The organism is Pseudohalocynthiibacter aestuariivivens (assembly GCF_018457175.1).
Taxonomy (GTDB): Bacteria; Pseudomonadota; Alphaproteobacteria; order Rhodobacterales; family Rhodobacteraceae; genus Pseudohalocynthiibacter; species Pseudohalocynthiibacter aestuariivivens.
The window spans coordinates 1-50,325 of record NZ_JAGFNU010000016.1 but is presented as its reverse complement, the minus strand read 5'-3'; the positions used below and the strand labels follow the sequence as shown (position 1 = coordinate 50,325).

Genomic DNA, 50,325 nt, shown 5'->3' with positions numbered 1-50,325 from the left:
CTTAAAAATCCCATGTCAATCACTCCATATCTCCCTGAACAAAAGCGTCAGGGTAGCGTCGTTACATGGGTCAATTCTCAGTGAAAATTTAGGGGCCTACCGGGTCAGTTCTCAACGCAAATCAACAGACCTGAACGGCTGCTCGATCTCATCCGGCGCTTCACTGTCTTTGATGGAGGCGTTCGGAAGGTAGCGCGTCATCAGCAATTTTTCGGCATCCGCCGCGCGGTGGAGACCGTGAAGCAATTCGATATCAACGACGCGCGCAAAGGCGGCGTAATCTGGCACACGCAGGGCTCGGGCAAATCGTTGACGATGGTCATGCTGGGCCGCTCGCTGGCACTTGATAAAACTATCCGGAACCCGCGAATCCTGATCGTCACCGATCGCGACGATCTCGACAAGCAAATCAAGGATACCTTCAAGTCATGTGATCTTGAGCCAATTCGCGCCACAAGTGGCTCGCATCTCCTTGAACTCATCCGTGATCGGGCCCCCTTGGTCACAACGATCATCAACAAGTTCGAAACAGCATTGCGAAACAGCCAAGCTGCGGACGAGGATGCAAACATCTTCGTTCTCGTTGACGAGAGCCACCGTACACAGACAGGTCGCTACGGTGGTCACAGCCAGTTCGCCACCAAGATGCGCAGGCTTCTGCCGCAGGCTTGCTATCTGGGGTTCACCGGCACTCCTCTCCTCAAAAAAGAGAAGAACACGCTCTCGACATTCGGTCGATTGATCCACCGATACGCCATCGATGAAGCGGTTGCCGATGAGGCGGTGGTCCCACTTTTGTACGAGGGGCGACTGGTTGAACAGCAGGTCACCGGCAATGTCATCGATCGCTGGTTTGAAAAGATCAGTGAGGGCCTTACGAATAGCCAGAAAGCTGATTTGAAGGGTAAGTTTTCGCGAATGGACGCGCTGTCCAAGACTGGGCAGACAATCCGGGCAAAAGCTTTCGATATTTCAGAGCATTTTCGCCAGCATTGGCAGGGCACCGGATTCAAGGCGCAATTGGTAGCCCCTTCGAAGGCAGCAGCTGTGCGCTTCAAGGAAGTACTCGACGAAATTGGCCACGTCTCGAGTGCCGTCGTCATATCACCGCCAGACGACAATGAAGGGAACGAAGAAGTCGATCAGGAATCCAAGGACGTCGTCCGCGGCTTCTGGTCGAAAATGATGGCCCAATACAAAACTGAGGATGAATACAATCGTCAGATAATCGACGCCTTCAAGGGATCAGGGGATCCCGAAATCCTCATTGTTGTATCGAAGTTGTTGACCGGCTTCGACGCGCCAAGAAACACGGTTTTGTACGTTTGCAAGTCGCTGAAGGAGCACAATCTGCTTCAGGCTATCGCGCGCGTGAACCGCCTGTACGAAGACGGGGACACAGAAAAACAATTTGGGTTCATTGTTGATTATGAGGGCTTGCTTGGTGAACTTGACAGCGCCCTGACGACTTACAGTGCTTTCGAGGGCTATGAGGCTGCGGACCTTGCCGGGACGGTCCACGACGTCAGGGAGGAGATCCGCAAACTCCCCCAACTGCACGACCAGCTCTGGGATATCTTCAAGCCCGTCCGCAACAAGAAGGATATGGAGCAGTTCGAACAACTTCTTGGTGATGAAGCCCTGCGGCAGGATTTCTATGCACGGCTTCGGGCCTTCAGCCGATGCCTCCACATATCGTTATCATCGGACAAGCTGCTTGATGTCTTTGACGAAGCCAAAATCGACAGGTTGAAGCGTGACTGGAAGCAGTTCTCTGAACTAAGGCGCTCGGTTCAACTCCGGTATCAAGAAACCGTCGATGTCCGCGAGTTCGAACCGAAGATTCAGAAACTGCTTGATGACCACGTCGTGGCATTGCCAGCGGAAACAATCATCGAAGTGGTCAACATCAACGATCCCGATGCATTGAAGGCGGTTGTCGAAGAAACAGGTGTCTCGGAGGCGTCGCGAGCGGATCGCATTGCCAGCGCCACACGCCGCGCTATCACCGAAAAGATGGAGGAGGACCCCACGTTCTACCGCGAGTTCTCGGAGCTGCTTGAGGACACGATCCGCGCCTACCGGGAACGCCGCCTTTCAGAGCGCGACTATCTGAACAGCGTCGTTGATTTGGCGAGCAAGGTCGCCAGAAAGGATCGCGGCCGCGAAGTGCCTGAGCCTATCCGGGGCAACGACGATGCTCAAGCTTTCTTTGGAGTTCTAGATACCCGACTAACCACTAGTGACGGCGTGCAAGTCAGTGGTGACGATGTAGCCCACATCGCCCTGGATATCGTCGGGATCATCAGGGCCCACCTGATTGTGGACATCTGGTCTAACGACGTGGCTCAGAATAACCTGCGTAACGCAATTGACGACTTCTTCTTCGATGTCCTGCGTGATCAAAAAGAGATCGAATTGCCCGTCGAAGTACTGGATGACATCGAGCTCAAAATTATGGATCTCGCGCGTGCAAGGTTCGCGGGATGATAGCAGAATGCAATCACCTGAAATACGGCGAGCAGCGCATCGAATATCGCGTAGTCAGACGCCAAAGGAAGACCCTTGAGATAGCGGTGAACCCCGATGCTTCAGTTGTCATCACGGCACCCATGGACGCGAGCACTGAGGCAATCGAACAGAAGCTTCGAAAAAGGGCAGCTTGGGTTACCCGGCAGCAAAGGTATTTCACGCAGTTTCTGCCGCGTACCCCAGAACGCAGTTTCATAGCGGGCGAAACGCATCTCTATCTTGGCCGACAGTATCGACTGAAAGTCGTCCCGAATGTGCGAGAAAGCGTAAAGCTCATTCGCGGCTATATCGTGGTTGAGACACTTCGCCCGAACCGAACTGACATTACTCGCGAGCTGGTTGAGGGCTGGTACCGCAACCGAGCCCACGTCAAGTTCGCAGAGCAGGTCGAACAAAGTCTGCAACGTTTCCCGGAGCCCGAAGCATTCCGGCCGAAAGGGATGATCATCCGCCAGATGAAACAACGCTGGGGGTCAATGTCGCCGGCGCACCGTCTCTTGCTGAACCGACGTCTCGTCGAGGCCCCGGTTGACGCCATCGACTATGTCATCACCCACGAGCTTTGCCACATCGCTGAGCCCCACCACGGCACGGCTTTCTTTGACCTGCTGGACCGAGTGATGCCGAATTGGGAGCGCCGGAAGCAACGCCTAGAGAGGATAATGGCCTGAGAAATTCCGACGCTAGTCGCCGCTGAACCAAACGAGACCGCTGTCCAAATGAAACCACCTGACCGGAATATGCTAATAATATCATCCACTTGTGGAACTTCACCAAATCAGCGCAGTCAACAGGTCCAGAGAATGTCAGCCCGTAGAGAACGCTTTGGGCCCTCTTCGCACCGGGGCCGGTGAACAGCCTCTCCCGCATAACCCTTGAATATTACGGAAAAATCCGGCCGAAGCCGGATGGAGAGAAACGTTTGTCTAGGGCAAGTGGCGGACAGACAGGGATTCGAACCCTGGAGACGGTCTCCCGCCTACACACTTTCCAGGCGTGCGCCTTCGACCACTCGGCCACCTGTCCGTTGCGCGGGTTCTTAGCAAGACTAGAGGGATAAGCGCAAGCGCTTTAGCGCGTTGTTTTGCAATTGTTCTGAAAGGTCTTTGAAATCCTGAATCAGCTTATGAACAACACCCTTACGTAGTTGAGCAGTCAGCTTACTAAAAGCACATTAACCCGGCGGTTCTGTTTGCCTTTGTTTTCAATTTTTCCAAGCTGAACACTGCCAATTTCACCGGTTTTGGCAACATGCGTTCCCCCGCAGGGTTGCAGATCCACCTGATCTTCGCCAGCGCCAATCCGTACCAGACGCACGTGCCCTGCCCCTGATGGTGGCTTCACCGACATCGTTTTTACAAGCCCCGGGTTCGCCTCGAGTTCGGCATCCGTTATCCAGGTTTCGCTTACCGGTAAATTCCGGGCGATCAGCGCATTCAGCTCTGCTTCCAACGCATCTTTGTCTTCTGGTGTTTCAGGCATGTTGAAATCAAGCCGCCCCTTGTCGACACCGATTGCGCCACCTGTTACTGGCAGCGGTACGACCACGGACAAAAGGTGAAGGGCTGTGTGCATACGCATTAATTTGTAGCGCCGATCCCAATTAAGCGACTGTCTCACCTCGGCGCCGATCATCGGCAAGCCAGACGGTTCACCCGGAACAAGAACAATATCATTTTCTACACCCTTTATTGTCGTTGCTACAGCCAGTTCGCCACCATCCCAAACAAGGGTTCCACTGTCGCCCGGTTGTCCGCCGCCCTGTGCATAAAAGATCGTCTGATCAAGAATGATCCCCCCTTCGGGCGTGTGTGCGACAACCAGTGCTGGCGCATCTTTCAGATAGGCATCTTTGCGAAACAACATTTCTGTCATTTATGTTTCCTCACCCGTCGCGTCTGTGCTTTCAAAATCAACCTCTGCAATTGCGTCGCTCGGAGCGTTAGACGCTTCAGAATGTTCTGATGCCTTGGATGTATCTGGCGCCTTTCCTCCCCCCGAAAGGACTTCGGGATTGCGCAGCCAGATATCGCGCTGAGCGAACGGGATTTCGATACCCTCTTCTGCAAACCGCCGGGCAATTTCATGGTTCATGTCTGACTTGACGCTCAGCATCCAGTTCACATCCCGCAGGATTGCGCGGATTTCAAAATCAAGGCTGTCAGCACCAAAACCCTGAAAAATGACACCAGGAGGCGGATTTAGGATTACCATCGGATGCGCCTCGGCGATTTCCTGTAAAATGGCTGCTATTCTTTTGGTGTCGTTTCCATAAGCAACACCCACCGGAACGATGACACGCCCGGTCAGGCTGCCTTTGGTCATGTTCATGACGACGCCTGAAATCAGATCGGCGTTTGGCACAATCACATCAGCCCGGTCGAATGTTTCAATCCGGGTAGACCGCACCGAAATATCGCGGACGTAACCGGAATGGCTCCCAACTTCGATCCAGTCACCTTCCGAAATTGGCCTTTCGATCAACAGGATGATACCCGAGACAAAATTGGACACGATGTTCTGGAGACCAAATCCAATACCAACCGACAGCGCACCAGCCACGATCGCAAGCGATGAAAGGTCAATACCTGCGCCCGTAATCGCGATGATCGCTGACAAAAATATCCCTAGATACCCTGTGCCAGACACAATCGCGTTACGCCCCCCGGTATCAAGCTTTGTCTTGGGTAAAACCGTGTTGCGCAGCGTGCCCTGAATCAGCCGCGTCAGGGTGTAGCCAAGCACAAAGATGACAGCAAACGTCAGAAAAACAGTGGGCGAAATTCGCGCGCCACCCAGCGACACGCCGCCCAGAAACTTGTTCCACATCTCTGAGAGCGTCGCGAGCCGCGCACCCCATATCAAAGCAAGAACAGGTGCAGCCGCGAAAAGTAAAACAAAGCCAAACAGAACAGGAATAAGGGACTCGCGCGCGCCATCCCTATTGCCAACAAGCAATGCATAAACTTCTGAAAACAAGCGTTGCAGTATCTGAATAAACGCCAGTAGGGCCAAGGTCACCGCAGTCGGGAACACCAACTGCGCGGCAGCCGCAAAATACCCGACAAGACCCAGCACAACACCGACGACGACAACAACCATAACGGCCCGGCCCAACAACCGGACTATTCTGTTCCGGTACGTCTGTTGTTCGTTCTCTGCAGCATCGTTACGTGCATGTTTGACCAGTAGTTGGCCCAGGCGGAACGTCATGACCGCAACAATCACCAGCAAGGGAAATACAAACGCGAGCAATACCCTTGTAGAGAGATTTTCAAATTCAACGACAGCGACAACGATCAGTTGCAGTCCGATCGCAAGCCCCAGGCCAGCGCTGAACCAGCGCCCTTCCGCTTTTTGTTCGGGTGTTAGGTTGAGATAAGGGTCGCTCGTATGCGACCGCGGGAACATACGTACACCCAACCATCGAGCTACAAAAAACGCGAGCCCCGCAGGTGGCAGCGCAGAAACGATTACTGACCCTCGCAACCCGATCAACCCCGAGGAAAAAAGAGCTTCGCTTAGCGCGAAGACACCGAGCAATGGAACGATAACCTGCCCCAGAGAAATTAAGAAACCAAGCAGCCAACGCCAAGCAATCTTATTTTTGCTTTGCACACGCAATGAAAGAACTTCCATCCAGTGTCGACCACGTGACAAAAGGACGACCGCTAGCAAGCCAAGGAACAAAGTCAGCGGCAATTTTTCGCGGAATTGCGCGTTCTGTAAAGGGCTTGCCCAAGCACCTGATATTTCAGAGTGAATACCCGTCAGCGTTTGACCAATTGCGCCAAACCCTTCTGCCCAGATAACCGGATTAAGGGGCGTTGGACCAAGCTCCAGAAGTTGATCCGTTTGTCGGCTCCGGATGATACCGTCGACCTGTCGGATCAAACCGTCAGCACGCGTAAATGCCTCCTCAGCTGTCTGTATTGGCACGCGAACACTGGCGAGCGTTTCGCTCAACGTCTGGCGTCGCGCGGCAATTTCCGCAGACTCTGGCACACCGTCAGGAACCGGCCCAAGTGCTGCAAGCTGTGACTCAAGCGTTTCTATCCGGGCTTTGTTTGCAGATTGCGCAACCGAAAACTTTTCGCGCCAACCGGCCAGTTGTGCACGAAGCTCTTCAAGAGCAAGATCAGACGCCCGCGCCGCTGATACAGCATCTTCGGCGCGTTCTGCGGTTTTTTCCCACTCTGCATAATCTGGGGCGGTGACAACTTCCTGTGCGACCGCATGTGCAACGAATAAAGGGCTTACAGCGCCAGAAAGCGCCAAAATCAAACATAAAAGAAGCGAGTGAAATGTTTTCATCAATCCTCAAAAACGCCCGGAATGCTACGCGGTGCAGCATCAAGCCAGTCTGGAACCGGCAGGCCTTTTTCCTTTAAAAATGTCGGGTTAAACAGCTTTGACTGGTAGCGATTTCCATAGTCACACAGCACCGTCACAATCCGGTGTCCCGGGCCAAGCTCGCGCGCCAATCGGATTGCGCCTGCAACGTTGATACCTGAAGAGCCACCCAGAATGAGCCCCTCTTCCTTGAGTAGGTCAAACACAATCGGGAGCGCTTCTGAATCTGAAACTCGATAAACATTGTCCACCTTCAAGCCTTCGAGGTTTGCTGTAACTCGCCCCTGACCGATACCTTCGGTGATCGATCCACCGACTGATCCGAACTCTCCGGTGGTATAGAAATTGTAAAGCGCTGATCCCTCTGGGTCCGCCAGGCCGATTTTTATGGTCTTGTCACGTGCGCGAAGCCCTTCGGCAACGCCAGACAATGTACCGCCTGACCCAACTGCGCAGATGAACCCATCAAGCTTTCCGTCCATCTGTTCCCAAATCTCCGGTGCTGTTGTTTCAACATGCGCTTGTTTGTTCGCCACATTGTCAAACTGATTGGCCCAAATCGCACCATTAGGTTCGGTAAGTGCTAATTTATTCGCCAATCTTTCTGAATATCGAACATAATTGTTCGGGTTCTTATAGGGCGCAGCCGGTACCTGAACAAGCTCGGCACCCGCCAGTCGGATCATCTCTTTCTTTTCCTGACTTTGCGTTTCAGGAATGACAATCACCGTTTTAAACCCAAGCGAAGCGCCAACCAGGGCAAGACCAATTCCCGTGTTGCCCGCAGTTCCTTCGACAATGGTTCCACCCGGGCGGAGCGCACCCCGTGCGACAGCATCTTTGATGATATAGAGCGCAGCCCTGTCTTTCACGGACTGACCGGGGTTCAGAAATTCTGCCTTGCCATAAATGTCGCATCCTGTCTCTTCACTGGCTTTCCTCAGCCGGATCATCGGAGTGTTCCCAATCAGTTCAACAAGGTCGTTGCAAATGCGCATATGTTTCTGCCCTCTTAACGTTCCACCCTGTGTAGGCTGCGTTTTGGCGGAACTCAAGCATCCGCGCGCAGTCGATCACGATTGAGTGCGAGCCAAAATGCCGACAGTACAAGTGGACCGATTTCAGCTTCACCACTCTCAACCAATGCCATCAATTGCTCAAAGCACAGAACATGTGTGCGAATATCTTCACCTTCACCGGATACGCCGCCAAATTCATCTACTTCGTCAGGCAAATCACACAAACCAAGATAGGTATGGAAATACTCTGTTGCAGCACCGGGGGTTGGGTAATGTCTGTTGATCAGCTGCAGATCTGTCAGTGTTAACCCTGCCTCTTCCTTTGCCTCACGATGCGCTGCATCTTCGGGTGTTTCCCCTTTGTCTATGCGGCCTGCAATCGGCTCGAGCGTCCAAGGGTGTCTATCCCCACGCATAAACGCACCCACACGAAACTGTTCGACGAGCAAAACCCGGTCACGTGCGGGATCATAGGGTAAAACGATGACCGCATCGCTTGTTACAAAAACCGAGCGGCGCAACGGTGCAGAGACGGTTCCATCGAAACGACGATGGGACAAATCCAAATCGTCGAGCGCAAAAAAGCTGTCATAGGCGCGTTCGTGATTCAGTAAGCTGACATCGGCCTGCCCGAAGCCGTATCGCAAACCTGATGGTGTTGGGCTGTGAACCGAAACTATTTTACGCGCCCGTGCCCGAAGCATTTGTAAACGTCTTGCAACTTCGTCTGCATCGATCTGGCCAAATAACTCGGCCACATCTGCAGCCGCAATCAATGTCACCGCGCCATATTGTTCTACAAAATCTTCAAGGCTCCACGATGCCCCTTTTTGCCACTGACCGGGGCGTGGAAAATAAACCTCGACTGGGGATGTCTCCCCGATTGGCGTCACCAGATGCAAATCATAGTGAAACCCGCCTTCGTAATAGTTGAGCCGCGCAACATCTTCTTCTGAAGCGTCAAAACTGACACCTTCAGCAACGCTGCCGACTTCTTCTGTAATAAGCGGGAATATCTGACCTTTTGCCCAGTAAACCGCATGGTCGGGCAGGCGTGAACGTGTCATCTCATCTTCTGAGACCGAACGATTCAACACCACTTCCAGCAGCGGACGATGACACAACGTGCCATAAAAAAACATTTGCTTCACGTTTTTAGTTCCACCGCCGATCAGCAGCATTTGTAACAAGACCGGCAATTATTCCGCCAATCAGTGCCGTGCCGATCACTTCTGTCGTTGCAATCAACTTCGCGTATTCAAACCCGATCTCGAAAATCGCGACAACCGCCTCTGTTGGGTTGTCGTAATATTTTCGGAGCGACAGTTTTACCATTTTAGCCGCCGAATGCAGGAAAAGCGCCAGCAGCCCGAGTGCGACGCTTGTTGTTATACCAATGCCAACGGAGCCGCGCACCCCGCGCCCTGCACGCGGGCCCATGATTCTCCAGCCGCAAACGACACCCAACAAGGCATTTATGATGCCAAGGAACGGCACAGGTGTTCCCTCTGGTAAAAGCGGCACAATCATTCCGGAAACCAAATAGGCAAGACCTGCAAAACAAGCTGCGGCGACAAGGCGGGCTGCTGTGGGCATCTGACTACTCTTTTTTTTACCTCTGGCCGTAGAAAACCAGAAAAACCCAAAAAACGCACCTAAATTATTTTAAATGACCTTCTTTCCAGGCGGAATATGCTACAAGTGCAACGCCCCGCCCGTCAGAGGCTGAAACAATCGGATCAGGGTAGGCAATATCTTCACTCAGGGCCCAGCTACGCGGCACAGCCTTGAAATAAGACAGCGCAGTCCGGCTTGGCTTGGTATATCCTTCCGCGATCCAACGCCGCTGATAGCTCTGGTCCGCATCAAACTTGTCCGCCTGTGTTACAGGGTTAAACACCCGAAAATAAGGCGTTGCGTCCGGTCCGCAGCCCGCGACCCACTGCCATCCCATCGCATTGGCTGCCGGGTCCCAATCTGTCAGGCAATCCGCAAACCAGGCCTGACCGATCCGCCAGTCAGTTAACAGATGTTTTGTCAGGTAGCTTCCGACAATCATGCGTGCGCGATTGTGCATTGTCCCGGTCACGTACATTTCACGCATCGCTGCATCAACAAACGGAATACCCGTGCGCCCCCGCCGCCAGGCTTCTGCAAGCTCGGTGTCTCCACGCCAGGGAAAGCTTTCCCACACCCTGCGCCAGCATTCCGTTTCGATCCAGGGTGTATGATGGATCAGATGATACGAAAATTCGCGCCAGACCAGTTCCTTCAGAAAATGTTCTGCACCTAAGTGCCCTTCGTTCAGCGCCCTTGCACCTGCATGCCAGACCATGCGCGGACTAATTTCCCCATAAGTCAGATTTTCGGATAGTCCCGACGTTGAACGCAGGCCCGGAAAATCCCTGTATTTCTTGTATCCATCAACAGCTATCTCGATGAAATTACGAAGCCTGTCTTGTGCTGCCCTTTCCCCGACACGCTGGTGTTTGGCCACCGCCGCCGCACCGCGATTCATTTCAGCGTCCATTTTCCAATTTGAGAGCGTGGCACTTTTTGGCCAGTTCGCAGGTGCAGGCCACCGCTTTGGTGCGGGCAGGCAAACGCCAACCTCTTTTTGCTTCACCGTATTCCAGAAGGGTGTGTAAACTTTGTAAAACCCGCCGGTTTTTGTTGAAACCGTCCAGGGTTCAAACAGCACATGTCCCGGGTGGCTGTCTGCCTTAACCCCCTCTTTACGCAATGCAGCCTTGACCTCTGTATCGCGCACCTTTGACGCAGTATCATAAAGGCGCGACCAGAAAACACCCGTCGCGCCCGTCTCGGCAACCACAGAACGTAAAACATCATGCGCACGCCCGCGTCGCAGGATTAGTGCTGCACCCAGATCGCGAAGTTGAGTGGAAATGTTTTCTAAAGACAATCCCAGCCGAAATTTCGCGGCCGCACCAAGGACTTCAACCACCTCGTCATGAATGAAAAGCGGTATCACAGGCTGTCCTGTCGCAATCGCAGCAACCATTGCCGGATGATCGGCCAGCCGAAGATCCCGCCTTAACCACAGTATGATCGGTGGCCTTTGGCCCATACGTTAAAGCACCTCGTCCAATACACTGATCAGCTTGGAAACTTCGTTTTCGCTTGTGTAATGAACAAAGCTAAGCCGAAGAACGCCTTTGGCTGGGTCGATCCCCATCGCCTCAAGTGCGCGAACAGCGTAAAAGTCACCCCCGCCTGCCATAATACCGTGTGGCGCAAGCTCAGCGGCAACGGGTTCTGCCTGCCCGGAAAGCTCTACAGCAACTGTCGGCGCCCGACTGTCCGCCTGTATCGGTCCAACAAGCCGGACAGAGTTTTTCTGTGAAAGGTAGTCAAGAACAGGTTGCAGATGTTTAACTTCATGCGCGCGCATCAGGTCATGCACGGCTTCAGCCCGCTTTGTCTCATCTGCCGCCTCTGAGAAATGATGGGAATACAAAGCATCTGCATAGTCCGCCATACCGGCGCTTGCCGCGACCTGTGCATGGTCCGGCCCCGCTGGGGTGAAACGCTTATAAAGGCTTGCTTCGTTGAAATAGTGCCCCTGGTTCGGAAGCATCATGCCCAACTCGCGCCGCATCACCATGATCCCCTGGTGCGGACCGTAGGTCTTGTAGGCAGAAAACAGGTAAATATCTGCCCCCAGCTTGCCCACATTCGGCAATCCGTGGGGCGCATAGCTTACCCCGTCAACGCAGACGAATGCCCCCGCTGCATGTGCAATCGCTGTCACCGCAACAACATCGTTAATCTCGCCCACAACATTGGAACAATGCGGGAAACAAACCAGCCTGACGCTCTCATCCAACAGATCGACAAGGTCACCGGGGTCCAGATGGCCCGTTTCCGGGTCAATCGTCCATTCACGCACTTCGATCCCCTCGTCCGCCAAACGGCGCCAGGGACCAGAGTTTGCCTCGTGGTCCTGATTGGTAACAACAATCGCATCACCGGGTTTCAGCCACTGGCGAAAGGCCTGCGCAAGAACATAGGTGTTCTGCGTTGTTGATGGACCAAAACTCACCTCATCGGTATCCACACCCAACATCAATGCCAGACGGGTCCGCGCCTCATCCATTTCCTCGCCACCTAATCGGCTTGCCTCGTAGGCCGAATAGGGTTGCACTTTTCGCTGGTGATAAAACCGCGTCAGACGGTCGATCACTTGCTGGCACGTGTAACTACCCCCGGCATTTTCGAAAAATGCCTGTCCTTGCAAAGAAGGCTCTGAAAAGGCGGGAAACTGCGCACGTACAAATTTAATATCAAGCTGGGTCATGCTGGCCTCAATAGAAGAAGACCCCAAAGCCGATGCTCCGGGGTCTTTCATGTTAGGCATGACTGCGTTGGGTGCAAGCCGTTAGTGCACCTTAATCGGCATTCACATCAACAACGACACGTCCTTTGACCTGACCCTTCAGTATATCTGCACCAAGTTTCGGAAGATCAGAAAGTTTCGCTGGCTGGATCATCTGCTCGAGTTTTTCCATTGGCAAATCTTTTGCGATCCGCTGCCACGCACGCACGCGGTTGTCATAAGGCTGCATCACGGAATCAATCCCAAGCAGGTTCACACCACGCAAAAGGAACGGAATAACGGTCGCAGGAAGTCCAGTGCCACCCGCAAGCCCTACCGCTGCGACAGAGGTTCCATATTTCATTTGTCCAAGAACGCGCGCCAGCATTGCGCCGCCAACGGCATCGATACAACCAGCCCATGTTTCACCTTCCAGCGGGCGTTTCACGGTCTCATTCAGCTCTTCGCGGGCAACGATCTGGGTTGCACCCAGTGATTTGAGGTACTCGGCAGTTTCTGGACGCCCGGTAACACCGGCAACCTCATAGCCAAGGTTGGCCAGGATCGCAGTTGCAACAGAGCCGACACCACCCGCAGCACCGGTTACAAGAACGGGACCATGATCTTTTTCAAGCCCGTGATCTTCCAGCGCCATAACGGCGAGCATGGCCGTGAAACCGGCTGTTCCGACCGCCATTGCCTGACGTGTATTAAGCCCCGCTGGCAGTGGCACAAGCCAATCGGCCTTGACCCGCGCCTTTTGCGAATAACCGCCCCAATGTGCCTCGCCCACGCGCCAGCCGGTCAGCACAACCTTGTCACCAGGTTTGTAACGGTCATCATCCGATGCTTCGACCGTTCCTGCTAAATCGATGCCTGGAATATGCGGGTAGTTTCGAACAAGCCCGCCACCTGGGCCAATGCACAGGCCATCTTTGTAGTTCACCGTCGAGTATTCAACAGCCACGGTAACATCACCACCGTCCGGTAGCTGATCTATCCCAATCTGCTGTACGCTCGCGCTTGTTTTGCCATCTTCGTCTTTTTCAACAATCAATGCGTTGAACATTATGCTCTCCTTCAAATCCAGAATTTATCGCGGACGGTTGCCTTGCGCATTCCGTCTGGTGTTTCGACCTCTACTTTGGTTCCCGCATCCCAATGGGTCATGCGGATCATTCCAATCGCAACGTTTGTCGTAAAATCGGGTGACCACGCAGCGGAGCTGATGTTACCGACCTTTTTGCCGCCAGCAAAAACCGACCAGAGATGATCACACGCAGGCACAGCGTCCCCGTCAATCTCGATCGCACGAATTTGACGAATCGGCCCTTCCATCGCGACGCGCAGCAAAGCGTCCCGGCCAACACAACCAATCGCGCTCTGCGTATCACAGAATTTGCCAAGGCCGCATTCGTGCGGGGTATTGTTGCGCGTCATGTCGTTGCCATACGACAGCAGCCCGCCCTCAATGCGTTCTATCAGATTTGGGCACCCTGCCCTTACATTGAGGTCTTCGCCCGCTTTGAAAAGCGCGTCCCACAGCGGCATCCCGATATCGCTACCTTCGACATAAATTTCGAAACCACCCTGTTTCGAGTAACCAGATCGCGCGATCACCAGATCGCGTCCTTCAAAACTGAAGCGATCATAGCGGAAAAACCGCAGCTTGCGGATTTCTTCGCCAAAGACCCGCGCCATCAGATCATCAGATTTTGGCCCCTGAATCCCGAGTGGCGAAACATCCGGCTCGTCCACCAGCACGTCCAGACGATAGCCATAAGCAATGCCCTTGGCCCAAAACAACAAGTCGCTGTCCGCAATCGAAATCCACCAGCGATCTTCGGCCAGTTTCACGGCGACCGGGTCATTGAGCATGCCGCCAGTTTCATCAACGATAGGCACGTAGAAACATTGACCTAGCTGCATATTACTCAGGTCGCGCGGTGTCAGCATTTGCATTAAACGTTGGGCATCAGGTCCCCGAAGCTCAACCTGACGTTCACACGACACATCCCAAATCTGCACATGGTCTTTAAGATGTCTGTAATCGGCGACCACGCTTTCGAAAACCGTTGGCAGCAGCATGTGGTTGTAGACAGTGTATCCTTTGACGCCCGCTGCCTCGACACCTTCGCTAAAAGGGGTGCGGCGCAAACGGCGGGACTGAGCGATTAGAGCCATCAGGCATCCTCCGGCATAAAGAAGAGATCGGTATCACCGGGGCGTGCGCCCGCTGCTGTTAACATAGCATGAATCTGCCCGCGGTGATGGGTCTGGTGATTGAAAAAATGCGTGATGCAGAGCGCAAGTGGCTTAATTATTTCGCGCCCCATAGCACCGGAAAACCAGATCAGGTCGCCGGCAAGGTCTTCTTCGGTCAGATTTTCAGCCCAACGCAAAATGCGCGCATCGGCCTTGGCGCGTTCAAGCTTAATCTGCTCCCAGTCCATAACAAAATTCTCGCTGCCGGGAATGCCGGTTTTTGGCGGCTCCCATCCATCAAAGCGGCTCATCCAGATCGTATCGCCCCAAAGAAGGTGAGAAAACGTGCCGCGGATAGAACCAAAAAAGGCGCCTCTGTCCGCATCGCGCGCCTTTTCGTCAAGCGTATCGGCAGCCGTCAGCAGGTTGTTGTTCTGCCATCGGTTATACCGCGCCATAGTGTGACAATAGCCGGGGGCTATCACCGGCCCGGGCCTTTCCAGTCAATCTGACAAATCTCAGCCGAACGGCCCGAGAAATCCCAGACACGGCCATAGGCCCGCACTTTGCCTTTGGTGGCCGTTGCAATCGTAATGTCCGGGCCCATCCAGTAGCCTGTGTTGCTAACGACGATATCCTGATCGGGGTCGTTCCCCTCGACAGGGACGATTTCACCCTGAATGGTTTTGCCAACCATCAGGCGGCGCGCCTTGCCCTCTGTGGTAAATTCAACAGGTGCGCGTTCTGCGCCCATGAATTCGCTGACCAACATGGAAAACAGCCCTGTTGTACCTTTGGCCGCGCCTGAAAAGATTTTGACCAGCGCGTCATATGCTTCATCGCTTGAGCGTTCGTCTATGTAAGCAGCGGCCTTCCAGTTGCCCCGCCCCATCATTCCCGGGATATCGAGCACGAGCCCAACATTGAGGCCAGACAGATCCGTGTCTCCATACTGACCTTTGTCAATGCGAATGCCCGACCATGCCTGACAATAACCTTCGGTCGGGGGGTGCGCACCAAGGCTGACCACGCAGGGGCAGAACACAGTGCAGTTACAGTTGAGGATCAACTCCCCCTTGATGGTCCATTCTGGTAGATCAGCCATTTCATTCCTCCTAAAGATTTTCAGAACAGGCCTATCGCCTGCCCCGCTAATACAATTGCCCCACCAATCAGGGCGACGCCCAGGGGGCGTGTCACGTAGCGCCCGATCTCGGGCAGTTTTTCAAAAACCATGATCAGGGTCGCAAGCCCCATCCAGATCAGGTTCATTGCGCCGCCAACAAAGGCCAGCGCCATTAAGGCCCAGCAACATCCAAGGCAGATCAAACCAAGCCGAAGCCCCATCGTTGCGGCATTCCAGCGGGTGGGCGACCAATGTTCCATAAAGAACGTAAGCGGCATTCTGCATTTCGAGAGGCAAGCCTCTTTCAGAGGTGAGAACTGGTAAATACCCGCGACCAGCAGCAGTACAACAGAAAACCAATCTGACAAGCTCTGACCAATTGGGGACACCAGGCCCGCCGCTGACAGGGTCATCTGTGCAGCAGCGGCGAATACAGAAAACCCGAGCCAGATCACCAGATATCCGCCAAGCAATTCGTAGAAACCCCGGCGCGTCGTTGCCTGTGTGGCAGTCAGATCATCGTAAGTTGTGAGGGCTGGCAAAAACGTTGGGGCCATCATTGCGGCGGACATAGCTGCCCACATCAAAACAACCTTGAAGTAACCTGCCGCGTCCGGCGTGACCGAACAAAGTTCCACCCAGAACTCTGCCCCGTAAATACGCCCCATGTCGCGCAGGTCTGATGGCAGCGACATCGCATATAAAACGACCCATGCACCAAGGATCAAACCGAATACGGCAAGCCAGTGGCCGCCCGTCATTCGCCTTATCCTTTGTGCAAAATCCATGTCTCTTTCCTTATGTGCCGAGTCGGAATACAATTGTCAGACTTTTAAATGTCTGACAAATGAAAAATGGCGATGAAAGATAAAAAACCTAAGCGCGATCTGTCCGTTCAAATCGCCGAAGCGATCAAAGATGCAATCATTTCAGGACAGTTGATCGTTGATGAACGTCTGCCCTCCGAAGCAGAGCTTTCTTTAAAGTTTGGCGTTTCTCGCCCGACGGTGCGCGAAGCACTAAAGCGGCTGGCCGCGCAGAACCTGATCCGGACTCAACGTGGGGCAACTGGTGGGGCCTTTGTCAATCGCATCCGATTTGAAGAAGCCTATGGCCAACAAATCACGACCTCGACGCTGTTGTTGTCGATGAATGAAGTTGATTTTGAAACAGCCTGCGAAGCGCGTTTCATGTTGGAACGCGCCTGTGTGACGCTTTCCGCCCAGCGGCGGACCGATGACCAGCTTGCGACAATGCGCGCAGAAATTCACCGGCAGGCACAACCCGGTTTGTCGGATGAAGCTTTTTGCGCCTCTGACGTCGCGTTTCACCGCGCACTTGTGGATGGGGCAGATAACCCGGTTTTGTCTTATCAGTTGGCAGGCGCTGTCGAAGCGATTGAGCCGCTTATGAACATGGTCACTTTCACGGCACGCAACCGCGCGCGCATCGTCGAACTTCACACCCAAATCGCCAATGCGATCGAAAACCATGACAGTTCAGCAGCAGATCAGGCGCTGGCAGACCTTGCTGCCTATTCTGTTGAGCTGGCACATGACGTACGCGAAGCACGGCAATCCAGAAAGAAAACCACTGCGCCGGCAGCGTCTTAGGCCTTGCGCCTACACCACCGCCACCTTATCTTAACAATGTTCCTTCGGGGACTATGGACATAAACGCGCTCGTAATAAGCGGATCGGACCCGGGGGCGGTACCCGGCGACTCCACCAGAAATCCTTCATTTGGGGATCATGGGGTCGAAACAGGATCGACGAACGTCTAAAGGTGTTTGCTTTGTCTCGGTGAGATACCACCGTTATCGGTTCACAAAAGCTAGTTGCAAATGACAACAAAGCTCCGATGGCTCTTGCTGCGTAAGCAGTTCGATCTATCAAAACTTAAGCCCTTGCGCCTAGCAGCGTAAGGCGGGGTTCGCAGGCACCTGGCAACAGAAGCCTGCACTTTCACATCTAATTTGAACCCAAAATCAGGCGTTCTGTGTAGTTGTATGTGGTTTTGTCAGATACAGGTACCTGCGCGGCCTCGCTTGACAGGTCGTCCCTTGCCATGCACTTTCCCTTTCATGGGGCTAAACGCGAACGCCCCGTGAGGCGGTAGCCCAAGTTTCGCATTCCCTGACCCATTTCTCAGCGAGGATGCCTATGCCTGCCCCAAATGAAATTTCAGTAAATCAACTCATGCGTCTGATTGGGACACCGGATGCCCCAACCATCGTGGACGTCTGCATCGACGAAGATTTTGCCGCCGATCCAAGGTTGCTGCCCGGCTCTGTCCGTCACAGCCACAAAGATATGCCTGCGCTTGCTGCCGTTCTCGACAAACAGCACGTTGTAATTGTCTGTCAGAAAGGCAAGAAACTTTCACAAGGTGTTGTAGCCTGGCTTCGCACGCAGGGTATGAACGCTGAATATCTGGCGGGTGGGCATCATGCCTGGCGTGATGCTGGCGCGCCCCTGATCCCCGCGAGCGCCCTCCCTGCCCCAGTCAACGGTTCAACGCTTTGGGTCACGCGTCACCGACCCAAAATTGACCGGATCGCGTGCCCATGGCTGATACGCCGCTTCATTGATGAAAAGGCGCAGTTTCTGTTTGTGTCCCCGTCCGAAGTTCTGGGCGTGGCAGAAAAATTTGGCGCAACCCCGTTTGATGTAGAGGACGTTCATTTCAGCCATCGTGACGAGAACTGTACCTTTGACACGATGCTCACCGAATTTGCCCTTGAGACAGAACCATTGCTGCGACTTGCCAACGTGGTCCGGGGAGCTGATACAAACCGGCACGACCTTACACCGGAATCGGCTGGGCTGCTGGCTCTGTCTGTCGGCTTATCGCGTCAATACAAAGACGACACTGAGCAGCTAAACGCCGGTATGGCGCTTTATGACGCGCTTTATCGCTGGGCGCGCGACGGGTATGAAGAAGGTCATGACTGGCCGACCGGAAAGCGCTGATGAACGATATCTCTTTACGCGAATTCACGCGCATCTTCACCCGCATCGGCATTCTGTCGTTTGGCGGCCCTGCCGCACAAATCGCGCTTATGCACCGCGAACTGGTCGATGAGCGCCCCTGGCTGACCGAACAGCAATTCCTGAGTGCACTGTCTTTTTGCATGTTGCTACCGGGGCCAGAGGCAATGCAGCTTGCAACCTATGCCGGCTGGCGCTTGCGCGGCGTACCGGGTGGTTTGATTGCCGGGTTGCTGTTTGTTGTCCCCGGCGCACTGTTTATGCTGGGGCTCAGCATGGCCTACGCCGCCTACGGTGCCGTTCCATTGATCAATGCGTTGTTTCTTGGGGTTAAAGCCACCGTTGTGGTCGTCGTTGTCGAAGCCTTGCTTCGCATATCAAGAAAGGCCCTGAAGGGCCGTGCGCACTGGGTGATTGCCGGGCTTTCCTTTGTTGGAATATTTTTCCTGGATCTGCCTTTTCCGTTGATAATCTTGCTGGCCGGAGCATACGGCTATTTCATGGCCAAAGCGCCGGACACCCCGGCAAAACGTGACCAAGTTAAACTGCCTTTTAAAGCCCTGGGAATCTGGCTTTCACTCTGGTGGGCACCAATCGCCTTGCTGTGGGCGTCTGGTGCGACAATGCTTGCTCAGGTTGGGCTGTTTTTCTCAAAGCTCGCTGTTGTGACCTTTGGCGGCGCGTATGCGGTGTTGGCGTATATGGCACAGGAAGTTGTTGCAGACAAAGGGTGGCTTACCACCCCTCAGATGATGGATGGGCTTGGCCTCGCGGAAACAACGCCGGGGCCGCTCATTCTGGTAACGGAATTCGTTGGCTATCAAGCCGGGTTTGGAAGTGGTGGTCTGTTTCTTGGGGTCATCGCTGCCCTCGTAACCCTCTGGGTCACCTTTGTGCCCTGTTTTCTATGGATTTTCGTTGGTGCGCCCTACATCGACTGGCTCTCGCATATGCCGCGCCTGTCTGCGGGTTTGCGTGCAATCACGGCCGCAGTTGTTGGCGTCATTTTGAACCTGTCGCTTTGGTTCGGCCTGCATGTATTGTTCGCAACGGTGGATGAACGCAGTTTTGGGGTTCTCAGCGCACCGGTTCCCTCCCTGTCTTCAATTGATCTGGTTGCGCTTGGTTTGGCGATCTGTGCTGGCGTTCTGCTGCTTTGGAAACACTGGAGCCTGCCGCTCGTGCTGGGCCTTGCCGCTTTGGCGTCGGCGGCCATCTCATTGATCTGAAATCAAAGCTGGGTAACGATATTTTGCCTTACAGACCCTTCCCTTCGACATCAAATACCTTATGCTGATGGTACGATCCAACTAAAGGCTCATTCCCATGTCACGCACCATTGAATATGGAAACCTGATGCACCGCGCCATGCGGCGGCTGATTCAGGAAGTGTTGACCGATGTGGCCGAAAACGGCCTGCCCGGGGTGCATCATTTCTTCATCACATTTGACACGCTGCACCCCGACGTGAAAATCGCCGATTGGCTGAACGAGCGTTACCCAGACGAAATGACCGTCGTTATGCAGCATTGGTTTGACGGGCTCGAGGTGACGGATGAAGGCTTTTCCGTCACACTGAATTTTGGTGACCAGCCTGAACCGCTCTATATCCCTTACGATTCAATCGTCACTTTTGTTGACCCGTCCGTTGAATTTGGACTGCGCTTTGAAACGCATGATTCCGAAGAAGAGGACGACGACGAAGATGCGGCAGAAGCACCGATGGCGGTAGACGAACCGGAAGACGAACATCACGACGCCGAAGTCGTCAGCCTTGACAGTTTCCGCAAGTAGCGCAGCGTTCTGATTTCCACCTCAGTTTTGGTGCTTTCAAGCGGCCAAGTTGGATATTGTCTTTTCATCTGCGACAAGTACGTTTCACGTGTCTTGGTCTTCAGCCCGGATGTCGCATTGATTTCCTGCCCATGCACGTTAGAAAAGGCGCCAACGCCTGAGGAGAGCATTGATGACCAACACCCGCACCGAAACCGACAGCTTTGGCCCACTGGAAGTTCCAAGTGAAAAATACTGGGGCGCACAGACCCAGCGCAGCCTGATGAACTTTCCTATTGGCTGGGAAAAGCAGCCCGTCGCGATTGTACGTGCTCTTGGGGTGATCAAACAGGCTTGTGCCGAGGCAAACATGGAAAGCGGAAACCTTGACGCAGAAAAAGGTAAAGCCATTGTTCAGGCCGCAGGCGAAGTCGTCGCAGGTCAATTTGACGACAACTTTCCACTTGTCGTCTGGCAGACAGGGTCCGGCACCCAATCCAATATGAACGCGAACGAAGTCATCGCGAACCGCGCCATTGAAATTCTTGGTGGTGTAATTGGCTCCAAAGACCCGGTGCATCCGAATGATCACTGCAACATGGGTCAGTCATCAAACGACACATTTCCGACCGCTATGCACATTGCAACTGCAATGACAGCGCATAACGTTTTGATTCCAGGACTTGAAAAGCTGCACGCGGCGCTTGAAGCCAAGGTCGCTGAGTTCGAGGGCATCATCAAAATCGGTCGCACCCATACGATGGATGCAACGCCACTGACGCTGGCACAGGAGTTTTCGGGATATGCGCATCAGGTCGCGATGGGCCTGCAACGTGTGAAAACCTCTTTGGCGCATATTTATGAACTGGCACAAGGCGGCACCGCTGTCGGCACAGGCCTGAACACACGTATCGGCTGGGGCGTAACCGTTGCTGCCAATATGGCCCGCATCACCGGCCTGCCCTTTGTTACAGCACCCAACAAATTCGAAGCCCTCGCAGCACACGACGCGATGGTCGAAATCTCGGGTTCGCTAAAAACAGTTGCAGCATCGCTGTTCAAAATCGCCAACGATATCCGCCTGCTTGGTTCAGGCCCCCGCTGCGGTCTGGGCGAACTGATGTTGCCAGAAAATGAGCCCGGCTCTTCCATCATGCCGGGCAAAGTTAACCCAACCCAATGCGAGGCGCTTACGCAGGTTTGCGCACATGTCTTTGGAAATGACGCGGCTGTTGGCTTTGCCGGCTCTCAGGGGCATTTTGAGCTGAACGTTTACAAACCAATGATGGCGTACAACGTTTTGCAATCCATGCAACTATTGGGTGATGCCGCCGCTGCATTTACCGACAACTGTGTTGTGGGCATTCGCGCTGATCGTGACCGGATAGAAAAACTGATGCGGGAATCGCTGATGCTGGTTACGGCCCTTGCCCCAACCATTGGGTATGACAATGCAACCAAGGTGGCAAAAACTGCGCATAAGAATGGAACCACACTGAAGGAAGAGGCAATCAACCTTGGTCTTGTTGACGCCGAAACTTTCGAAAAGGTTGTCCGGCCTGAAAACATGATTGGCCCCAAAAGCTAATGGCGAAAATCACGAACCTTTCTCGTGCGCGCAAGACATGTGCACGAGAACAGGACCGCGCCAAGGCGGATGCGAATGCGGCACGCTTCGGGCGCACGAAGATGCAGAAAGACGCAGAGGCGGAAAGCGCCGAAAAGCTGCGCAAACATCTTGACCAACACCGGAACGAAGAATGAGCACGCGTCCCAAAAAACGTTCGCTCACATTGCACGGCCATCGAACGAGCGTGACGCTTGAAGATGAATTTTGGAACGCGTTTCGAGACATCGCATCTGAGCGAGATCAGCCAATCAACGCTCTCGCCGCTGAAATTGATGACACGCGCGGTCAGGAAATTGGCCTGGCCTCTGCAATTCGTCTTTTTGTGCTGGCATACTATCAGGATTAACCAAATCTTAAGGTAATCTGACACAGCTTAGCGGCATGTCGAATCTAACAGAGCTCATGCCACCGCAAATTTGGCTTCGCCAGATATTTGATGCGAAATCCGCGCGCGATGGCGGCATCGTCAGGCGAAAAACAAAGGACGTCGAACGTATCGTCGGCAGGACTGCGCTTGAAATGGAACTTCGCAGACGCGGGTTTCATGCGGTTGAAAACGCTGGTCAAATTGTCATCTTCTGCAACAACGCTCCCGTCAAAGTAATCAGTTGAATTTGAGCGCCAAAAATCCTTTCAAAGGATTTTGCAAGACTTTTCACAAAAGTCTTGGACCCTTCAATTAACGTCGCGATATTTTCAACCAAATTCCGTCCCTTGCCCGCACAGTCAAATGCGCAACCGGGACCGGCGTGCGTTCCGAGACAATTTCAAACCTAAAATGCTTTAGCACCTTGGAAAGTATGAGCGGCCCCTCAACCATCGCAAACCCCGCGCCCGTGCAAACCCGCGGACCTGACGAAAATGGAATGAACGCCTCTCGTTGACATTGCTTACCGTTCTCCGTGGCCCAGCGGCCCGGATCAAAAGCATCCGGGTTGTCCCACAGTCTCTCGTGCCGGTGTAGATGCCAGGGGCTTATCACCATTTGTGAACCCGGCTTGATGTCGCGGTCTCGAAAGTGCTCTGGACAGCTGTTTTCCCGCACCATCATCGGAACAGGTGGGTACAAACGCAGAGTTTCCCGGAACACATCTTTGCTTAACTTCAGCTTGGAAGCCATTGTAAAATCTATATCTTCCAAAATATCGGCTTCGCGTACCAGCCGCTCCTGCCACTCTGGAAAAAGCGCCATAAGGTAAAGCGACCAGGCAAGTGCTGATGCGCTGGTTTCATGTCCGGCCAGAAAGAAGATCGCCACCTGATCAACCATTTCCTCAGTAGAAAACGTTTCGCCTGTTACAGGGTCGGCCATTGTCATAATTTTGGTTGCAAGATCATCGGGGGCCGTTCCCAATTCAATTTTGGCCATGCGTTCGCGCGTAAGTTCCGCAATTAGTGATCTTATTTCGCGCGCTGTTCGTTTGGTTTTTGATTTGAAGAACCGAGGAACCCAACCCGGAACCGGCAAGAACGCTGCTAGGTTCAGAATTGGCTGTGTCCTCTGATAGGCGCGAAACTGGTTGAAGACCTGATTTGCGGTTTCGTGTTCAATCGGGATTGAAAACAATGTCCGAAAAATCACATCAGCGGCGACATGGCTTGTTTCTTGCTCAATCTCAATGGGCGCATCATTGCAAAGCGTCCCTAACCTTTCCACCGCGGCCTCAGCCGCCGCCCACATCGCCGGAAACGTATCGCGAAGTCGCCCGCCTTCAAATGCCGGGTCGATAATTCTGCGCTGACGCTTCCACTGCTCGCCATTGGTTAAGAAAACGGAGTTTCCGAGCAAGGGGCGCAACCCTTCCCCCACCCTGTCAGACTTCGGAAAATCATCCGGGCGCTGGTTCAACACGGTTTTCACAAGATCTGGTTGGTTGAGCAGATAGGAGCGGAAAAACACTGTCCGAAACTCTGCCATCCACGCACGATACAGTTTTGCTGGCTGCGCAGAGAGGATGTCTTTGCGAAACAGTCGCGCATATCTCCAGAGCGAAACCTTGGGCGGGCGGCTTTGGGGTTTCGGTGGGAGCGTCACGCCGTCATTTCCTGGTACGGAGACAAAGGAGCCTCGATACGTGACGTAGACGGCGCACGCCCCGCAAATCGTGATACCAAAGTCTTGGGCCCAGCGGTGATCTGGAAATAGTCGTAATCGCCTGGTTGATCGAACGCACAAAGATATTGGAAATGCAGCCTGAAAAACCGCCATCGCAACTCTTTCCACCTTTCAGGGCTCAGGGTTTGACTGAAAGCCGCTGAAAGCACCAGCGGCCAGCGTTTGCCCTCTGGCGCCACCCCTGACACAGAAACCGGGTCGCACAGGGCAAATGCGCACCCATCACCCGGCGCTGTGACATCCACCCAGGTCAGTTCTTCACGAGCAGAAAGATAGTTTAGATCCGCGCGCAATCTGTACGCTTTAGGCAGAAAAGAAACCATTGGCACAACCTGCCCAAGCGTCAGGAACGAAAGCTTAGGCCCAACCCTTGGAACGCCTCCTTCGCGGATCACATCAGCAAGAATGGAAACACCAAGCGACGCGCCAGAAGAATGCCCAACAACCAAAACCTCATCCACGTCGTCCTTAAGGGCCGTGGAGATTTCGCCAGCAAACTCTGAAATGCGTTTTTCCAGTTCTGGCGGATTGGCACCACGCGACCGCGCAGAATAAGAATAATCATGCATCAGGTAGTAAACGAAAAGCTTGCTATCAATTTTCCGAAAGTACCGAAGGGACGACACAATCACGACCAAAGCCACCGGCCAAGAGGCCCAAGGATGCAGCAACGCACTGAAAGCAGCCGCAAGCCAAGCTAGAAGCAGCGCCAGAACCAATTGTAACACCAACATAAAAATCGGATAAAGTGCTGCAATAACAGGGCCTTTTCGGGTCTTCATCAACTGCCAAAACGCGCCCGAAGATATATACGTCCAGGCGGTTCGCACCATAAGCAGATAGGTCATCGGAATATTCATCTCCATCGATGATTTCACGATGTCGGACCAGACAAGAACCTCAAAATCTGTCTTTGTCTTAACGCCTTCAATCTCTGCTTCGACATGCCAGGCATATCGTCCGCCACCAGATTTCGGAGTAAGTGTAAGCGTGTATCCTGAAATCGCAGCCTGCCCTGCACCTTCCCTCCGGTACAGTTCGCGGTAGCGCCTTGGCGAGATTGGGTCATAGCCGGGAATGTAGAACACCCGCCGCCTAACCACCTTTTGTTGCCCGTCTGACATTTGCCTGCCTTTGCTACGCTCAGCAAAGACTAGCGAAGGTTCTGCGCGAAATTAAGCCCTGAAAACAGCAATGCTCAGCCAAAGTTCTGTAAGACCGGGAATTTCTCATTCAGCCACCAGGCAAGATCGGTAAATTTACCCGTTACCATCATCAAACCCACGGTCCAGAGCAAAAGGCCCATGGTCCGCTCTATCTGCATCATATGCCGTTTCATCCAAGCAATCACCCCGGTCATGCTGGGAAAGAACGCAGCAACCAGCAGGAACGGGATGCCAAGCCCCATCGCATAGACCGCAAGCAAAAAACCACCTCGTGAAACAGACCCATCCTGTGCCGCAATAGACAGGATCATCCCTAGCTGAGGTCCGATACATGGCGTCCAGCCAAAGGCGAACGCCAGCCCCAACAGATAAGCCCCAAAGGCAGACCCCCCTTTGTCACCCGCATCAATCCGCGCCTCACGGTCCAGAATGGGAATACGGTACACACCCACAAAATGCGCCCCAAAAACCATAACAACGACGCCAGATAGGATGACGAACCATTCCTGGTTTTGCAAAAAGAACCGCCCGAACACAGAGGCCGTCGCGCCTAACAGGATAAAAACGGTCGATAGCCCCAAAATAAAGAAAAATGCGGAAAGCACCGCCCGGCGGCGCGCCGTTCTGACTTCGCCCATTTCGCTGATCGTAATACCGCCCATATAGGCAAGATACGGCGGTACTATTGGCAGGACACAAGGGCTGAGAAACGACAATAGACCGCCTAACAATGCAACGATCATCGAGGGCACGAGGCTGGCGTCAAACAGGTCAATTCCGAACATCTGAAGTTCCTTCTTTCCCATGCAATACGCGAACAATCGCATCAGGTCACGGGCACATAAAGTAACATTGCCGTGGACAAGTTGTGGCAACCCTCCTATCTCGCTGGTCTATGAAATGGAATGATGAAATTGATGCTCTTGGCTTGTTGTGCCCACTGCCGGTGCTAAAAGCACGCAAACGCCTGAAAGCCATGGAAAGTGGTCAGGTTTTGCGCCTTTTTGCGGACGATCCGGCTGCGGTCGTTGATGTCCCGCATTTCTGTGCCGAGGGTGGCCACACGCTCGTTGCTTCGGAACGCGCCGGCGCGACGCAGGTTTATTTCATTCGCAAAGGCTAAAAGTAACGCATTTGACCCGCACATGAAAACGCCGGGGTAAACCCCGGCGTCTATCGTTCAATATTGATCTGTTAGCTAATCAGCGACCGAGTGACCACCAGCCCTTTTTCTTGGACTTGGGTTCTGCGGTTTCAGACACGTCTGCGGTACTTGGCGCAGCAGAAAGTGCTGCGACACGCGTCGTTTCATCTGCCGCAGGTTCAATTGGAACAGGCTGGCTTATCGCAACAGGCTCTGGCGCAGGCAGGTCAGGCTTTGCGTTCTCTTTCGTCTCTCCACCTTCTTCAGAAGCTGCGGTTTCTTTTTGCTTTGCTTCTTTTGCGAGTGCAGCCTTGGATTTTGCCCTGGGTTTGGCAGGTGCGCGCTTGCGTGCTGGCTTTTTAGCAGGTTGCATCTCTGTTTCAACTGCCGCGCTGTCGGTTGTTACAACCTCTTCAACCACAGTTTCTGGCGCAGCGTCTGTCACCACATCAGTTTCTGCAACCTTCGCCTTTGGCGTACGCCGACGTGGCACACGTTTTCTTGGCTTCTTCTCAGGTTCGGCTTCCGCTGTCTCGGCAACCACAACTGTAGCATCGCTGTTAGAGGTGGGTTCAGAAACAACGGCCTCCGCTGCCGCTACCGGTTCAGGGCTTTGCCCTTCATCTCTTTCTTGAGATCCCGCTGCCTCGGTATCAGCAGACCCGGTCTCTTGTTCCTGAGGCTGGTTTTGCCCGTTCCCACTACGACGACGACGACGGCGACGACGGCGCTTTTTAGGCTGCGGAGCCTGCTCTTCAGCATTTGCTGCGGGTGCCTCGACAATCACCTCAGCCTCTTCAATGCTGTCAATCTGATCCATCAACGAGGTATCCACAGATACGACCGCATCGCTTGTAACCGGGACAACTCTGGTCGCTGTCTTGAACCGCTCAATCGTGAAATCCGGGCTGACGAGATGAGGATCAGCTTCCACACGAACTGACAAACCATATCGCCCTTCGATCTGGGCAATATGTTCCCGCTTGTTGTTCATCAGGAAGTTCATAATCCCGATTGGGGCTTTTAACAGAACTTCACGCGAACGACGGCGAACACCTTCTTCTTCAAGCTGACGCAGAATCGAAAGTGCCAGATTGTCATCGGAACGGATCAAACCAGTACCATGGCAATGGTGACACGGCTGAGTCGTTGTTTCGATCATGCCGGGGCGAAGGCGCTGACGAGACATCTCCATCAGACCAAAACCAGAAATCCGGCCAATCTGAATACGGGCGCGATCAGTTTTCAGCTTGTCTTTCATGCGCTTTTCGACAGCGGCATTATTACGCCGGTCTTCCATGTCGATAAAGTCGATGACAATCAGACCCGCAAGGTCGCGTAGGCGCAACTGACGCGCAACCTCTTCAGCAGCTTCAAGATTGGTTTTGGTTGCCGTTTCCTCGATCGAATTTTCTTTGGTCGCGCGGCCAGAGTTCACGTCAATTGCCACAAGCGCCTCTGTCACGCCGATAACAATGTACCCGCCCGACTTCAGCTGAACCGTTGGGTTGAACATACCAGCCAGATAGGTTTCCACCTGAAAACGGGCAAACAAGGGCAGTGCTTCGTGATACCGTTTCACATTCTTGGCGTGGGACGGCATGATCATTTTCATGAAATCCTTGGCAACACGATAGCCCGCCTCGCCTTCGACAAAAACTTCGTCAATCTCACGATTGTACAGGTCACGAATTGATCGCTTGATCAGATCGCCTTCTTCGTAAATTTTAGCTGGTGCCGTTGATTTCAGCGTTAATTCGCGAATTTGTTCCCACAACCTTTGCAGGTATTCATAGTCGCGTTTGATTTCAGATTTGGTGCGCTGAGCACCCGCCGTGCGGATAATCAGCCCCGCCCCTTGCGGAACATCAATCTCTGTCGCGATTTCTTTCAGTTTTTTACGGTCTGCGGCATTGGTGATTTTGCGGCTGATACCGCCCCCGCGCGCAGTATTCGGCATCAGAACGCAATAGCGCCCTGCAAGCGAAAGATAGGTGGTGAGTGCAGCGCCTTTGTTGCCGCGCTCTTCCTTTACGACCTGAACCAGAAGAATCTGGCGAACCTTGATCACTTCCTGAATTTTATAGCGGCGCACGCGCGGCTTGCGCGGCTGACGAATTTCTTCTGTTACATCTTCATCAGCGACAGATTCAATCTGGTCGTCTTTTTCAGAAGCATCCGCCCTGGGATTTGCGTCAGAATCTGTATCTTCATCGTCACTGTCATCATCTGCAGCTTGGATAACTAAGTTACCTTCCTCAGAGGCGTCAACCGTAACTGGCTGTTCGTCATTCTCTGACACAGCTTCTTCATCAACACTCTCTTCGGATGCTGGTGTCTCGACAGGAGTCTCTGCAACCAACTCCATTGGCGAACTGCCCTCAAGCGTTTCTTCGCCAAGGTCAACAAGATCCATCCCGTTAATTTCAGTGTCTTTTGTCTCAATCGCGTCGTCAGATTTTACATCTTCAGCTTTTGATCTGGAACGAGAACGTGACCGCCGTTTCTTAGGCGCCGGTTTATTTTCCTCTTCATCATCAAGTGACTTGGCATAAGCGCGTTCTTCTTCGAGCAACGCTTCGCGATCTGCCACAGGAATCTGGTAATAATCTGGGTGAATCTCGGAAAAAGCCAGAAATCCGTGACGGTTCCCGCCGTAGTCAACAAACGCCGCCTGAAGCGACGGTTCGACACGTGTAACTTTTGCCAGATATATATTGCCAGCTAGCTGGCGTTTATTTTCAGATTCAAAGTCGAATTCCTCAACCTTGTTTCCGTCGACCACCACGATGCGGGTTTCTTCCGCGTGGGTGGCGTCGATGAGCATTTTCTTAGCCATATTTTCTCTTTGCACACGCGCCGTCGCTCTAACCCCGGTGGGGTAGAAGACGGTCTGCTGTGTCTTGTTTGGGCGAGGTTGGACACGTGGGAACGCGACAGGCCGACCAAACTGGCCCCCGTGCTGCTTCCCATTCTCAATGCGCGTCTCATCGCGGTTCTTCTCCGATGCCTAAAGGGGCACCTGTTAAAACGCCCTGCCGAAATCGGCATCACAGGCAAATTTCTGGTCTCACGACCACATCGGTCTGTTCTGGAATGCAGGGAATTTTACCTGCTGTGCCTCATGAACAGCGAAACTTATCAAAGTGGCCTCGGTTTTTTGTCGGACCACCGTAGGGTGAACATAAGGGCGATTGCACCGAGATTACAATGGCGAAAATCAACAGGACGCCCCGCCCTTCGACGATGACCGCAGGGCCTGTCCCCCAAAAACACTACCAAAAGACTCAAATCTTTAAATAATTTTAAAATTTGCAGTTCGAATAGTGTTGCTTTTTGTTCTGAAAAAGATTTACAGCTTAAAGATAATCAGACCTCTGCAAGCTGTATTTAGCCATTTTTTCATTTAAAGTGCGCCGCGGCAGACAAAGTTCGTCCATCACATTGACGATCGAGCCCTTGTGACGTCGCATTGTATTGTCGATCAACATCCGCTCAAATGCTTCAACATATTCTTTCAAAGGTTTGCCTTCCGTCGTCATCACAGGCTGCGTTTCATCGTTATCCGCCATCAACAGGCTTGCTATTGTTCCAGACCCACGCCGATTTTGCAGAACTGCCCGCTCTGCAATATTTATCAGCTGACGCACGTTTCCGGGCCATGGTGCCTGTAGCAGCTGCGCAGCCTCTTGCGCACTGACCTGCGGTGCATCACAGCCGTATTCTTCAGCAAACTGTTCACTAAGGCGCGTAAACAGAACAAGCACGTCCTCACCCCTTTGGCGGAGCGGTGGCAGCGTGATCTTCATTGCTGCAAGCCTATAAAACAGGTCTGGCCGCAACGCATCTTCGCAGGTTTTGTTCTGCTCCTGGAGATTGCAAATCGCGACGACGCGGGTTTCCGCCGGGCTGCCTTGCTCATTGATGAAGGTCAGTAAACGTGCCTGCGAGGTCTGGCTGAGCGCTTCTATATCTTCAAGCACCAGCGTTCCGCCGCGCGCTTCTTCAACATGCGGAAGTGAGCCACCTTCCTCCATCGGGCCAAACAACCGTTTGCAAAGCTCATCTTCCTCATGCGCCGCACAGGACAAAAGAACAAATCGCTTTCCCGCCCGTGGCCCAACAGCATGCAGTGCATGAGCAACGAGCGATTTTCCGGTGCCGGTTTCCCCATCGATCAGAACATGGCCATCTGCCTGCCCCAGGTCGAGTATGTCTTCGCGAAGACGATCCATCACCGGCGAAGCGCCAATCAGTTTTTTGATGATTGTCGTGCCATCCCCCAGTTCGCGGCGCAAAGCACGGTTGTCCAGCGTCAGGCGGCGCGCCTGTGTCGCCTTTTTGGCGAGCTCGGTCATCCGGTCTGGATTGAACGGTTTTTCCAGAAAATCATAGGCACCGACGCGCATGGCTTCGACCGCCATTGGCACATCACCATGCCCGGTGATCATGATAACTGGCAGCGCACTATCAACGCTCATCAGTTTCTTGAGAAACTGCATCCCGTCCATACCCGGCATCTTTATATCCGAGACAACAATGCCCGGATAATCATTTGCCAGCCCTTTCAGCGCGTCCTCGGCGCTGGAAAAAGTTTCGGTGTCAAATCCGGACAATGCAAGCCACTGACTAATGGATTGCCGCATGTCCTGCTCGTCGTCTACGATTGCTATCTTCATGGCCTGCGCCATTCATGCCCTCATTCGGCTGCTTCGATTTCTTCACTTAATATGGGGAGTTGCACTTCAAATACAGCCCCACCCTTTACAGCGTTCCTTGCGGTTAGCCGCCCTCCGAGGTCGTTTACGATACCCGAGGAAATTGCAAGCCCAAGCCCGACCCCGTCTCCGGGGCGCTTTGTGGTATAAAATGGCTCAAACAGGTTATCGAGGTCTTCAATACCTGCACCGTTATCACGTATGGTCAATGTTGCGGTCTCACCTGCGGAAAGCAGTATTTCAATTTCAGGAGATTCTGCAGTTTTCGTTGCATCAAGCGCGTTCCGGAAAAGGTTGATGATGACCTGCTCCAGACGCAACCCATCCGCCATAACCATAACCGGATGTCGCGGAATCGTCGTTGTGATTTTTACCTGACGGCTTTTCAGCTGGGGTTCCATCATCGATAGTGCCGAAGATATCGCATACCGCGTATCGACAGGCACAAACTCTTCGCCGCCTTTCCTGGCATAGCTTTTCAACTGACGGGTGATCGCACCCATTCTTTCGATCAGATCGTCTATGCGCTGAAACGATGACATGGCTTCGTCCGGTCGTTTTCTCTGCAACAACAGGCGTGCGCCGGCAAGGTAGGTTTTCATTGCCGCAAGGGGTTGGTTAAGTTCATGGCTGACAGCCGCTGACATTTCACCTAAAGCCGCAAGTTTTGACGACTGCGCCAGCGTTTGTTCGGCGACTTCGAGGTCTTTTTCCACTTTTTCACGCTCAGCAATCTCTCGTTGCAGCCGTGCATTCAATTGGCGGAGATCAGCTGACTCCCGCTGAAATATCATCGATCGAACCAGCGCTTTACGGGACAAAAGATAAAAGGTCAGCGCAAGCAACATTGCAAATGTCATGATTTCAAGCGCCAAAAACCCGTTTACTCGTTCGCGCACGGAATTGAAGGTTGTGAAGGACGCGATCCGCCATCCCTGAAACGGAACGCGCGTTTCCAGCCGCATAACCGCCTCGCCCTGCAAATATGCGTCTGGCGGCAGTGCTGCCCAATCTGCTGTTGCCTGAAGCGCACGCGCAATCGCAGATGGTGCAGAACGCGCCTCTAACGCCTCTTCTTCTCTCAGACCACGCCATTTTGGCTCGGTTGCAAGAATTATTTTCCCTTCACTGTTCAGCACTAAAACAGCGTCTGCTGCAATGCCGGCCCAACGCGTTTCAAACTGTCGCAGATCAACTTCAACAACAATGACGCCAATACTGCGTGAGCCCATCTCGATCTTGCGTGAATAGGTGAACAACGTGCCACGGCTATCGTTATTAACAGTTTGAAATACTGTATCGTTAGAACGAACTGCCTCAACAAAATACGCTTCTGCGCGATGCGAAGAGCCGATCAGATTTCTGTCCGTCGCGGCCACGACCCGCCCGTCGTCATCCAGCAAGAGAAGTGAGGCCGCGCCGATTTCGTCAAGGTAGGATATCAACCGTTGCGTTGACTGAGAAAAATCACCGGAATTCAATGCACCTATCAACGAAGGGTCACGCGCTAAAAGCTGCGGTACGATCGAGTTGCGCTTCAATTCACTCAGCAAGTTGCCGGAATAGAGAGAAAGGCGAAGTTCCCCTTTGTTCCGTGTGGTTTCCGTGAACCGTTCAGTCAGTAAAATGTTGGTATACCAAACCACCGCAACGACGACAAAAACCATAACGCTCAGAATCCCGCGCAACCGCCAAGACATGCGCACAGATTTGGATTCGGCTTTCACCAGGGAGTTATCGGCAGTCATGGTGTAAATTTACGCGCGATACTGCCGACGCTCAAGACAAACTCCTCAGGCAGCAACCAGTGAGTCAGCCAACGCGCGGAAAAGCGCCGTACCGTCCGTACCTCCGAGGCGGGAATCTGCCGCCCGTTCGGGATGTGGCATCATTCCAAGCACCCTACGGTTTTCAGATAGAACGCCCGCGATATCTGCAGTAGACCCATTTGGGTTGTCGCCATAGGTGAAAGCGATGCGATCATCGCCCTTCAATCTGCCCAGCGTCTCCGGGTCAACGTTGTAATTCCCATCGTGATGCGCAATCGGAATGTTGATGTTCTGTCCTTTGGTATAGCCGCGCGTAAAGGCCGAGTTTGCTGTCTGAACAGTCAATGGAACGTATTTGCAGATATAATGAAGGTCCGCGTTACGTAGCAAGGCCCCCGGCAGCAAGCCTGTTTCAGTCAAAATCTGAAAACCATTGCAGATACCAAGGACATACCCACCTTTACCTGCAAAATTTACAACAGAACGGCAAATTGGTGATTGCGCTGCAATTGCACCGCACCTCAGATAGTCACCAAAGGAAAACCCACCTGGCACCGCCACGAGGTCAAGCCCCGCAGGAAGCTCTTTGTCCTTGTGCCAGACCATCTGAACATCGGCGCCTGCCTGCTCTAGAGCGACAACAAGATCACGGTCGCAATTTGACCCCGGAAAAACAATAACCGCAGCGCGCATCAGGCGATCTCCACCGAATAGCTTTCTATTACCGTATTTGCGAGCAGCTTTTCGCACATTTTGGCAACCGAAGCTTCTGCCTTTGCCTTGTCAGTTTCGGCAAGGTCAAGCTCTATTACCTTCCCTTGCCGTACAGCTTCAACCCCTTCGAAACCAAGGGTACCAAGGGCATGGCGCACAGCTTCTCCTTGCGGGTCCAGAACACCATTTTTAAGCATGACATGAACACGGGCTTTCATCGGGCTATCCTCAATTGATGATGGTTGGTTTTGGGGTGTGCGTTACGTTAGAGGGCAGCACCCCCAAACGACGCGCAACCTCGGTATAGGCATCGGCCAGATTGCCTAGATCACGGCGAAAAACATCTTTGTCGAGCTTCCGGCCTGTTTCCATGTCCCAAAGACGGCAACTGTCCGGGCTGATTTCGTCTGCAATGATCAAGCGCATAAAATCGTTGTCCCAGACACGGCCAACTTCGATTTTGAAATCCACCAGCTTGATACCGACACCATACATAACGCCTGACATAAAATCGTTCACACGAAGTGCCAGCGCAATAATATCATCAAGATCCTGCTGGCTGGCCCATCCAAACGCGATGATATATTCCTCGGTGACCAGCGGATCACCAAGCGCGTCATCCTTGTAGCTGAATTCCACAATCGGACGCGGCAGTGGCGTGCCTTCTTCGATTCCCAGGCGATTTGACATCGTACCCGCCGCAAAATTGCGCACGATCACCTCTAGCGGAACAATTTCCGCAGACCTGATCAGTTGTTCGCGCATATTCAGGCGTTTCAGAAAATGCGTCGGGATTCCAATATTGGTCAGACCCTTCATAAAGAATTCTGAGAGACGGTTGTTCAACACACCTTTACCGTCGATCACATCCTTTTTCTGAGCGTTAAACGCAGTGGCGTCGTCCTTGAAATACTGGACAAACGTACCCGGCTCCGGCCCTTCATAAAGAATTTTGGCTTTGCCTTCGTAGATCATTTTGCGACGTGCCATTGAATCTCCAACGCGAATGCAGGGGATGAGTCCCCGATCAGATGAGCGCCCTATACGGCATGGGCGTCTTTGTCGCAAGAACGCACACCCCCTTGCAGGAAGGCGCGCAGACAGTCATATCTATTAATAACGCTAAACGATACTGTGTGAGGACAGCTATGACCACCTTTGACGATCGCGAACACGCCTTTGAAAGCAAATATGCCCACGACGAGGAAATGAAATTCAAGGCTGATGCACGTTGCAACAAATTGCTGGGCCTTTGGGCGGCCGGGCTGCTTGGAAAAACCGGGGAAGAAGCTGATAAATATGCGAAAACTGTTGTTGTGGCAGATTTCGAAGAAGCTGGCCATGAAGATGTAGTGCGCAAGGTTGCTGCAGATCTTGGCGACAAATCCGACCCAGACACTATTCGTGCCAAGATGGCCGAGCTTCGTGTTATTGCCAAAACAGAAATCATGAAAGAAGTATGAATTAACAGCAAGTTACTAAACTTTGCTAATGTAAAAGACGCGCATCCTATTTGGACTGCGCGTTTTTTTTTGTTCCGAGTCGGCCGATTATTCGTATGGCCCCCAAAGTATTCTGACCGAAACCGTCTCAATATATTTTTTTGACAAACATGTGACAACTCGCTGCACCCCGCGTCCCGATTGACGGCGTGTGTCCGCCTCATCATCATTATGAGCAATAAACAATTGCCCTGCCGACACCCACGTGGCATTGCCGCCGATAGCATCTGCGACTATATGAGAAGCATTAAAACAGGAAGCCAACGTCATGACAAACGCCCTTAAAGATATGCTTGAGAACCGGGACTGGATATTGGCAGACGGCGCTACCGGAACAACCCTGTTCAATATGGGTCTGTCTTCCGGGGACGCACCTGAGATGTGGAATGTTGATGAACCCAAGAAGATACACGCGCTCTACAAGGGTGCCGTTGATGCAGGCAGCGATCTTTTTCTGACAAATACGTTTGGCGGAAATGCCTCCAGGCTGAAACTACACGACGCACAGAACCGCGTTGCAGAGCTTAATCGCGCCGCTGTCGAAATCGCACGCGATGTCGCAGACACGGCTGGGCGTCCGGTTATTGTTGCAGGTTCGGTGGGCCCCACCGGCGAAATCATGGTTCCAATGGGGTCTCTTACGTTCGATGACGCTGTCGAAATGTTTCACGAACAGGCCGAGGCCCTTAAGGATGGCGGTGCCGACATTCTGTGGGCTGAAACCATGTCTTCGTCTGACGAATATAAAGCAGCGGCAAAAGCCTTTGCACTTGCGGGAATGCACTGGTGTGGCACCATGAGCTTTGACACCGCTGGCCGCACCATGATGGGTGTCACTTCTGCCGATATGGTCGATATGGTGAACAAACTTGAGAATGGTCCGCTTGCCTTCGGTGCAAACTGCGGTGTGGGGGCCTCTGATTTGCTGCGGACCGTGCTTGGGTTCGTTGCACAAGGCACAGAAACCCCGGTGATTGCTAAAGGAAATGCCGGCATTCCAAAATACGTTGATGGCCATATCCACTATGACGGCACACCCGACCTCATGGCGGATTATGCTATTTTGGCACGGGATTGCGGTGCAACGATTATCGGTGGATGTTGCGGCACGACGACAGAACATCTGCGCAGTATGCGCAACGCACTGGAAAGCCAGGAAAAAGGCCCAAGACCATCGTTGGAGCGAATTACCGACGCATTGGGTGGCTTCTCTTCTGCTTCGGACGGAACGGATGATGACGCGCCAAAACCACGGGTGACGCGCCGCAGCAGGCGCGCCTGAAGGCGCACAGGTCGGTTCAAGCTCTGGCAATGTCGCAATCCGCCAAGTGCTTAGGACACATTTCAACGATTTAATGTATAAGACTTACGCGCACGGCGCCTGATTCAGGGAAGCTACCTATGGACGAAGAAGACGACATCATCCTTTCGGAATTGCCCGATGACGAACTTACACTGCAAATGCATGACGATCTTTACGACGGCATGAAGGAAGAGATTGACGAAGGCGTCAATATCTTGCTTGGCCGCGGATGGGCACCTTACCGCGTTCTGACAGAGGCTCTTGTTGCGGGCATGACAATCGTCGGCAAAGATTTCCGTGACGGAATTCTTTTTGTGCCTGAGGTTCTGCTGGCTGCAAACGCTATGAAATCCGGCATGTCGATCCTGAAACCACTGCTGGCTGAAACCGGCGCGCCACGTGTTGGCAAAATGGTTATTGGCACTGTTAAAGGCGACATCCACGATATCGGCAAAAACCTTGTTGGTATGATGATGGAAGGTGCAGGATTTGAAGTTCAGGATCTGGGCATCAACAACTCGGTCGAAAAATACCTTGAAGCACTGGAAACCGAAGAGCCTGATATCCTTGGTATGTCGGCCCTTCTGACAACCACAATGCCTTACATGAAAGTGGTGATCGACACGCTGGTCGAAAAAGGTATGCGCGACGACTATATCGTTCTGGTTGGCGGTGCACCCCTAAACGAAGAGTTCGGCAAAGCCATTGGCGCAGACGCATACTGCCGTGACGCGGCCGTCGCGGTTGAGACAGCCAAGGAATTCATGGACCGCAAGCACAATCAACTGGCCGCGGGCTGAATTTCTGACAATGCAATTCGAGGCCCCGATGCGAACAGCATGCGGGGCCTTTTCTTTTTCTGCTGCGCGCCCCACATTGTAGGTCGAACAGGGAGGGTAAAATGCCGCTGGATAAACTTGTGTTGATCATTATCTGCGTAATCGTTGCGGCGGGTCTGACCATTTGGCTCGGCGTGCTGTTTGTTGCCGCCCTGGAAAACCCGCAGATCGGATTCGTTGCAATTCTTCCGGTCGCATTGATCGGCTATATCGTCTGGCGTGTGATCGCAGAGCGTATGAAGAACAAAGAGGATGATCACTATGACCGCATTGAAAAGTGAATTCCTTGCCGTAACGACAGAGGCTATTCTTGGTCGCGAAACTGTGAGCGCGCTTGGCCTTGTCAAAGGATCTACTGTGCGTGCTAAACATTTGGGGTCAGACATCATCGCAAGCCTTCGCAATCTGGTTGGCGGTGAAGTGCGGGAGTACAATCAATTGCTCGCGGCGGCCCGCGAAGAGGCCTATGACCGGATGCTTGCCAATGCCCGGGAACTGGGCGCAGATGCGATTGTCGGGGTGCGTATGCAAACATCAACGATACAGCAAGCAGCGTCAGAAGTTGTGTTTTATGGAACGGCAGTTAAACTGAAATGAAACTGGACGATAACATTCTGACAGAGCAAGGGCTGGCAAGTGCAGCGCAAACCGGGCGTGTTTTGCTGCTGGCCTGTGGGGCGCTCGCGCATGAGATATTGGCCTTAAAACGCGCGAACGGCTGGAACCACATGGACCTGACCTGTCTTCCTGCGAAATTTCATCTTTACCCGGATAAAATCCCGGCTGCCGTTGAAGAAGCCGTTCTAAAGAACCGCGACGACTATGAACAAATTTTCGTGGTCTACGCTGATTGTGGCACCGGTGGCCTGTTGCAGGCGAAATGCGCCGAACTCGGTGTTGAAATGGTCGAAGGTCCGCATTGTTATTCATTTTTTGAGGGAAATGACGCTTTTTCCGAAATCGCGGATGAAGAATTTACAGCTTTCTACCTCACGGATTTTCTGGTGCGTCAGTTCGATGCCTTTGTCTGGAAACCCATGGGGCTGGACAGACATCCAGAGCTTCGGGACATGTATTTCGGTAACTACACAAAGCTGGTTTATCAGGCACAGACCAATGTTCCTGCTCTGGACGAAAAAGCCCGTGAATGCGCGGAACGGTTAGGGCTTGACTATGAACGCCGCTTTACCGGTTACGGCGATCTGGAATCGACCCTTAAGACACTTTCCTAAGGCCTGCGTCAGACCATTTCTGACTGCGCAATTTTGCGAATGCGTTCAACCATTGCACGCAACCCGTTTGAACGTTGTGCCGAAAGATGATCATTCAACCCAAGCTGACCAAGACTTTCGGCCGCATCGACCTGCATGACCTCTTTCACTGTTAACCCGTTGTACAGCGCCGCAAGAACAGCAATCAGACCGCGCACGATCATCGCGTCGCTATCGCCGTTGAACCTGAAGATCGCGTCAGCACCCTGCCCTTCGAGATGAGGCATGATCCAGACTTGGCTGGCACAGCCATCGACCTTTGTCGCAGGCACCTGAAACGCAGCATCCAATGGCTCCATATCGCGGCCAAGTTCTATGACATAGCGATACCGGTCTTCCCAATCATCCAGAAATTCAAAATTCTCGGCAATCTCTGTAAATGCTTCTGTCGACACCGCTCGCTCCCCTTTTGGTCTTTCATTCACCTAGGCGCGATAAGGGAAAAGGTCCAGAGGCATCAAGATACCTTTTCAAATGCTGCGCTTTGGGCTAACCCCATGACAAGGCAAAAGGGATCTGTGAATATGAAAAAGCCCATTACCATTCTTCTGGTTTCAGCGATCTTGCTTTCCGGATGTTCCAGAGTACGCGAATCAAGGATGAACCCGTTCAACTGGTTTGGACAGGGTGAACGGCGGCAAGCGGCTGCAGTCGTTACTCCGGCACAGCAACTTGCGATCGAGCAAGGCAACCTGATTGCCGAAGTCACTGATCTACGGATTGACCCGGCCCCCGGTGGCGCAATTGTTCGTGCGACCGGTCTTGCGTTAACGCAGGGCTACTACAACGCACAATTGGTTGCCCAAAATAAAGGTCGCCCTGTGGATGGGGTCATAACCTATTTTTTCAGAGCAGAACCGCCAGACGGGCGTGAACCTGTTTCTACCCCACAATCGCGTCAGATTGTTGTGGCGAAGTTTATTTCGAACTCGAAACTTGAAACTATCCAGCAAATTCAGGTTTTGGGCGCTCAAAGCTCGCTTGTCAGCCGCCGCTGAGCAAACCATTAAAGCGTGACGATCTTAACTTGGTTGCCTTTGGCGGCCAGCGCAATTTCACCGTTGCAAAGCCTGAGCGCATCCGCGCCAAAAACTTCGTTCCGCCATCCGCGCAATGCGGGCACGTTACGCCCGCCCGCAGCGATCACATCAAGGTCGGCAACAGGCGCCACAAGTTTTTGCGCGACCCCCACGTTTTCAGCCTTCGCTTTCAAGAGAACACGCAAAAGATCTGACAGGGCGGGATTAACCTGCAGTTTTTCCTGCCCGTTCTTAACTTTCGGATAGTTCGCAGGGTCCGTCTCAAGGCCAGCTTTGACCGCTTTCAAGATACCCTCTGCGATATCGCCGCGCCGCGCTTCGCGCAAAAGCAGGCGTGATCTGCTCAGGTCTTGTTCGTTTACCGGTTTGGTCGAAGCAAGCTCAAGCATCGCGTCGTCTTTATAAACCCGATTTCGGGGAATATTGCGGGTTTGGGCATAGATTTCACGGAACTTTGCAAGTTCGCGCACCACGGCCAAAAATTTACCTGAATTCGTCCGGGTCTTTGCCCGCCGCCATGCCTCGGACGGCTCGACGATGTAGGTCGCCGGTGTCGTCAAAACCTCAAGTTCTTCTTCGACCCACGCGTGCCGGCCCGTCTTTGCCAGCTCAGCGGAAAGGTGTTCATAAATACCGCGCAGATGGGTCACATCTGCCAAAGCATAGGTCTTTTGCGCATCGGTCAGCGGACGACGTGACCAATCAGTAAACCTCGATGTCTTATCAAGAGGTAGCCGCGAGATCTTTCGTACAAGCGTTTCATAGCCGACCTGTTCGCCAAAGCCGCAAACCATTGCCGCAACCTGCGTATCAAACAGAGGCTTGGGAAAGACGCCACCTTCGATAAAGAAAATCTCCAGATCTTGCCGTGCCGCGTGAAACACTTTGACAATGCTCTCGTCGCGAAACAGATCGTAGAGCGGCTCCAGCGACAACCCATCAACCAATGGGTCAAGCAAAACAGCATCTTCTATGGCATCACTTGGAAGGGCAAGCTGAACGAGGCAGAGCTTGGAATAATAGGTTCGCTCTCTCAAAAACTCTGTGTCTACCGTGACATAAGGTTTGCCTTTGGCGCGTTCGCGGAACGCTGCCAGTTCTTCGGTCGTGGTAAGAGTGATCATTCAGGCCCGTTTCTTTTTCTTCTCGTCGCCTTAGCGTGCCCGCCTGTTCTAAAATATATCCGGGGCAATGAAAAGGGTCAGCGCTTTTCACGATTTCAGATAGACTGGCGTGCGGTCACCCGCAGCAAAGCGGCGCAGGACAGCAGGGTACAGGCGGTGTTCCATCGGCAACACCCGGGCCGCCAATGTATCGGCTGTGTCTCCCGGCAAAATCGGCACCTGCGCTTGGCCCAGGATCGGTCCATCGTCCAATGCTGCAGTCACCTCGTGCACACTGCATCCCGCCATCTTATCACCCGCCCGCAAAGCGCGGGCATGGGTATTCAATCCTTTATATTTAGGAAGCAAAGACGGATGAATATTCAGCATGCGTCCTTCCCAACGGGAAATAAACTCTGCGGTCAAGATTCGCATAAACCCTGCAAGGCAAATCAGGTCAGCATCTGCATTTTCAAGTTCTGTCTTTAGCAAAGCCTCAAACCCGGCGCGATCATCGCCAAAGGGTTTGTGGTCAATTGCCGCCGTCGCGATTCCCATAGCGCTGGCTTTTGCGAGGCCGCCCGCTTCGGTGTCATTCGACAAAACCAGTACGGGGCGCGCAGGATGGTCACCAACCATGCTTTCGGCAAGTGACACCATGTTGGAGCCGCCGCCGGAAATAAGTATCGCGATCCTTTTGTTCACAGAAGCTTGCCTGAGTAACGCACGCCGTCGCCTGCGCTGACATGGCCGAGACGGAAGACCGTCTCACCCTCAGCGCTCAGCAACGCACTCAGTTCTTCCGCGCGATCTTCGGCGACTGAAAGAACCATACCAATGCCTGCATTGAAGGTTTTCAACAATTCAGCCTGCTCCATTCCGGATGTTTCCGCCAACCAACGGAAAACAGGAGGGATCTCCCAGACATTAAGGTTTAGATCAGCGCCAAGCCCCTGTGGCAGAACCCGTGGCAGATTTTCAGTCAACCCGCCCCCAGTAATATGGGCGAGCGCATGAACTCCCCCTGCCCGCACGGCTGCAAGCGCCTGTTTCACGTAAAGCCGTGTTGGTGCGAGCAAGGCAGCCCCAAGCGCGCCATCAGCAAAGGGGCAATCATCGTCCCACCCAAGGCCCGAAATCTCAACGACCTTACGTACCAGTGAATACCCGTTGGAATGAACTCCGTCAGAGGCAAGACCAAGCAAAACATCGCCTTCAACAACGCCTGCGGGCAGATCGCCACCACGTTCCATCGCGCCCACGGCAAATCCGGCAAGGTCAAAGTCGCCATCGTGATACATGCCCGGCATCTCTGCCGTCTCTCCGCCAATCAGCGCGCAGCCTGACAGCGCGCAGCCCTCGGCAATGCCTTCGATAATAGTGGTCGCTGCGTCAAGTTCCAGCTTACCGGTTGCAAAGTAATCCAGAAAGAAAAGCGGCTCTGCCCCCTGACACACAAGGTCATTCACGCACATAGCGACAAGGTCGATCCCGATTGTCTCAAAACGGCCCGTGTCAATTGCAATCCGCAGTTTGGTGCCCACGCCATCAGTGGCACCAACCAAAATCGGGTCGCTGTACCCTGCCGCCTTAAGATCAAACAGCGCACCAAAACCACCCAGCCCGCTCATCACGCCTGCGCGTGCCGTCCGCTTTGCTGCTGGCTTGATCCGATCAACAAGCGCATTCCCTGCATCAATGTCGACACCCGCATCCGCGTATGTCAGGCCGTTCTTGCCAGAGGTCATTGGGCAGCTCCTTCGTTAAAAACTTCGCACAGGCTTTAACGTAAGGCTTTGCCAAAGGGAACCGCCGAAAGTGGCCGCGCGCGGCAAATCAAGATGCATACGAGCAACCAGAATATCGTCGGCCGCGACCATATCCAGCATCCGCTTGCGTGTAGCGCGCGCCATATCAGCATCTACATCAAAGGTGATCGTCCAATCCGGGTAATCCAGTTGCAGCTTGGTTGCATGCACCACATCACCCCAAATCAAAAGCTGCTGCCCCTGCGAATGCACACCCAGATGACCTGGCGTGTGGCCCGACAACCGCCTCTATCTTGTCTACCCGCACAGGCATGCGCTGAATACACGCGCGCAGATAATGATCCGTTCAGTTTGCCAAACTCTGGCCCGGATTGAAGGGATTCAACTCGTCCCTTCATTTGGCAACATTGAACATCTTGACCCCCCGACATCATCTGATAGGGATGGCGGCACGGTCGGGCCTGTAGCTCAATTGGTTAGAGCAGAGCGCTCATAACGCTTTGGTTGGGGGTTCGAGTCCCTCCGGGCCTACCAGACAGTCATGTGCTGTCAGCCGTCCTTCCCCGTCTCAGAATAAGTACGGCGAATCCCGTGGGTTACGCGGCAGAAATCCGCTGCGAGCCGAACGGATTGGAGCAGAGACCTTGGTTTTCAATGGTTTCGGGGCTTTGCAGCACAAACGTCTCTGCAAACGTCCAAACCGATTGAAAGTCGCATTTTTAGGCTCGTTTAGCTGCAATGGGCGCGAGCGATTCAGGCAAGCAGACGGTGCTGATCGTCCCAAAGAAACGGCAGTTGGCCCACCCGCCGAAGGCTCGTGGCGGTCAGATCAAGCGATTGCCGCCCATCCAGAATCGCCTCGATTAGATCAGGAGACAAAAACGCAAGCGGAATGGATCGAGAGACGTCGCCGGGGCTGGCACCAGCAGCAATTGCGATCTCCGAGATGCTCATCGGGCTTTCCTGTTGCGTGTAAGCGGCAAACCAACGGCGTGCATCAAGGATGGTATTGATGAGTGTGGGATCGGGTGTGCCGCGATTACTGCCTGCCCCCTGCAGAATCAGTTTCAGTTCCGAACCTCGGCGTTTCAGTTGGATCGGCGTAGATAGCTCGACAGTGAAGAGATCTGCATCCTCAGACAAAATCCGATCGACTAATGCGGGGGCCAGTTCAATCTGAGCACAAAGTGCCTTTTCTGTCAGTTCGACCTGTCTCACAATCACCCTCAGCAATTGCCGTCCCGACTTGAAGCGTGGATCGCAGAGTTCATCGCGGATGCCATTCAGACTTTCCATTACGCCTGCAACCTCTTCCGCGTCTACCTTGCCATCGATCAGGATGCTGATTGCGTCGGGTTGGCTGAGATGGCCCAGGATTGCCGTCGCCAGTGCGGCCTCGATCTCTTCCGCTGGGATACGCCAACCACGTGCGCCGACCTCTACGCTACTATCGATAAGACCCGGGCTGACGTAATAGCGGTACCTACACCCCTTCTTCGTAGTGTGAACTGGCCGCATGCGTTTGCCATTTGGATCGAAGAGCTTGCCTGCCAGCGGGCTTGGATTACGTGCACGGCTTCGACTTTGATGCGACCGACGGTTGTCTGCCAACATCGCCTGAACCCTTTCCCATGTCTCGTCGGCGATGATTGCATTGTGCTGACCGTCATAAACCTTGTCGCGATGGCGGATCTTTCCGACCACCACCGGGTTCGAGAGCATCGAATATAGTTTTCCCTTTGAGAAGGCGCAGCCTCCACTTGTACGGTCCGAACGGCTGATCCGGATGGGTGTCAGGTATCCTCTCTCGACAAGCTCCGCCTGCAGCCTACGCACCGATCTGAGAGCCAGATAGCGATCAAATATGTGCCGCACGACATCCGCCTCTTCAGGAACCACGACAAGCTGTCGTTTCTCGGGCCGGTAGCCAATCGGTGGTGTGCCACCCATCCAAATGCCCCTGGCTTTTGAGGCGGCGATCTTGTCCCGGATGCGTTCCGCCGTCACTTCACGCTCGAACTGGGCGAACGACAGCAAGACATTCAGCGTCAGTCGCCCCATACTCGTCGTAGTGTTGAAGGCTTGCGTGACCGAGACGAAGGAGACATCTGCCGCATCAAAGATCGCCACGATGCGAGCGAAGTCTGCCAGCGCGCGGGTAAGACGGTCGACTTTGTAGACAACGACAGTGTCAACCGCCCCGGCTTCAATGTCCGCGAGCAAACGGGCAAGCGCGGGTCGTTCCATAGAGCCGCCCGAGAAGCCGCCGTCGTCATAGAGCGCTGGCAATTCAGCCCAGCCCTCATGGCGCTGGCTCGTGATGAACGCCGAACAGGCCTCCCGCTGTGCGTCCAGAGAGTTGAAGTCCTGCTCCAGCCCTTCTTCGGTAGATTTACGCGTGTAGATCGCGCAACGCAGTACACGGGTCATCAGCGTGCGCCCTACCCGTCTCGAAGTCCGAAGAACTTCGGTCCATTACGACTAACCCCCGTAATGGCTTTTGCGACCGCTGAAAGCGATCCGTATTCCTTTCTTCGCCACAAATAACCTTTCTCGGTCACATGTACCTCGTGTCGTTCTCCGCGCCAGTCACGGATTAACCAGGTTCCGGGACCTGGCCGCGCCGCCGCCGTGAGGTCCGCCGCTGAACAATATGGTCCGCGTAAACTTTCACCACTGCGCACCTCAAGCGCTGCTAATCGTCGCGCGAGCTCAGGACGAAAACCACCCAATAGACCGGCCTGCCACTTCCAGGCGATCCCGAGCATCATGAAGCGCTTTCTCGCTGCTTTTGGTGCAGGGTATTTCCAGACCCGCTTCCAAGTCACTCGGAGAGCCTCGTTATCGAGATCAGCAAGCATCACGATAGTCTCTTTGAGGTTCGCAAGCTCAGGGACCAGCAGTTCCTCTCTCCTCTCGTCAGTTGCCGTCACCTTGGTACAACCTGCAACATGGAGACATTTCGACCGACCTGGGCCCGCTTGAAGCGTAACCTTTTTGAACTCGGTCACTTTTCCGCCTCCACGCCACCCGCCTGCGGAGACACCCGACTAGACGAAATTCGATACCGTACAGGCTTGCCACCCGGACCCAACTTTTTCTGAATGTCATAGCCGTCCTTGCGAAGCCCGGTCATTGCAGCCCGCACAGAGTGCGGCTGCCACCCTAGTTTGTCGTTCAGTCGAGCGATATCAGCGCCGTTCTTTCCACCCAACAACCGGATCAGTTCCTGCTTTTTGGTGTTACGCCCCGTGGTTCTGTCCTCGCTTTTACCTCCGCGAGTTCCGCGAGGGGCTTCAGACGCTTTATCGGTCAGGAAATTGTTTTGTTTTATATCAGTCATTTAATGCCTCCATTGGTTGTGCGCAGGATGATATCAATCCTGGTACTGACCAAAGCCCGGAGGTCCGGGAGCACGTGCCGGGTTGAGTCGGCGTGCATGTACACTCACGCTCTCTTCAAAGCACAAGTCCAGTGGAAATTGGCAAATAGATGTGGCACCAGATCGTTGTGAACGCCCTAAAGCGGCCGTTCCTGCTCTTCGCGGCGATCGGCGGCTTTGAGCCCTATGCGGACTCAGTTTTCTCTATCTTAAACCTAATGCAAGATTGTCGGACCGGAACCGATACTAAATTTCGGTCAAGCGGGATTGCGTGCGGTTATAACCCATGATGAGGTGGGTGCCCAAATGCCATTTTCGTCCCGTTCTTGGTTCTCAAAGAAGCTACGCATCTCACTCTCGATCTCAGGGCGCTTGGCCTCGGCAAGCTTCTCTCCTGCCTCTCTGAAGACCTCTCCACCTGGGCCGATTGCCAACGCAAATTCGATGCATTCTTCCGGGGTTGTCCCAACCATGATCTTTTCGTCCACGCGAGTGAAAGTGACGTCCTCGTAACCTGCGCTCTTCATCATGAGGCCCACCATCTCCTGATTGCCCATCGAAAAGGGACCAGGTCCACAGGTATCAGCGTCTTCACCCGGAGCCGGAAGGTGTCGAAGGGTAATGTTCTTTGCTTCCTGCCATGCCGGATTGTCTTCACGTCGACGCCAGACAATATGTGTCATTTGTCCGCCCGGTTTGAGTGCCACACGCATACGTCGCAATGCAGCTACCGGATTTGTGAAGAACATCGTGCCAAAACGCGCAACCACATAGTCAAACTCATTCTCTGGTAGAGCGACCTCGGCATCGCCGCGGGAGAACTCGGCGTTCAATAGTCCTCCTGCTGCGGCGTCTTTCCTACCCTCGTCCAAGAACGCGTCGACGCAATCAATGCCGACAACTCGACCCTTTGGTCCAACAATCTCAGCCACTTGGAGCGACATGTCTCCCCATCCGCAGCCGACATCCAGCACTGACATTCCTTCTTTGATGGGCAAATTTGGGATCACTGCCGCGGAATGGCGTGACAACCCACCCTGTAAGATGTGCCGGTACTTTGTGAATTTGGGTTCCAGAACCGTGTTCCAGAATTTCACAAAATCTGTGTCGTCTTTATTGTCCAAAGTCATGCGGTACTCTCCTCTTTGTGTGAACAGTATCACAGACATGGTAGCTTCCCCAATCGCCATGAAATTTCTCTGCTTCGACCATTTGGAACGGCGCTTCACTGGAGAAAATCTCTCTTGCTCGGAGTTCGCTCTGTCCCGCACAAAAGTCATTCGACACCCGTGTAGCGAACCGCAGGTCGGGATCGGTTAAAGCACTTGAAGTATTGAGGTAAACGCCTTTTTTCGTGACGCCATTGCCATTCTAGTGTTTGTTGGTGGCCTAAATTTGGGGGTGTTGAAATGACGAGCGACGTTACAGTAGTGGGATTGGGGGCGATGGGAACTGCGCTGGCGCGCGCTCTTTTGGCAGCCGGGCGCGAAGTGACAGTCTGGAACCGCACGGCTGAAAAGATGCAGCCACTGGTGGACCGGGGAGCGCGGCCAGCATCCGACCTCAGCGAGGCGATTGCTGCCAGTCCGCGGTCGGTAATCTGTCTTATGAACTATTCAACCACAAACAGTCTGTTTGAATCATCGCAGGTTTCAAACGCAGTAGTCGGGCGCAACATTGTTCAACTCGGCACATCCACCCCTCAGGAATCTGAGGACAGCCAAACAAAGTTCAATGATTGGGGCGCAGGTTACATTGATGGAACCATTATGTGTTGGCCCGGAAACATCGGGACACCCACTAGCCGGATCGCGGTCGCCGGGTCAAAATCCGCCTTCGCGGATTGCGAAACCGATCTTGGGATTTTGGCGGGTGACTTGCGATACTTGGGTTCGAATGCCCGTGCGGCGGCAACATTTGAGCTTGCATTTCTGTCGCGCCTTCTTGGCATCATTTTCGGGTCAATTCACGGCGCGCTGGTTTGTGAAGCCGAAGGGGTGCCCGTATCGGAATTCACCTCTATCCTGCCGCCGGGTGACAGGGCGATTCCGCTAACCGAAACGATCCAAGCCGGCTCCTTCGACAGGATTTCCAAAGGCGGCGCGTCGGTTGATGTGGCTGGAGAGGCAGTCACTGGCCTGTATAATCACGCGGTTTCTGTTGGCATCAACAGCGAACTCCCGGCATTGATGCGCGAATGGGTCAAGAGAGCACAAGCCGCCGGATACGGAAAACAGGAAACTGCAGCGGTCATTAAAACGCTCCGGCAAAACAACTGATTGTTCATTGCCCGATTACAGCAAGCATAGGTTGGTTGGAAATCGCCAGCAAAACGTCCTTGGTTTTGCAATGTTCCCGTTGGGCAACGAACGGAAATAAAGTCCCGCTTCTCGGTCGTTGGAAAATCTCGCAACGAAGGTCTCAAATAAGCCCTCTTACGGAATGCTGCGCTTTCAACGAAACACGGCAAGATGCTGGAAGCGGGCACCTTCAAATGCGAGCACGACCCCCCTGTCGTTCAACAGAGGGTCATAGTCGCACCGGAAGCTTTCGTAATGCAGCCGTTCGTGCACAGCGCTTTAAGCCCAGTATACGTCCACTTCAGATTACAAATCTGGACGTGTTCAACTTTCAGGGTGGGCTTCCTGACCTGATGTCACGGCTTCTTCCCGAAAAACTTGGGTGCGGTCCTGCGTTTGGTTTTGGGTGGCTTGAGGCAATGATACACCTATCCGTCTAGCCAAATTGGGTTGGACCACGCGCGCTTTCCCGTCCGGTCTACAATTGTAACGCGAACCCAGGGTGAATTTCTCAGACGTGCCAAAGACAGACTTTCTCTTGTCATGGCCTTACCATGCAAAGTTGCCGTTGATGTACCCTTACCCTGAACCACGATGGTCGCCGCCGCCGTGCAATCGACTTCGATACAATCGCTAGTGAAGCGGATATCGTGAATTTCGGGTCCCGTGCTGGAGTAATACGTGCCAGCCTTTAATGCCGCTAAAAGGGCTTCGGAGGTGTTTTCCCTGGTCTTGACCATAACCCAGCCACCAAAATGGTCCGGTGTATTGAAATGGGCGTCATCAGCGGCGATCAGGTTCAGACGACGCTCCTGATTCAAGAGATGTTCCAGTATCAGGAATCCTTCACCACGATCATTGTCGACGACACAACCGTGATTATAGGTTTCCACCGCATGCGCCGCTGTGACGGAAAGGGCATCGGCTTGCGACATGCCAGACCAATGCGGGTGCGCAATGGCCACGAATGCGCCTGCGTCTCGTGCGCGTTGCGCGATGCTTGCAGCGGTTTCAGAACCATCAACAGATTGAAAGTGTGGTGCATGCGGCGGTGGGAAATCTAGGGGAAGACCGATGCCCAAAAGGTGCCACAAATTGCCATTTCCCATAACACCAGTATGCAGCTCCGCCCCAATTATCGTCGTGAATTGGGAGTTACGAAAATCCGTGGTGTCAGTGATCGGATAATCGAACAGCCCCACGAAATGATCCGTCAGGGCGATGAAATCATAGCCTTCCGCCTGATATCTGCTGCAGACCTCTTGCGGGGAATAAAGCCCATCTGATCCGGTGGAATGGGTGTGTAGATTTCCGCGATGAAACCTACCGGGGGTGGTGAAAAAGCTGGTTGGCATGGAACAGACTTTCAACTGGTTTATGTGTGGTCAACTCGTGTTGGAGAAAGGGACATACACCACGAGCAGGAGATTTGAGCCATTCAGTATCTTTTGTATCTGGTTATTCTATCGGTGCGAAAAAGGCCTCATTCCGGTTGGTAACTTCCGCCCATAGCCGGTCGCCATAGGAAAAATGCCACCATTCATCTGGATAATTAATCATGCCGACGCCGTGCATCGCGGTGACGAGCATATCGCGGTTTTTGCGAATTTCAGGCGAGACAGGCCAATTGGTCGGCGCGATGCCTGTGAGCCCTTTCATGAGCCCTCCAAAATCCAGTTCTGTACGGTCCACGCGCGCCAGTTTCAGATCAACTGCCGCACCTGCCTGATGTCCGCTCCCAAAGCCATCGGGAGGAGAAACCCAGCGTGACGCTTCAATATAGGCCTGCGTTTCGCTCCAGCTTGGGTTGTTCTGGGTAATGCTGGCAAAAACCGGTTTCCACAATTCCCATTGCCGCGCGCGTGAACGGAACGCCTCAAACACCATAAGGCACAAGCCTTCAGGTAAAGCTTCGGAACACGCGATGACCTTATCGCGGACGACACGTCTTATCCGCCAATCGTTAGTTTCCAATGGATTAAGGAGCAAACGATCCGTCTCGACAAATGTCACCAAATCAACGGGGTTTTCGCATTCTGTTACTGTGATCATGTTGTTTGATCCTTTGGCCTGCACATCACGCGTAAAGCGGTTACAAAATCTGACTGAGGAACATTTTGGTGCGCTCGTGTTGCGGATTGTCGAAAAACTCGATCGGGCCACTTTGCTCGACGATGTCGCCCTCATCCATAAATATCACCTGATCGGCGATGGTCCGCGCGAAG

At 53.4% G+C, this 50,325-nt stretch carries 51 protein-coding genes, 2 tRNA genes, 1 other RNA gene and 1 pseudogene; 21 read left to right on the top strand and 34 right to left on the bottom strand.

The genetic code is table 11. From position 1 onward, the window contains the following. Window positions 1-120: 120 nt before the first annotated feature. Together J4E70_RS19640 and J4E70_RS17535 are read left to right on the top strand one after the other, a co-directional pair. Window positions 121-2,490: a type I restriction endonuclease subunit R gene (locus tag J4E70_RS19640; RefSeq protein ID WP_343229481.1), complete on the top strand. Its 2,370-nt coding sequence runs from the start codon at window positions 121-123 to the stop codon at window positions 2,488-2,490. Beyond that, window positions 2,487-3,203 carry a M48 family metallopeptidase gene (locus J4E70_RS17535; RefSeq protein ID WP_213890956.1) on the top strand — a complete coding sequence of 239 codons (717 nt, stop codon included), beginning with the start codon at window positions 2,487-2,489 and terminating at the stop codon, window positions 3,201-3,203. Before J4E70_RS19640 ends, J4E70_RS17535 begins: the two co-directional genes overlap by 4 nt. A gap of 265 nt (window positions 3,204-3,468) precedes the next feature. Here the strand turns inward: J4E70_RS17535 and J4E70_RS17530 are convergent. The 13 genes from J4E70_RS17530 to J4E70_RS17470 all read right to left on the bottom strand — a co-directional run bounded on the left by J4E70_RS17530 (window position 3,469) and on the right by J4E70_RS17470 (window position 16,359). Further along, window positions 3,469-3,558: transfer RNA gene (locus J4E70_RS17530), tRNA-Ser, on the bottom strand. A 129-nt stretch (window positions 3,559-3,687) separates the two neighbouring features. Then, window positions 3,688-4,407 (bottom strand): alanyl-tRNA editing protein, encoded by a 720-nt coding sequence (locus J4E70_RS17525; protein ID WP_213890954.1) that lies wholly within the window; start codon window positions 4,405-4,407, stop codon window positions 3,688-3,690. After that, window positions 4,408-6,846, bottom strand: coding sequence for a DUF3772 domain-containing protein (locus J4E70_RS17520; protein ID WP_213890952.1), 2,439 nt, complete (start codon window positions 6,844-6,846; stop codon window positions 4,408-4,410). It abuts the gene before it with no gap. Then, entirely contained in the window at window positions 6,846-7,883 is a 1,038-nt protein-coding gene (locus J4E70_RS17515) for a cysteine synthase A (RefSeq protein ID WP_213890950.1), read from the bottom strand. The genes J4E70_RS17520 and J4E70_RS17515 overlap by 1 nt, the downstream gene beginning before the upstream one ends. 53 nt (window positions 7,884-7,936) lie before the next feature. Further along, a complete protein-coding gene (locus tag J4E70_RS17510; RefSeq protein ID WP_213890949.1) occupies window positions 7,937-9,046 on the bottom strand; it encodes an NUDIX domain-containing protein in 1,110 nt (369 codons plus the stop codon). 13 nt (window positions 9,047-9,059) lie between these two features. Then, window positions 9,060-9,500: a TrgA family protein gene (locus J4E70_RS17505; protein WP_213890948.1), complete on the bottom strand. Its 441-nt coding sequence runs from the start codon at window positions 9,498-9,500 to the stop codon at window positions 9,060-9,062. Between the two features lie 64 nt (window positions 9,501-9,564). Further along, window positions 9,565-10,992: a cryptochrome/photolyase family protein gene (locus J4E70_RS17500; protein ID WP_213890947.1), complete on the bottom strand. Its 1,428-nt coding sequence runs from the start codon at window positions 10,990-10,992 to the stop codon at window positions 9,565-9,567. Window positions 10,993-10,995: 3 nt separating this feature from the next. Next, on the bottom strand, window positions 10,996-12,222 hold the full coding sequence (locus J4E70_RS17495) for an aminotransferase class V-fold PLP-dependent enzyme (RefSeq protein ID WP_213890962.1): 1,227 nt from the start codon (window positions 12,220-12,222) through the stop codon (window positions 10,996-10,998). Window positions 12,223-12,313: 91 nt separating this feature from the next. Continuing rightward, a complete protein-coding gene (gene acuI / locus J4E70_RS17490) occupies window positions 12,314-13,309 on the bottom strand; it encodes an acryloyl-CoA reductase (RefSeq protein ID WP_213890946.1) in 996 nt (331 codons plus the stop codon). Window positions 13,310-13,320: 11 nt separating this feature from the next. Continuing rightward, a complete protein-coding gene (locus tag J4E70_RS17485; RefSeq protein ID WP_213890945.1) occupies window positions 13,321-14,424 on the bottom strand; it encodes a dimethylsulfoniopropionate demethylase in 1,104 nt (367 codons plus the stop codon). Next, window positions 14,424-14,903: a DinB family protein gene (locus J4E70_RS17480; protein ID WP_213890944.1), complete on the bottom strand. Its 480-nt coding sequence runs from the start codon at window positions 14,901-14,903 to the stop codon at window positions 14,424-14,426. Before J4E70_RS17480 ends, J4E70_RS17485 begins: the two co-directional genes overlap by 1 nt. A 23-nt stretch (window positions 14,904-14,926) precedes the next feature. After that, on the bottom strand, window positions 14,927-15,550 hold the full coding sequence (locus J4E70_RS17475; RefSeq protein ID WP_213890943.1) for a DUF1326 domain-containing protein: 624 nt from the start codon (window positions 15,548-15,550) through the stop codon (window positions 14,927-14,929). 20 nt (window positions 15,551-15,570) lie between these two features. Next, window positions 15,571-16,359, bottom strand: coding sequence for a DUF2182 domain-containing protein (locus tag J4E70_RS17470; RefSeq protein ID WP_246531835.1), 789 nt, complete (start codon window positions 16,357-16,359; stop codon window positions 15,571-15,573). 72 nt (window positions 16,360-16,431) lie between these two features. Between J4E70_RS17470 and J4E70_RS17465 the strand changes: the two genes are divergently transcribed. The 9 genes from J4E70_RS17465 (at window position 16,432) to J4E70_RS17425 (ending at window position 22,576) form a co-directional block, all read left to right on the top strand. Beyond that, a complete protein-coding gene (locus J4E70_RS17465; RefSeq protein ID WP_213890942.1) occupies window positions 16,432-17,184 on the top strand; it encodes a FadR/GntR family transcriptional regulator in 753 nt (250 codons plus the stop codon). After that, window positions 17,184-17,534, top strand: a transfer-messenger RNA (tmRNA) gene (ssrA, locus tag J4E70_RS17460). Before J4E70_RS17465 ends, ssrA begins: the two co-directional genes overlap by 1 nt. A gap of 199 nt (window positions 17,535-17,733) precedes the next feature. Further along, window positions 17,734-18,543, top strand: a complete 810-nt coding sequence (locus tag J4E70_RS17455) for a chromate resistance protein ChrB domain-containing protein (RefSeq protein WP_213890941.1) — start codon at window positions 17,734-17,736, stop codon at window positions 18,541-18,543. Then, on the top strand, window positions 18,543-19,790 hold the full coding sequence (gene chrA, locus J4E70_RS17450) for a chromate efflux transporter (RefSeq protein WP_213890940.1): 1,248 nt from the start codon (window positions 18,543-18,545) through the stop codon (window positions 19,788-19,790). Before J4E70_RS17455 ends, chrA begins: the two co-directional genes overlap by 1 nt. Before the next feature lie 97 nt (window positions 19,791-19,887). Further along, window positions 19,888-20,355, top strand: coding sequence for an SspB family protein (locus J4E70_RS17445; RefSeq protein WP_213890939.1), 468 nt, complete (start codon window positions 19,888-19,890; stop codon window positions 20,353-20,355). A gap of 172 nt (window positions 20,356-20,527) precedes the next feature. Further along, complete coding sequence (gene fumC / locus J4E70_RS17440) at window positions 20,528-21,922, top strand: class II fumarate hydratase (RefSeq protein ID WP_213890938.1); 1,395 nt, start codon at window positions 20,528-20,530, stop codon at window positions 21,920-21,922. Next, a complete protein-coding gene (locus tag J4E70_RS17435) occupies window positions 21,922-22,098 on the top strand; it encodes a DUF4169 family protein (RefSeq protein ID WP_213890937.1) in 177 nt (58 codons plus the stop codon). The genes fumC and J4E70_RS17435 overlap by 1 nt, the downstream gene beginning before the upstream one ends. Beyond that, window positions 22,095-22,310 (top strand): ribbon-helix-helix domain-containing protein, encoded by a 216-nt coding sequence (locus tag J4E70_RS17430; protein ID WP_213890936.1) that lies wholly within the window; start codon window positions 22,095-22,097, stop codon window positions 22,308-22,310. The genes J4E70_RS17435 and J4E70_RS17430 overlap by 4 nt, the downstream gene beginning before the upstream one ends. A 35-nt stretch (window positions 22,311-22,345) precedes the next feature. Next, window positions 22,346-22,576: an N-(5'-phosphoribosyl)anthranilate isomerase gene (locus J4E70_RS17425; protein ID WP_213890935.1), complete on the top strand. Its 231-nt coding sequence runs from the start codon at window positions 22,346-22,348 to the stop codon at window positions 22,574-22,576. A 67-nt stretch (window positions 22,577-22,643) separates the two neighbouring features. Here the strand turns inward: J4E70_RS17425 and J4E70_RS17420 are convergent, their stop codons facing one another. The 3 genes from J4E70_RS17420 to J4E70_RS17410 all read right to left on the bottom strand — a co-directional run bounded on the left by J4E70_RS17420 (window position 22,644) and on the right by J4E70_RS17410 (window position 26,031). Then, window positions 22,644-23,999 (bottom strand): cytochrome P450, encoded by a 1,356-nt coding sequence (locus J4E70_RS17420; protein ID WP_213890934.1) that lies wholly within the window; start codon window positions 23,997-23,999, stop codon window positions 22,644-22,646. Beyond that, window positions 23,996-25,204 carry a hypothetical protein gene (locus J4E70_RS17415; RefSeq protein WP_213890933.1) on the bottom strand — a complete coding sequence of 403 codons (1,209 nt, stop codon included), beginning with the start codon at window positions 25,202-25,204 and terminating at the stop codon, window positions 23,996-23,998. Before J4E70_RS17415 ends, J4E70_RS17420 begins: the two co-directional genes overlap by 4 nt. A gap of 74 nt (window positions 25,205-25,278) precedes the next feature. After that, complete coding sequence (locus J4E70_RS17410; protein WP_213890932.1) at window positions 25,279-26,031, bottom strand: cytochrome c biogenesis CcdA family protein; 753 nt, start codon at window positions 26,029-26,031, stop codon at window positions 25,279-25,281. Window positions 26,032-26,141: 110 nt separating this feature from the next. On the opposite strand from J4E70_RS17410, the gene J4E70_RS17405 reads away from it, so the two are divergent. Beyond that, the gene (locus J4E70_RS17405) at window positions 26,142-26,369 is read left to right on the top strand and encodes a sulfurtransferase TusA family protein (protein ID WP_213890958.1); all 228 of its coding nucleotides are present in this window, start codon (window positions 26,142-26,144) and stop codon (window positions 26,367-26,369) included. Between the two features lie 79 nt (window positions 26,370-26,448). Here J4E70_RS17405 and J4E70_RS17400 read toward each other — a convergent pair whose 3' ends face one another. The 6 genes from J4E70_RS17400 to purC form a co-directional block, all read right to left on the bottom strand. Next, a complete protein-coding gene (locus J4E70_RS17400; protein ID WP_213890931.1) occupies window positions 26,449-29,229 on the bottom strand; it encodes an Rne/Rng family ribonuclease in 2,781 nt (926 codons plus the stop codon). A gap of 520 nt (window positions 29,230-29,749) precedes the next feature. Further along, a complete protein-coding gene (locus J4E70_RS17395; protein WP_213890930.1) occupies window positions 29,750-31,081 on the bottom strand; it encodes a sigma-54-dependent transcriptional regulator in 1,332 nt (443 codons plus the stop codon). Window positions 31,082-31,089: 8 nt separating this feature from the next. Then, window positions 31,090-32,856 (bottom strand): sensor histidine kinase, encoded by a 1,767-nt coding sequence (locus tag J4E70_RS17390; protein ID WP_213890929.1) that lies wholly within the window; start codon window positions 32,854-32,856, stop codon window positions 31,090-31,092. 45 nt (window positions 32,857-32,901) lie between these two features. After that, the gene (purQ, locus tag J4E70_RS17385; protein ID WP_213890928.1) at window positions 32,902-33,570 is read right to left on the bottom strand and encodes a phosphoribosylformylglycinamidine synthase subunit PurQ; all 669 of its coding nucleotides are present in this window, start codon (window positions 33,568-33,570) and stop codon (window positions 32,902-32,904) included. Then, window positions 33,570-33,809, bottom strand: a complete 240-nt coding sequence (purS, locus tag J4E70_RS17380; RefSeq protein ID WP_213890927.1) for a phosphoribosylformylglycinamidine synthase subunit PurS — start codon at window positions 33,807-33,809, stop codon at window positions 33,570-33,572. The genes purQ and purS overlap by 1 nt, the downstream gene beginning before the upstream one ends. A gap of 10 nt (window positions 33,810-33,819) precedes the next feature. After that, window positions 33,820-34,581, bottom strand: coding sequence for a phosphoribosylaminoimidazolesuccinocarboxamide synthase (purC, locus tag J4E70_RS17375; protein ID WP_213890926.1), 762 nt, complete (start codon window positions 34,579-34,581; stop codon window positions 33,820-33,822). A 158-nt stretch (window positions 34,582-34,739) separates the two neighbouring features. On the opposite strand from purC, the gene J4E70_RS17370 reads away from it, so the two are divergent. The 6 genes from J4E70_RS17370 to J4E70_RS17345 all read left to right on the top strand — a co-directional run bounded on the left by J4E70_RS17370 (window position 34,740) and on the right by J4E70_RS17345 (window position 38,467). Continuing rightward, window positions 34,740-35,054 carry a DUF1476 domain-containing protein gene (locus J4E70_RS17370; protein WP_213890925.1) on the top strand — a complete coding sequence of 105 codons (315 nt, stop codon included), beginning with the start codon at window positions 34,740-34,742 and terminating at the stop codon, window positions 35,052-35,054. A gap of 307 nt (window positions 35,055-35,361) precedes the next feature. After that, window positions 35,362-36,375 carry a betaine--homocysteine S-methyltransferase gene (gene bmt, locus J4E70_RS17365; protein ID WP_213890924.1) on the top strand — a complete coding sequence of 338 codons (1,014 nt, stop codon included), beginning with the start codon at window positions 35,362-35,364 and terminating at the stop codon, window positions 36,373-36,375. A gap of 119 nt (window positions 36,376-36,494) precedes the next feature. Beyond that, a complete protein-coding gene (locus J4E70_RS17360; protein WP_213890923.1) occupies window positions 36,495-37,196 on the top strand; it encodes a corrinoid protein in 702 nt (233 codons plus the stop codon). 101 nt (window positions 37,197-37,297) lie between these two features. Continuing rightward, complete coding sequence (locus J4E70_RS17355; protein WP_213890922.1) at window positions 37,298-37,516, top strand: hypothetical protein; 219 nt, start codon at window positions 37,298-37,300, stop codon at window positions 37,514-37,516. Further along, complete coding sequence (locus tag J4E70_RS17350; RefSeq protein WP_213890921.1) at window positions 37,497-37,832, top strand: YbjQ family protein; 336 nt, start codon at window positions 37,497-37,499, stop codon at window positions 37,830-37,832. Before J4E70_RS17355 ends, J4E70_RS17350 begins: the two co-directional genes overlap by 20 nt. Further along, the gene (locus J4E70_RS17345; protein WP_213890920.1) at window positions 37,829-38,467 is read left to right on the top strand and encodes a DUF1638 domain-containing protein; all 639 of its coding nucleotides are present in this window, start codon (window positions 37,829-37,831) and stop codon (window positions 38,465-38,467) included. The genes J4E70_RS17350 and J4E70_RS17345 overlap by 4 nt, the downstream gene beginning before the upstream one ends. An 8-nt stretch (window positions 38,468-38,475) precedes the next feature. Here the strand turns inward: J4E70_RS17345 and J4E70_RS17340 are convergent, their stop codons facing one another. Then, window positions 38,476-38,901 carry a SufE family protein gene (locus J4E70_RS17340; RefSeq protein ID WP_213890919.1) on the bottom strand — a complete coding sequence of 142 codons (426 nt, stop codon included), beginning with the start codon at window positions 38,899-38,901 and terminating at the stop codon, window positions 38,476-38,478. A gap of 129 nt (window positions 38,902-39,030) precedes the next feature. On the opposite strand from J4E70_RS17340, the gene J4E70_RS17335 reads away from it, so the two are divergent. Next, window positions 39,031-39,504 (top strand): hypothetical protein, encoded by a 474-nt coding sequence (locus J4E70_RS17335; RefSeq protein ID WP_213890918.1) that lies wholly within the window; start codon window positions 39,031-39,033, stop codon window positions 39,502-39,504. Between the two features lie 8 nt (window positions 39,505-39,512). Here the strand turns inward: J4E70_RS17335 and rnd are convergent, their stop codons facing one another. The 4 genes from rnd to J4E70_RS17315 form a co-directional block, all read right to left on the bottom strand. Next, on the bottom strand, window positions 39,513-40,670 hold the full coding sequence (rnd, locus tag J4E70_RS17330; protein ID WP_213890917.1) for a ribonuclease D: 1,158 nt from the start codon (window positions 40,668-40,670) through the stop codon (window positions 39,513-39,515). 87 nt (window positions 40,671-40,757) lie between these two features. Beyond that, a complete protein-coding gene (purN, locus tag J4E70_RS17325) occupies window positions 40,758-41,354 on the bottom strand; it encodes a phosphoribosylglycinamide formyltransferase (protein ID WP_213890916.1) in 597 nt (198 codons plus the stop codon). Next, the gene (gene purM, locus J4E70_RS17320; RefSeq protein ID WP_213890915.1) at window positions 41,351-42,397 is read right to left on the bottom strand and encodes a phosphoribosylformylglycinamidine cyclo-ligase; all 1,047 of its coding nucleotides are present in this window, start codon (window positions 42,395-42,397) and stop codon (window positions 41,351-41,353) included. Before purM ends, purN begins: the two co-directional genes overlap by 4 nt. Window positions 42,398-42,412: 15 nt before the next feature. Next, window positions 42,413-42,700 carry an MBL fold metallo-hydrolase gene (locus tag J4E70_RS17315; protein WP_213890914.1) on the bottom strand — a complete coding sequence of 96 codons (288 nt, stop codon included), beginning with the start codon at window positions 42,698-42,700 and terminating at the stop codon, window positions 42,413-42,415. Window positions 42,701-42,875: 175 nt separating this feature from the next. Between J4E70_RS17315 and J4E70_RS17310 the strand changes: the two genes are divergently transcribed. Continuing rightward, a tRNA-Ile gene (locus J4E70_RS17310) sits at window positions 42,876-42,952 on the top strand. A gap of 219 nt (window positions 42,953-43,171) precedes the next feature. Here J4E70_RS17310 and J4E70_RS17305 read toward each other — a convergent pair. The 4 genes from J4E70_RS17305 to J4E70_RS17290 all read right to left on the bottom strand — a co-directional run bounded on the left by J4E70_RS17305 (window position 43,172) and on the right by J4E70_RS17290 (window position 46,930). Beyond that, window positions 43,172-44,848, bottom strand: a complete 1,677-nt coding sequence (locus J4E70_RS17305) for a recombinase family protein (protein WP_213890913.1) — start codon at window positions 44,846-44,848, stop codon at window positions 43,172-43,174. Window positions 44,849-44,859: 11 nt separating this feature from the next. Beyond that, window positions 44,860-45,429, bottom strand: coding sequence for a DUF2924 domain-containing protein (locus J4E70_RS17300; protein ID WP_213890912.1), 570 nt, complete (start codon window positions 45,427-45,429; stop codon window positions 44,860-44,862). After that, window positions 45,426-45,761, bottom strand: coding sequence for a DUF3489 domain-containing protein (locus J4E70_RS17295; RefSeq protein ID WP_213890911.1), 336 nt, complete (start codon window positions 45,759-45,761; stop codon window positions 45,426-45,428). Before J4E70_RS17295 ends, J4E70_RS17300 begins: the two co-directional genes overlap by 4 nt. Before the next feature lie 296 nt (window positions 45,762-46,057). Next, window positions 46,058-46,930 carry a class I SAM-dependent methyltransferase gene (locus tag J4E70_RS17290; protein WP_213890910.1) on the bottom strand — a complete coding sequence of 291 codons (873 nt, stop codon included), beginning with the start codon at window positions 46,928-46,930 and terminating at the stop codon, window positions 46,058-46,060. 279 nt (window positions 46,931-47,209) lie between these two features. Here J4E70_RS17290 and J4E70_RS17285 point away from each other — a divergent pair, with 279 nt between their 5' ends. After that, the gene (locus J4E70_RS17285) at window positions 47,210-48,079 is read left to right on the top strand and encodes an NAD(P)-dependent oxidoreductase (protein WP_213890909.1); all 870 of its coding nucleotides are present in this window, start codon (window positions 47,210-47,212) and stop codon (window positions 48,077-48,079) included. Between the two features lie 449 nt (window positions 48,080-48,528). Here J4E70_RS17285 and J4E70_RS17280 read toward each other — a convergent pair whose 3' ends face one another. From J4E70_RS17280 to J4E70_RS19425, 3 genes and pseudogenes are all read right to left on the bottom strand, one after another. Next, entirely contained in the window at window positions 48,529-49,455 is a 927-nt protein-coding gene (locus tag J4E70_RS17280; RefSeq protein WP_213890908.1) for a PHP domain-containing protein, read from the bottom strand. Window positions 49,456-49,558: 103 nt separating this feature from the next. Beyond that, the gene (locus tag J4E70_RS17275) at window positions 49,559-50,152 is read right to left on the bottom strand and encodes a M15 family metallopeptidase (protein ID WP_213890907.1); all 594 of its coding nucleotides are present in this window, start codon (window positions 50,150-50,152) and stop codon (window positions 49,559-49,561) included. 40 nt (window positions 50,153-50,192) lie between these two features. Then, a pseudogene (locus tag J4E70_RS19425) lies at window positions 50,193-50,325 on the bottom strand (amino acid ABC transporter ATP-binding protein); the annotation flags it as partial.

What these genes read in the sequence shown, in the direction of transcription:
- J4E70_RS17535 (WP_213890956.1), top strand. Translation starts at nt 2,487, where the DNA reads ATGATAGCAGAATGCAATCACCTGAAATACGGCGAGCAGCGCATCGAA.
- J4E70_RS17525 (WP_213890954.1), bottom strand. Translation starts at nt 4,407, where the DNA reads ATGACAGAAATGTTGTTTCGCAAAGATGCCTATCTGAAAGATGCGCCA.
- J4E70_RS17520 (WP_213890952.1), bottom strand. Translation starts at nt 6,846, where the DNA reads ATGAAAACATTTCACTCGCTTCTTTTATGTTTGATTTTGGCGCTTTCT.
- J4E70_RS17515 (WP_213890950.1), bottom strand. Translation starts at nt 7,883, where the DNA reads ATGCGCATTTGCAACGACCTTGTTGAACTGATTGGGAACACTCCGATG.
- J4E70_RS17510 (WP_213890949.1), bottom strand. Translation starts at nt 9,046, where the DNA reads ATGTTTTTTTATGGCACGTTGTGTCATCGTCCGCTGCTGGAAGTGGTG.
- J4E70_RS17505 (WP_213890948.1), bottom strand. Translation starts at nt 9,500, where the DNA reads ATGCCCACAGCAGCCCGCCTTGTCGCCGCAGCTTGTTTTGCAGGTCTT.
- J4E70_RS17500 (WP_213890947.1), bottom strand. Translation starts at nt 10,992, where the DNA reads ATGGGCCAAAGGCCACCGATCATACTGTGGTTAAGGCGGGATCTTCGG.
- J4E70_RS17495 (WP_213890962.1), bottom strand. Translation starts at nt 12,222, where the DNA reads ATGACCCAGCTTGATATTAAATTTGTACGTGCGCAGTTTCCCGCCTTT.
- acuI (WP_213890946.1), bottom strand. Translation starts at nt 13,309, where the DNA reads ATGTTCAACGCATTGATTGTTGAAAAAGACGAAGATGGCAAAACAAGC.
- J4E70_RS17485 (WP_213890945.1), bottom strand. Translation starts at nt 14,424, where the DNA reads ATGGCTCTAATCGCTCAGTCCCGCCGTTTGCGCCGCACCCCTTTTAGC.
- J4E70_RS17480 (WP_213890944.1), bottom strand. Translation starts at nt 14,903, where the DNA reads ATGGCGCGGTATAACCGATGGCAGAACAACAACCTGCTGACGGCTGCC.
- J4E70_RS17475 (WP_213890943.1), bottom strand. Translation starts at nt 15,550, where the DNA reads ATGGCTGATCTACCAGAATGGACCATCAAGGGGGAGTTGATCCTCAAC.
- J4E70_RS17470 (WP_246531835.1), bottom strand. Translation starts at nt 16,359, where the DNA reads ATGGATTTTGCACAAAGGATAAGGCGAATGACGGGCGGCCACTGGCTT.
- J4E70_RS17465 (WP_213890942.1), top strand. Translation starts at nt 16,432, where the DNA reads ATGAAAGATAAAAAACCTAAGCGCGATCTGTCCGTTCAAATCGCCGAA.
- J4E70_RS17455 (WP_213890941.1), top strand. Translation starts at nt 17,734, where the DNA reads ATGCCTGCCCCAAATGAAATTTCAGTAAATCAACTCATGCGTCTGATT.
- chrA (WP_213890940.1), top strand. Translation starts at nt 18,543, where the DNA reads ATGAACGATATCTCTTTACGCGAATTCACGCGCATCTTCACCCGCATC.
- J4E70_RS17445 (WP_213890939.1), top strand. Translation starts at nt 19,888, where the DNA reads ATGTCACGCACCATTGAATATGGAAACCTGATGCACCGCGCCATGCGG.
- fumC (WP_213890938.1), top strand. Translation starts at nt 20,528, where the DNA reads ATGACCAACACCCGCACCGAAACCGACAGCTTTGGCCCACTGGAAGTT.
- J4E70_RS17435 (WP_213890937.1), top strand. Translation starts at nt 21,922, where the DNA reads ATGGCGAAAATCACGAACCTTTCTCGTGCGCGCAAGACATGTGCACGA.
- J4E70_RS17430 (WP_213890936.1), top strand. Translation starts at nt 22,095, where the DNA reads ATGAGCACGCGTCCCAAAAAACGTTCGCTCACATTGCACGGCCATCGA.
- J4E70_RS17425 (WP_213890935.1), top strand. Translation starts at nt 22,346, where the DNA reads ATGTCGAATCTAACAGAGCTCATGCCACCGCAAATTTGGCTTCGCCAG.
- J4E70_RS17415 (WP_213890933.1), bottom strand. Translation starts at nt 25,204, where the DNA reads ATGTCAGACGGGCAACAAAAGGTGGTTAGGCGGCGGGTGTTCTACATT.
- J4E70_RS17410 (WP_213890932.1), bottom strand. Translation starts at nt 26,031, where the DNA reads ATGTTCGGAATTGACCTGTTTGACGCCAGCCTCGTGCCCTCGATGATC.
- J4E70_RS17405 (WP_213890958.1), top strand. Translation starts at nt 26,142, where the DNA reads ATGAAATGGAATGATGAAATTGATGCTCTTGGCTTGTTGTGCCCACTG.
- J4E70_RS17400 (WP_213890931.1), bottom strand. Translation starts at nt 29,229, where the DNA reads ATGGCTAAGAAAATGCTCATCGACGCCACCCACGCGGAAGAAACCCGC.
- J4E70_RS17395 (WP_213890930.1), bottom strand. Translation starts at nt 31,081, where the DNA reads ATGGCGCAGGCCATGAAGATAGCAATCGTAGACGACGAGCAGGACATG.
- J4E70_RS17390 (WP_213890929.1), bottom strand. Translation starts at nt 32,856, where the DNA reads ATGACTGCCGATAACTCCCTGGTGAAAGCCGAATCCAAATCTGTGCGC.
- purQ (WP_213890928.1), bottom strand. Translation starts at nt 33,570, where the DNA reads ATGCGCGCTGCGGTTATTGTTTTTCCGGGGTCAAATTGCGACCGTGAT.
- purS (WP_213890927.1), bottom strand. Translation starts at nt 33,809, where the DNA reads ATGAAAGCCCGTGTTCATGTCATGCTTAAAAATGGTGTTCTGGACCCG.
- purC (WP_213890926.1), bottom strand. Translation starts at nt 34,581, where the DNA reads ATGGCACGTCGCAAAATGATCTACGAAGGCAAAGCCAAAATTCTTTAT.
- J4E70_RS17370 (WP_213890925.1), top strand. Translation starts at nt 34,740, where the DNA reads ATGACCACCTTTGACGATCGCGAACACGCCTTTGAAAGCAAATATGCC.
- bmt (WP_213890924.1), top strand. Translation starts at nt 35,362, where the DNA reads ATGACAAACGCCCTTAAAGATATGCTTGAGAACCGGGACTGGATATTG.
- J4E70_RS17360 (WP_213890923.1), top strand. Translation starts at nt 36,495, where the DNA reads ATGGACGAAGAAGACGACATCATCCTTTCGGAATTGCCCGATGACGAA.
- J4E70_RS17355 (WP_213890922.1), top strand. Translation starts at nt 37,298, where the DNA reads ATGCCGCTGGATAAACTTGTGTTGATCATTATCTGCGTAATCGTTGCG.
- J4E70_RS17350 (WP_213890921.1), top strand. Translation starts at nt 37,497, where the DNA reads ATGACCGCATTGAAAAGTGAATTCCTTGCCGTAACGACAGAGGCTATT.
- J4E70_RS17345 (WP_213890920.1), top strand. Translation starts at nt 37,829, where the DNA reads ATGAAACTGGACGATAACATTCTGACAGAGCAAGGGCTGGCAAGTGCA.
- J4E70_RS17335 (WP_213890918.1), top strand. Translation starts at nt 39,031, where the DNA reads ATGAAAAAGCCCATTACCATTCTTCTGGTTTCAGCGATCTTGCTTTCC.
- rnd (WP_213890917.1), bottom strand. Translation starts at nt 40,670, where the DNA reads ATGATCACTCTTACCACGACCGAAGAACTGGCAGCGTTCCGCGAACGC.
- purM (WP_213890915.1), bottom strand. Translation starts at nt 42,397, where the DNA reads ATGACCTCTGGCAAGAACGGCCTGACATACGCGGATGCGGGTGTCGAC.
- J4E70_RS17305 (WP_213890913.1), bottom strand. Translation starts at nt 44,848, where the DNA reads ATGACCCGTGTACTGCGTTGCGCGATCTACACGCGTAAATCTACCGAA.
- J4E70_RS17295 (WP_213890911.1), bottom strand. Translation starts at nt 45,761, where the DNA reads ATGACTGATATAAAACAAAACAATTTCCTGACCGATAAAGCGTCTGAA.
- J4E70_RS17290 (WP_213890910.1), bottom strand. Translation starts at nt 46,930, where the DNA reads ATGACTTTGGACAATAAAGACGACACAGATTTTGTGAAATTCTGGAAC.
- J4E70_RS17285 (WP_213890909.1), top strand. Translation starts at nt 47,210, where the DNA reads ATGACGAGCGACGTTACAGTAGTGGGATTGGGGGCGATGGGAACTGCG.
- J4E70_RS17280 (WP_213890908.1), bottom strand. Translation starts at nt 49,455, where the DNA reads ATGCCAACCAGCTTTTTCACCACCCCCGGTAGGTTTCATCGCGGAAAT.
- J4E70_RS17275 (WP_213890907.1), bottom strand. Translation starts at nt 50,152, where the DNA reads ATGATCACAGTAACAGAATGCGAAAACCCCGTTGATTTGGTGACATTT.